Raw genomic sequence first — 57,671 nt, forward strand, 5'->3', positions numbered from 1 at the left:
TTTAATCTATCTATTTTTGTCTTATAATCTGTATCGATTATTTAGGACTAGTCAAATCAAATAATGATTTAATTTCTTTTTCGGTCTTCCCTAATTTTTCTTGCAACTTTCCCCACATTTCTTGCTCTTTTCCTTCTTCAAACAACAAATCGTCATCGGTTAGGTCAGCAAATTTTTGTTTCATTTTTCCTTTTAACTGTTCCCAGTTTCCTTTAATTTCTGTTGAATTTGGCATGATTATAAATTTTTAATTAAACAAATTTTCTATAATCCAAAGTTCGGAATTTACAGTCTTTAGCTTCTTACAGAAGTGTTGGTATAAGTTATAAGATTTCTGATGAGGTTTAAATAGTTCATTTATAACAACTATTCTGGATCTTGCTATATTATGGAATCAAAGCCGTTTTTACCCTGCGGAAGTTTATAATTGATATACGTAAACTTGAAAATTATGTTGGGACAATTCACTAAATCCTAGGGAAGATATTCTAGAAGTTACGGATGATTAGTTTATATACGGAAGCACTAAAATAAGAGACGGAAGCACGTTCCGAGGCCGGGAGGCTTTGGAAATCATCAAAGTTTGGTTTTTACTATTTTTGGAAATAGCTACAAGATAATTTTTTTTCTAATTGCAATGAGTATGAATAGAAATCCCGTGAAGGCAATAAAAAACGGAACAATAAACTCAATCAAACCCATAGGAAGCATGACGGCGATTATCAATAATTGAAAACCCAGTCCATAGACGGAAAGTAGCGTCATAAACCAATTGGGAAACGATTTAACCTTATATGCTTCGGGATCGAGTAGGTGAATGATTTTATCAAAAACACCATAGACAACTGTGTAAATTCCAAATAAAATAGTTACCGATTGTTGCGTTTCACCTGGTAAAGCTTTCGGAGTTTTGTATTCAAATATTTTACTGGTAGTATCACCTCCAACCGATTTATTTCTCAATATTACATAGTAATAGTTGTATAAAGTGCCTTGTAGTTGAATACCAATAAAGGCCAAAATACTCATCAAAATAGAAGTGTTTGAAACGTAGCAAATAGCCATCAAAAACATGAAATTCAGAATAATATCAAACACGCTATCTAAATATCTTCCAAAGTAAGAAGGCGTATTCTTTAAACGAGCCAATTCGCCATCAGCAGCGTCAATCCCCGATTTTAAAACGATAAAACATCCCGCAAGGAAATAATGATTGGTGAGTATGCAATAAATAGCAATCAATCCAGATAGCCCGAAAAGTAAGGTAACGTGAATAGGAGTGAAGCGCGTATTTTTTAGTTGGTTGGCCAAAAAGCGTCCAAAAGATCTTCCATAATCGGATAAATCTAAAAATTGATCTTGAGCTGCAAGTTTTGACATTTAACGTTCATAAACTGGGAATTGTGACAATATAGTCGATTGTTTTTTGCCACAGATTCACTGATTTTAAAATCATTTTTAATCTGTGAATCTGTGGCAAAACTTCACGGATATTTGTACTCTAACTGGACAATTTTTGTATTTCTATTTTACTTTGATAAACGGTGTAAAGTATACGTCATTGCCGTCAATAAAAAGAAGGCCATCACTTGGTGAATTAATCCCAACCAAAGCGGAACACTGTATAACAGAGTGAAAACGCCTAAAGTAAATTGCAGAAACACAATAACAACTAAAGCATTTAGACCATTTTGTTGTTGCGCACTTAACACATATTGTTTGCTTTTGAAATATAAGAATAAAATCAAACCTACCACTACATATGCCATAGTTCGGTGTACAAACTGAACGCCACTTTTGCCTTCTGTAAATCGAGTTAACCAAGAATCTTTTTCTAATAGTATACTTTCGTGAAAGAACTGCCCGTCACTCATTAGCGGCCAGTGGTTGTGAAGTAGTCCGGCATTTAAACCAGCTACAAATCCACCATAAATTATTTGAATTATAAGGAAAACTAGCGTGATTCGAGCCAATTTTTTCAATGGAAGAATAACTTGTTTTCTATCAGGATAAATCAAATCCAACGAAACCCAAAGTGTGTAAGCAAAAGTGATAAAGGCAAAAGTTAAGTGCAAGGCCAATCTAAAATGACTCACATCCGGATCGTCAATCAAACCACTTTTTACCATGAACCAACCAAAAAAACCTTGTAAAGCGCCCATTCCCAATAGAATGAAACATTTATTTAACGTTGCTTTGTCAATTCGTTTTTTAATCAAAAAATACACAAACGGAACAATAAAGACCAACCCAATAATACGGCCGATAAAACGGTGGAACCATTCCCAGAAATATATGAATTTATAATCCGAAAGTTGAAAATCGTTATGAATATTAATTTTTTGGTATTCAGGAAACTGTTTATATGCCTCAAATGCTGCGTTCCATTTTGCATCAGTTAATGGCGGTAGCGTATCGGTAACCAAATGCCAATCGGTCATTGATAAACCTGAATTGGTTAGTCGGGTAATTCCACCCACAACGACCATTATGAAGACTAAAACACAACCCGAAAGTAACCAATAAATAACGGCTTTATCTTTTTTCATATCTAAATACTGTGGTGCAAAATTATCGATAACATTGCATATTCTAGCTTCAACAAAAGTTAATCTAATACTAAGGTTAGGCCATTTTTTTAAGCCCCATTTTCTCTGCTCTTTTTAAAACAAAATCATAAGCTGCTTGATACTCATTCGGAATTTCACCTTCTAAAATTGCCTCTTTGACCGCTTCTTTTAAAACGCCAATTTCTCGTGATGGTTTCAAATTGAAGAGTTCCATAATCTCTTCGCCAGAAATCGGGGGTTGAAAATTACGAACTTGGTCGCGTTCTTCCACTTCAATTATTTTTTGTCGAACAAGATCAAAATTGTTGTGGTATTTTTTAAATTTCGTAGGATTCTTGGTCGTGATGTCGGCTTCGCATAATGTCATTAGATTATCAACATCTTCGCCGGCATCAAAAACCAAACGACGCACAGCTGAATCGGTAACGATATCTTCAGAAAGTACGATTGGACGCGAACTTAGCATCACCATTTTGGCCACAAATTTCATCTTTTGGTTCAATGGCATGTGCAATCTTTCAAAGATTTTCTTTACCATTTTTCCGCCAAGAAACTCATGTCCGTGAAACGTCCAGCCTTGTTTTTTGTTGAACTTCTTAGTGGGCGCTTTTCCAATATCGTGCAATAATGCAGCCCATCGCAACCACACATCTTCGGTATTCGGACAAATGTTGTCAACGACTTCCAAGGTATGATAAAAGTTGTTTTTATGCGTATGACCTTCAATTTCTTCTACGTTATTTAACGCAGTTAATTCGGGAAGAATAATATCTAAAAGTCCGGTTTTATATAAAAGTAAAAAGCCAATAGATGGTTTAGGTGTAGACAAAATCTTGTTCAATTCATCAACAATTCGTTCACCAGAAATAATACTGATTCTTTTTTTATTGCGTTCAATTGCGTTTAACGATTCGGCTTCAATTTTAAAGTTTAATTGGGTAGCAAAACGAATACCGCGCATCATTCGCAACGGATCATCAGAATACGTAATATCTGGATTTAAAGGTGTTTTGATAAGCTTATTTTCCAAATCAGTCAAACCTTCAAATGGATCAATTAAATCACCATAGTTTTTTTCGTTTAACGAAAAAGCTAGGGCGTTGATGGTAAAATCACGTCGGTTTTGATCGTCTTCAAGCGTGCCATTTTCTACCATTGGATTGCGGCTGTCTTCGGAATAGCTTTCTTTTCGCGCACCTACAAACTCAATGTCAATATCTTTGTACCGAAGCATGGCCGTTCCATAGTTCTTAAAAATCTGTACTTTGGGTTTGTTTGGAAGTAATTCAGAAACCTTCAAAGCCAAATCAATTCCGGAGCCAATGGCCACAATATCAATGTCTTTTTTGAAGTCGCGTTGCAAGATATGATCACGCACGAATCCGCCAATCACATAACTTTCAAGCTGAAGTGCTGTGCTTGCTTTTGCAACTATTTTAAATATAGGATTTTCTAATGCTTTAGTGTAGTTCATTTTGTGTCTCAAGTTTTAGGTTTCAAGTTTGAAGGTTAGCTGAACTTGAAACCTAAAACTTGAAACAAAAAAATTACTTACGAATAATTTTCACCTGATGATCTAGCGAAAGCTTAATAATCGTTGATGGATTTTTGCAAATTTTTTCGTGGTGCAAATTTACTACATAGTCTACACCTTTTATAATTTCGGGCGCAATTTCTTTGAAAGATTTTGGTGCAAACATTCCAGATATATTTGCTGAAGTCGAAACCAATGGTTTTTTCATGCGTTCCATCAGTTTGAAACAGAAAGGCTCTTTTACTATTCGAACTCCAAGTGTTTTGTCATCCGCGATAATATTCGGTGCCACATTTCGTGGATTATCTAAAATCAAGGTGGTTGGTTTCTCCGATAAGTCCATGATTTGCCATGCTGCTTCCGGAATTTCTTTAAACACATTGTACAACATTTTTTCACCATTCATTAGCACAATCATGCTTTTGCTTTCTGCACGCTGTTTTAAAGCGTAGATTTTTTCTACAGCTTCTGCATTAGTTGCATCGCAGCCAATTCCCCAAACGGTATCGGTAGGATAGAGGATGATTCCGCCATTTTGAATGACTTCAAATGCTTTATGAACTTCAGAATTTAAATCCATTTTTTATTTTTTTAGGGTTTTTGCTGGCTTTTTCAAATCGTTTCCTTTCATAGTATAATACCAAGCCAGTGCCATTAATTTATTATGTTTCAATTCCAAATTATTTTTTTTGGAATGTGTTTCTTTGAAAGTGGTTAAATCTATTTCTTCAACATTCGATCCTTTCGGAAAATAATACAAATCGTTACCTTCAATCATTTTGTCAAAAGCAATTCCTTCATTTTTCCCTTTGGTAAACATTGATTCACCAAAGCTATAATATTCAAAACCTTTTGGAGCAATCATTTCTATAAGTGTTGGCATAATATCAATGTGGCTTCCTGGAGTTAATTTTAGCGATCTCGGAATTGATTTTCCATAAATAATATACGCTACAGAAGACTTCTCATATAGGTTTGGTTTATTATTTACGAACTTTCGCCCAAAATGATCTCCTGTGAAGTTGAAAACACTTTCGGTAAATTCTTTTTCTGCTTTTTTAACGAATTCGCCAATCGCTTTATCTCCATACCAAAGATGGCCCAATTCTTTCATATTCATAGCACCGTCATAATATTTTTTCATTGCTGGTGGAAAATCATCAGGCGATTTATACGGAAAACCTTTTGCTTCCAAATCAACAGTATACGGTGCATGATAGCTTGATGTCAATATGATATTTAAAGAATATTTATTTTTATTGGTATGTTGCAGCACGAGATTGAAAACTTTCTCATCTTCAATTCCCCAACCGCCGGTATCGGTTTTTCCACCCGCATCTACACCAGAATAAATTCGGTCTACGCCATAATATTTAGACAAATCGCCGATATTTTCCCAAGATAAAAAACCGCCGTAATAAAAATTGGTTTCGTAGCCTAACTTCTTAAACTGCGTAAAAATAGAAGTTTCAAAAGGCGCATTTGCCGTTCCGATGTGACTTAGATTGATGCCACAATTCGGCACATTGGTCATGATGGCTCCAAATGAGTCAATAGTGGTATTTCCTGCGGCTAAAAAGTGAGAGAAATGGGTTCCGTTTTGGGCAATGTTATTTAGTTGTGTGGAGAAATTAAACGGCAAGTATTTATCCATTAAGGGCCAAGAATCGTAGCTTTCCATAACTACAATGAATATCTGTTTCGGTTTTTCAATAGTTGCCCCTTGCGCAGTTTTTTTTACGATATCGGTAACTTTATCTTGAGGAAATGTTGCTTTAAAAAGTTTTTCATCCATGTATGGATTTTTATCTCCAATTTCATTGAGTCTGTTGAAATCTTTGATGGCGTATTTTAATGAACGAAACGGATTGATAATGGTTTTGTTCAGAAAATTATCCTTTGAAATTCCGGAATATTCTCGTAACACAGGAATTGAAGAAACCGATCCGCGAATTCCGAAAATAAATAAAGTAATAAGAAGAAAAACTAGTATGTACGGACTTCCTTTGAAGTTTAGTTTATTCAAAAATTGGTAAATGCGCTCTTTATTTTCAAAATAGCTGAAGGTAAAAATCCCTAAAATTATCGTTAGCATGATAATCAAACTGTTTAATACTGGATAAAAATCAACTAAGATTGTATTTAAAACTGCTTTTTTATCATCGTAAAGTCCCAAAAATAAAAAATGATTGAACTGATCTCCGTATTCTTTAAAATAATTTAGGGTAATAACGCAAATTAATGTGGAAAGAATCACAAATAGTACTTGATGAATTTTTCGAATTACACTAATAACATAGAATTTTCCCAACGGAGACAATGCCAATAACAAAAGCAAAGGAAGTAATAGAAAATAAGCAATAGCGGTGCAATCAAAACGAAATCCCATTAAAAATACATTTCCATAATCGGCTAAATCAAAAGGATGTGTTATTTTTTTGCGGAAAAATAAAATGAAAATAATTCTGAATAGGGTAAAGAAAAGTGCTCCAAAAATCCAAAAGAAAATCAGATTGCCGAATTCTTTTAGAAAGCCATTCCATTTTGATTCTGAAGACATATATTGTGTTTTACGCACTAATTATTTGGTGTTATACAAACCAAGTTTTCTTTTCAAAAGTTTGAAATTTAATTCAAATGTTTGTACGAACTGATTCTTCAAGCTGGTAAAAAACCAAGCGCTGTATGGAATTTTTTTTTCTGAAATTAATTTGTTTGCTTCACCAGAAAGTTTGAAATTCTTTTTAATATTTTTCCATTCAACTAAACCATAGCCGTCAAATTTATTGATTTTATTGCGTTGGTGAATGATAGAAAGCCATAATCGTTTATCGCCCAATTGCGTTACTTTTTTATCGCGTTTCCAATACCGGTGGTCTTGATAAAAAGCTGTTTTCGGATTTTCATTTTTTTCAATCAAACTGATAAACGGATTGAAAAGTTGTTCTTTTTTTCCTAAAATATAAGAGGGCTCAATTTGCAGTGAATAGCCTTTTATAAAATCGATAGCGCGATAGTCTTGTTGGTTGAATTGCTTCTGAACTTCATTGATGAAATCCACATGAATACTATCATCGTTGTCAATTCGAGTAGTTATTAAGTACTTTTTATCTTTAGTTTCCTGAGCAATATATTTTGTTAATTCGGGCATAAAAGACGGCATGGCATCCACAAAAAAAACTTTGAAATTAAGTTGGTTTTTAATCAATTCCAGAATTCGGTTTTTATAAATGTCTTTTGTATTCGTATCAAAATACAAAACCCATTCAAAATTTTGATTGGTTTGTGCCGCTACTGAAGGAAAACAAAAATTCTCAAACAACCACATTCGGTTGTCCATCCATTCATCAGTTAATAACTGCTCATTGTTTTTGGTAACGTCCCAATAATCTGCTCTTAGATTGAATCGGGTAATTAAATAATGATTAAACATGTAATGGATTTTTTTTACTTCGTACAATTCGACCCTTTTGGTCTCGGCTGTAAAATTAGTTATTTTTTCGACGCCCAAAAACGATACGGTTACTTTTGCTTAAAATCCAATTTATTCTTTATGTTTGTAGGGTATGAAGTTGTCTATAATTATATCCACATATAATTCGGAAGAATGGTTGCACAAAGTGCTGCTGGGCTATACTATTCAATCGGAAAACGACTTTGAGATTATTGTTGCAGATGATGGTTCGACCAATAAAACTAAGAGTGTAATCGATTCTTTCCGAGACAAATTCAAACATCCAATTCAACATGTTTGGCACGAAGATCTAGGGTTTAGAAAATGTAAAATTCTGAATACGGCAATTTTAGCATCCAACTCAGATTATTTATTGTTTACCGATGGCGATTGCATTCCTCGAAAAGATTTCGTGGCACAACATCTAAAAGAAAAAGAAAAAGGATTCTTTCTTTCTGGCGGTTATTTCAAACTCCCGATGAACATTTCAACTACAATTTCGGATCATGACATTATTCATCAAAAATGTTTTAAGGTTTCTTGGCTTCGAAAACAGGGATTGAAATTGAGCTTTAAGATTACCAAACTCAATAATAATAAGTATTTTGCTAAGTTTATGAATTGGCTTACGCCGACAAAACGCTCTTGGAACGGACATAATTCTTCCGGATTCAAATCGGATATTCTAGCTATAAACGGATTTAATGAGTTACTCGACTATGGCGGAGAAGATCGTGAAATGGGCGAACGTTTGTTTAATAACGGCTTGTTGTCTAAACAAATTCGGTACAGGGCAATTTGCATCCATTTGGATCATTCTAGAGGCTACGTCAATCTAGAAAAAGTTGCTTATAATTTGGAAGTTCGTAAATTCAACAAAAAAAATAATGTTACTCGAATAGAAACGGGAATAACACAGAATATGTAATTTTGCAACTATTAAATGAAGAACTATGACACTATCGGTTATTTTTAGTACTTATAATTCGGAAGAATGGCTTGAAAAAACCATTATAGGTTTTAGCGTGCAAACCTTTAAAGATTTTGAAATTATCATTGCCGATGATGGTTCCAGAGATGCAACACGCGAATTAGTTGACCGATTAAGAAAAGAAATTTCGATTCCGATCATTCACGTTTGGCAAGAAGACAACGGTTTCCAGAAATCACAAATCTTGAATAAAGCTATCTTAGCATCCACTTCCGATTATTTAATTTTTACTGATGGCGACTGCATTCCGAGAGAAGATTTTGTAGAAGTGCACATGAAGTATAGGGAAGAAGGCTATTTCCTTTCGGGCGGTTATTTTAAATTGCCGATGGCTATTTCAAAAGCAATTACCAAAGAAGATATTGTTTCACAGAATTGTTTCGATTTAAAATGGTTAAAATCCCAAGGATTAAATTCTAGCGGAAAAAACATAAAATTTATTGCCTCTGGAATTTCAGCCAAAATTCTAAATTTCATTACACCAACTAATGCATCTTGGAATGGTCACAATTCATCGGGTTGGAAAAAAGATTTGGTTGCCGCTAACGGTTTCAACCAAGAAATGCAATATGGCGGGCAAGATCGTGAATTGGGTGAACGATTATTTAATAAAGGTTTGAAATCCAAACAAATAAGATACTCAGCTATCTGCGTTCATTTAGATCATAAACGCGGTTATGTCAATAAAGAAACATGGAAGAAAAATTACGATATCAGAGCAAATACACGAAAAAACAAAGTGGTAAAAACGCCAATTGGAATAGAATCTAATTTTTAACAAAGAATCCTTATGCGCATTTGTATCACTCGTTCTAGCAGAAATGCTTACTCTGAAACTTTCATTCGCGATCAAATTGAAGGATTTTCAAAATTGGCCGACGTTTATACAATTTACAGCGGACGCCTTCCTGAAAAACAAGAAGATGGAAAACCTTTGAATTCAGGACCATTCAGGCTGATGCATAAAATTGTGAAGGGAATAGTTGGAAGAAATAATTTTTTCGGCGATTATGGCGTAAAAAAATACCTAAAAGACAATAAAATTGAAGTTGTTTTAGCAAATTACGGGATGCCTGCCGCACATATGGTATCCGTTTGTAAATCGTTAAATATCCCATTGCTGGTTATTTTTCATGGTCATGATGCCACTGATAAAAAATTGCTTAAAGAATATTATAATAAATATCAAAAACTTTTTAACTATGCTTCTTTTCTACTGCCAGTTTCAGAAGATTTAAAAAGTGGATTGATTGCGATTGGTGCCACTCCTGAAAAAATTAAGGTAATTCCGTGTGGTGTTGATATAACTAAGTTTAAACCTGGAATAAATAGTCCTAAAAGTAACTTTATTGCGGTTGGTCGTTTTACAGAAAAGAAAGGTCCTTTGCACACAATTGGTGCATTTTATAAGGTTTTGAAGCTGTATCCGAAAACTAAATTAATTATGGTTGGTGGAAAATCAAGTCTTTTTGAAAAATGTGAAAATCTGGTTAAAAAATTGAATATAAGTGATTCAGTAATTTTTACAGGAATTTTAAATTCAGATGAAATAGCTGATTTAATGCGGAGTTCCCTTGCTTTTGTTCAGCATTCTATAACTGCTCCAAATGGTGATACAGAAGGAACTCCTGTTGGAGTCCTTGAAGCAAGTGCTTCTGGACTTCCAGTTGTAAGTACTCTTCATGGTGGAATAAAAGAAGCGGTACTTCACGGAAAAACAGGTTTTTTAGTAGAAGAAAAGGATGAAAATGGTATGGCTGAGTTTATGATTCAACTTTTAGAAAACCCTGAAATGGCAAAAGATATGGGAATCAATGGTAGAAATCATATTGTTGAAAATTATTATCAAGAAAATCAGATAAAAAAAATCTATGAACTTGCTAAAGAGGCAATAGGTTCATAGATTTTTCTACGTTTTTATTTGGATTAAACCGCTACATCATATTCTCTCAAAGCGTCGTTAAGTGATGTTTTCAAATCGGTAGAAGGTTTTCTGGTTCCAATGATTAACGCACATGGCACTTGAAAATCGCCAGCAGCAAATTTCTTAGTATAACTTCCCGGAATAACCACAGAACGAGCTGGAACAAATCCTTTGTATTCTATGGGTTCGTCACCAGTTACATCAATGATTTTTGTTGATGCCGTCAGACAAACATTGGCACCAAGGACAGCTTCTTTTTCAACACGAACGCCTTCTACCACAATGCAACGCGAACCGATAAAAGCACCATCTTCAATAATAACTGGAGCCGCTTGCAATGGTTCTAGAACGCCGCCAATTCCAACGCCGCCAGACAAGTGAACATTTTTGCCGATCTGAGCACAACTTCCCACCGTTGCCCACGTATCCACCATAGTTCCTTCATCTACATAAGCACCAATATTTACATAGCTCGGCATTAAAATTACACCTTTTGAAATATAAGCACCGTAACGTGCTGTTGCTGGCGGAACTACACGAATACCTTTTTCGGCGTATCCTGTTTTTAGCAACATTTTGTCGTGGTATTCAAAAATTCCAGCTCCCCAAGTTTCCATTTTCTGAATTGGAAAATACATAACTACCGCTTTTTTTACCCATTCGTTTACCTGCCAACCAGTAGAAGTTGGTTCAGCAACGCGCAAAGTGCCAGCGTCAAGTAATGCTATAACGTCACGAATGGTTTTTAGCGTCGTTTCCTCTTTCAATAATTCTCGATTTTCCCAAGCTTTTTCTATAATGGATTGTATGTTGTTCATGATTTTTTTGAATTTTAGCAAAGATACCTTTTTTAGATCATTAGTAAAATTGAAAGTTATTTAACTTTAACTTATGAATTGATTTAATATTTTTGGTCAACTTATTTAATCTCCATGAAAAAATTTACTTTAGTACTTCTTATAATCCTAGTAGTCAGTTGTCAAAAACAAGGGACTAACGATAAAAAAGTAGTTATAAACGACATGCATAACGCTAAAAATTCTTTGGATTATGTTGGAATCTATAAGGGAATTTTACCTTGTATCGATTGTAGTGGTTTACAAACCGAAATCGCAATAAATGAAAATTCCACCTTTTGTATTAAAACAAAATACGATGGAAAAGGCGATAAAGTATTTATGCAGAAAGGAAATTTTACTTGGAATAAGCAAGGGAATATAATAATTTTAAATGGTGTGAATGGGGCTAATCAATATTTTGTTGGAGAACAAACTTTGACTCAGCTTGATGTTTATGGTAAAAAAAGTACCGGAAGTTTTGCTGACGATTACATATTATCAAAACAGCCTACCGATACATCAGCTATTGAAACGGTAGAAGATCACAATAAAGTAACAGTCGATTTGAACAGTCGAATTGCAACTACAACAGTGATCCAAAAAGTCAATCCTGCTGTTGGAAAATATACATTGTCAGAAACCAAATGGAAATTAATTTCACTTAACAAAGAAAAAGTAAGGCAAAAAGGTAAAGATGTTTATTACTTAAAACTTAAATCAAAGGACGGAAGATTTGTAGCTTTATCTGGTTGTAATACTATAATAGGGTATTATGCCATGCCATCAGCAACCACTTTATCATTTTTAGGAATTACTTCAACTAAGATGGATTGCGCCGATATAGTGTTGGAAAGTCACTTTTTTACTATGCTGGCAGAAACCAATAGCTATAAATTGGATAATAAAACGTTGAAATTGTATCGAAATGGTAAGATATTGGCAGAATTCAATGCCTTTACGGAATAAAATAATCGGTAAGAAAATAAAGCATGCTATTATATAAGCAATAGTAAAAATTGTATAATTTTTTAAAAAGTACTTACTTTACTTTTGCCCCATATAACCTATAAAACTTTATTATGAAAAACATTTATTTTACGATTGCGATTTTATTTCTTGGTTTCGTTAGTTGCAAAAACAACGATACCACTACTGAAAGTTCAGATACGTTTATTGATTCTACTGCCATTCAACAAGATAGCATTACTGCAAAAGATACGCTAAGTTATGTTTCAGATACGGTTTCAACACAAGTTGATTCTTCTGATGCTAAATCCAATGTTAAATTACCAAACAAAATTTCGGAAACAACTACAGTTATCTCAGGAGAAAAAGGAAAATTTCCCTTAGCAGAAACTAAATGGGAACTGGTTGAATTAAACGGAAAGACTGTAGCGAAAACTACTAAACGTGATTATTTTATCAATTTTGATTCTAAGAGCGGTACGTTTAAGGCTTTTGTCGGTTGTAATAAAATCTCTGGAAATTATTTTATGAAATCAACTACTAAATTAGGATTTACTAATGTTATTTCTACAAGAATGGCTTGTGAAAACATGGATGTTGAAAGAAATTTTTTCAATAATCTACAAAAAACAGATAATTATATGATAGAGGGTAAAATGCTCCATCTTCACATGGGTAAAAAAGCAATAGCAAAATTTGAAGCTATCAAATAAACGAGTATTTATTTAGACAATCCTTGTACATCACAAGGATTTTTTTTTAAAATCTTTAAGTATCTTTGTCACTAAATCTTATAAAGTCGAACTGTACAAAGTAAAAATAATCATTCAAGATGCCAAGAATCCTTGCTATAGATTACGGATTTAAACGAACGGGAATTGCTGTTACCGATGAATTGCAAATTATTGCTTCGGGCTTAACTACGGTGCCATCAACTACCACGATCACATTTTTAAAAGAGTATTTTTCAAAAGAAACGGTCGCAAAGGTTTTAATTGGTGAACCAAAACAAATGAATGGAACACCTTCTGAAAGTACAGCAGTAATCGAAAAATTTGTAGCGGATTTTAAAATGGCTTTTCCAAAAATGCCTATTGACAGAGTGGACGAACGATTTACTTCAAAAATGGCTCGTCAGACGATGATTGACAGTGGACTCAAAAAGAAACAACGCCAAAATAAAGGATTGATTGACGAAATTGCAGCAACAATTTTGCTTCAAGATTATTTGACCCGAAAAATGATTTAATTTCCTTATTTTTGCAAAAAAAAATTCAGAAATGATTATTCCTATTTACGGTTATGGCGAACCTGTTTTGCGACAAGTGGCAACGGAAATCACTCCCGATCACCCGAATCTAAAAGAGATCATCACCAATATGTATGATACAATGTACAATGCTTATGGCGTAGGATTGGCCGCACCACAAGTTGGTATGGCAATCCGATTATTTGTTATAGATACAGAACCTTTCAGCGATAGCGATAATTTATCAAAAGAAGAGCAGGCGCAGTTGAAAAACTTCAAAAAAACATTCATGAATGCCAAAATGCTTGCCGAAGATGGCGATGAATGGGGATTTAATGAAGGTTGTTTAAGTATTCCTGATGTTCGCGAAGACGTGGTCAGAAACGAAAGAATTACAATTGAATATTGTGAAGAAGATTTCGTTAGAAAAACAGAAATTTTTGATGGTTTGATTGCCAGAGTTATACAGCACGAATACGATCATATACAAGGAGTTTTGTTTACCGATAAAATTTCGATGCTGAAAAAAACATTAATCAAAAAGAAACTGCAAAACATCATGGATGGTAAAGCTTTTCCTGATTACCGAATGAAATTTGCCAATAAAAAAGGAAGGTAGTTTTTAGTAACAATTTCAAAAAGCAATAACAATCTAAATAATACTGCTTTTTAAAATTGATATTGATATTGATTTTTGAAATATATATATTTGTCCCATAAATTATACTAAAATATGAATGTAGAAAAAATATTAGCCATTGCCGGAAAACCAGGCTTATTCGAATTAAAAGTCCAAACGCGCTCCGGCTTTTTAGCAGAATCATTATTAGATGGAAAAAAAATCACAGTGGGATTGAGAAGTAATGTTAGTTTACTTTCTGAAATTTCAATGTACACTTATACTGAAGAAAAACCATTAGTTGAAATCATGAGAGCAATTGCTGTCAAAGAAAATGAAGGACCGACTGCTGTTTCTCATAAAGATGATAATGTTAAGTTAATCGCTTACTTCAAAGAAATTTTACCCGATTATGATGAAGACAGAGTATATGCTTCTGACATCAAAAAATTATTGAACTGGTATAATATTCTTCAAGCAAAGGGATTGGTTTCTAAAGAAGAACCAAAAGTAGAAAGCGCCGAAGAAGTAAAAGAACAAGTGGTAAAAGAAGTTAAGACTAAAGAAACTAAAGAACCAAAGGAAGTAAAAGAAAAGAAAGAAGCTAAGCCGAAAGCTAAAAAATAGTTAATTACTTTCTAATAAATATAAATCCTATTGCTGATTTCAGCGATAGGATTTTTTTATTTTTACGATGTCACCCTGAGCGCAGTCGAAGGGCTTTTCTCTAAAGTTAACCTTACACTTTCAATATGAACAAACGTCAACAGCAACTCGATGCTTTCTGCAGACTACTAGATATTATGGACGATTTGCGTGAAAAATGTCCTTGGGATAAAAAGCAAACGCTTGAAAGTCTTCGTCATCTTACCATTGAAGAAACTTACGAATTAGGCGATGCCATTCTAGATAATAATCTGCAGGAAATCAAAAAAGAATTAGGTGATTTGTTGTTGCACATTGTTTTTTATGCCAAAATCGGAAGCGAAACCAACGATTTTGATATGGCGGATGTGTGTAACGAAATCTGCGATAAATTGATTCACCGTCACCCCCATATTTACGGCGATGTTGTCGTTGCAGATGAAGAAGAAGTAAAGCAAAACTGGGAAAAGCTCAAACTCAAAGAAGGAAAGAAATCGGTATTAGAAGGCGTTCCGAAAAGTTTACCAGCATTAGTAAAAGCAAGCCGAATTCAAGACAAAGTAAAAGGAGTTGGGTTTGATTGGGAAGAATCGCATCAGGTTTGGGATAAAGTCCAAGAAGAATTACAAGAACTGCAAGTTGAGGTTGAGGCGGGTGATCAAGATAAAATAGAAGCAGAATTTGGAGATGTATTATTCTCCATGATTAATTATGCCCGATTTCTAAAGGTAAATCCGGAAGACGCTTTGGAACGCACTAATAAAAAATTCATCAAACGATTTATGTATTTAGAAAGTAAAGCCAGCGAACTCGGAAAGCCATTAATGGATATGACGCTAGCAGAGATGGACGTTTTTTGGAACGAAGCGAAGAAATTATAGAAAGTAGTTAGCACTAAGTAGATTCGCAGATTTTCAGATATTTAGGTAGTAGATTTTTCTATTGTCTGAAAATCTAAAATTTAACATCTATTTCCATATATTTGAAAGCAACTAATCAACTTAAACCAATTTATGTCTGAAGAAACTACTACGTCAGTTCACCCAGAAGGCTCGGGTCACCATTTACAACGCTCCTTAGGATTAATCGATGCTACAAGTATTGTCGCCGGTTCTATGATAGGTTCCGGAATCTTTATCGTAACCGTTTATATGGCGCGCGATTTAGGTTCGGCTGCATGGATTTTAATTACTTGGGTAATCACAGGATTATTAACAATGTCAGCTGCTTTGAGTTATGGCGAATTAGCTGGAATGATGCCAACTGCCGGAGGACAATTTGTTTACATCCAAAGAGCCTACGGGAAACTGGCTTCTTTTCTTTATGGTTGGACGGTTTTTACTGTAATTCAAACGGGAGTTATTGCAGCGGTGGCGGTTACTTTTGCTAATTATACCGCAGTATTTTTTCCGATTTTGCAAGATGAAATTTTCAAGGTTGGCGATTTTTTTGTCTTTAAAAACAGCCAAATTTTAGCAATGTTTAGTATCATATTGCTAACTTATATTAATACAAAAGGTGTAAAAAGTGGAAAAGTAATTCAATTGGTTTTTACATCGGCTAAGCTAATTGCGTTGTTTGCTTTAATTGCTTTCGGATTGTATATTGGATTTCATACCGATACTTTTTCGAATAACTTTACAAATACATGGGAAGCCAGTAAAACGGTTTTAGACGAAACCACAAAAACGGTAACTGTAACTAAATTAACCGGAATTGCTTTGGCTGGAGCGATTGGTGCCACAATCATCAACTCTTTGTTTTCAAGTGATGCGTGGAATAATGTAACCTTTATTGCAGGAGAAATTAAAGATCCAAAAAAGAATATTCCAAGAAGTTTATTTCTAGGAACTTTGATTGTTACGGTAATTTATATTTTGGCAAATATTGCTTATTTGGCACTTTTACCTTTAAACGGAGCTTTAGATGGGTCGGTTACAGATAACGGGATTATGTTTGCGGCCCAAGATAGAGTAGGTACCGCTGCAGCCAATATGATCATGGGGAATGTTGGTGTTTTTGCAATGGCCGCATTAATTATGATTTCCACTTTTGGATGTAACAGCGGATTGATTTTATCTGGAGGAAGATTATTTTACGCCATGGCGAAAGACAGTCTGTTCTTCAAACAAGCAGGAGAATTAAATAAACATGATGTTCCAGCGAAAGCGCTTTGGATGCAATGCATTTGGGCTTGTGTACTTTGTTCTTCTGGAAAATATGGTGCTTTGTTAACTTATGCAACTTTCGCCTCATTGCTGTTTTACATCTTAACTATTTACGGAATTTTTATCCTTCGAAAAAAAGAACCCAATGCAGAAAGACCCTATAAAGCTTTTGGATATCCTTTAATTCCCGCTTTATATATTATTGTAACAACATTAATTTGTATTGCTTTACTTATTAATGATACATTGAGCACTGGTTTAGGACTCGGAATTGTAGCATTAGGAATTCCAGTTTATTATCTGTTTCTAAATAAAAATGAGAAATAAAAAAAAGTCCCGATTCTAGACTTAGAATCGGGATTTTTTTTTACTATACTTTTGCTTGTATTATGGATTGATTTTTAGCAATTCTACTTCAAAAATCAAATCTGTTTTAGGAGGAATTGGTCCACGTCCTTGTACTCCGTAAGCTAAATTATAAGGAATGTAGAATTTGTACTTTGCACCTTCTTTCATCAATTGAACGCCTTCAGTCCATCCTGGAATTACTTGATTTAATGGGAAGTCAATAGGTTCCCCTCTTTGAACACTGCTGTCAAATATTTTACCATCAGCAAAACTTCCAGTATAATGTACTTTTACATTACTTGTTGCAACAGGCATATTTCCTGTACCTTCTTTAAGAACAATGTATTTTATTCCGCTGGCAGTCGTTTTTCCAGCTTCAAATTCTTTTAAGGCTGCAGCACTTATTTTAGCTTTTTCTTGAGCTTCTTTTGCATCATCACCAGATTTATTATTCATGTAGTCAACAAAGGTTTTTACTGCGTCAAATTTGTTCGCATCAGCACCTTTTCTCACGATTGTAATTTTAGTAATTATATCATCTTGTACAATAGCATTAACTACGTCTTGACCACTTATAACGTGTCCAAAAATAGTATGTTTACCAGTTAACCATTGGGTGTCTTTGTGTGTAATAAAAAATTGAGAGCCATTCGTTTTTGGACCTGAGTTTGCCATGGCTAAAATTCCAGGACCATCAAATTTATCATCTGAAAATTCATCTTTGAAAGCATAACCAGGACCACTTGAGCCATTTCCGGCAGGATCTCCACCTTGAATCATAAAATCTGGAATAACTCTGTGAAATTTTAGTCCGTCATAAAAATGTTTGCCTTTGAATTTTTCATCTGTTACAAATGTGTTGGTTCCTTCGGCTAAAGAAATGAAGTTCGCTACCGTAATTGGTGTTTTTTGATATTCTAATCTTACAGTTATTTTTCCTTTCGAACTCTCAATGTCGGCAAATATGCCTTGGTCATTTGAAACCTTTACAGCAGGTTTTACAATTGACTTGGCAACAGGTTTTTTAATAGGTTTTTTGGATGTTTGTGCAGTAGCACTCATGACACCAAGACAAATCAAAAGAAGAATGTTGAATTTAATTTTCATGATTTATTATTTATTTATTGTTATTATAATTTACTTTTTACTTCTACTTCAAAAATCAGATTGGCATTTGGAGGAATTACTTCTCCGGCACCTTGTTCGCCATAACCCAGGTTGGAAGGTATAAAGAATAAAGCCTTTTCACCCATCCTCAGTTTGCTCAATCCTTCAATAAAACCTGGTATCATTTTGTTGGAACCCATAACATAAGGTAAAGATGAATATCCATTATCTCGAGCTCGATTTTCGTTAAAGACTCCAAATTGTTTTGCAACATTGGGACTGCTCGTATCAAAAAGTGTTCCGTCCTCTAAAAATCCGGAGTATTCAATATAGACTGTTTGACCATCTTTTGGTTTATCTTTAGTGGATTTAAGAATAACGTTGTATTGAAATCCGGATGGAGTTTTTGTCGCAGCTTTTTTTAAATTACTCAAATACGCAACTTTACTTTCCTTAACAGGTTTGTATTTTGAATCATATTCCATTTTCATTTGAGCAGAAAGTGCCGCTTCTTTCTTTTGGTTTTCTGCAGCAGCTTTGAAGTAATCATTGAAAACCTTTACCGCATCAAATTTCTTAACGGCTTCTCCTTTTCTGATGACGGTAATTTTTATAATGTCATCGTTTTTAACAATCGAATTAGCAATTTTCATTCCGTCTTCGTTAACAACAGTACCGAAAACAGTATGTTTTCCGTCCAACCAAGGTGTCGGAACCAAAGTAATGAAAAACTGACTACTGTTGGTATTTGGGCCCGAATTAGCCATAGACAAAATACCCGGTTTGTCATGTGTTAAATCAGTAATTTGATCGCTGATTTTATATCCTGCATCACCAGAACCATTACCCAACGGATCGCCAGTCTGTATCATAAAATCCTCCGCATCACCATTCGTTTTAGAAATAACTCTGTGGAATTTTAATCCGTCAAAAAATGGTTTTCCTTTTAATTCTTTTGATACAAATTGGTTTTTTCCTTCTGCAAGAGTAACAAAATTGGCCACCATTACGGGAACTTTTTGATAATCAAGTTCGGCTAGTATAGTTCCTTTTGAAGTTACAATTTCGGCATATAAACCATCTTTCAAATCTTTATATTCGTCTTTGCAAGAAGTTAGGCAAAGTGATAACGCGGTTAATAAAAGACAAATCTTTTTAGTCATTTTTAGTATAATTATTCAGTTTTTATTTGTGTTGTAGCTTTTTCTTGTGGTTTGAAATCATGCAATATAACCTTGCAAATTATAGGCTGGTTACTTTTAATTAACTTAGTATCACCACGATAACCGTAGGCCATGTGTGAGGGAAAAAGAAACGTTACTTTTTCGTTTTTCCGCATTAATTTAATTCCGTCGCGTAATCCCATAATGATATTTTGCTTGTCAACAATATACGTTTGCGGACGCAATTCGACTTCAGAATACAATACGTTTCCTTTTATATCTTGAATTTCATAATCAAATTGTGCTACGTCGCCTTTTTTTGGACGAATCGTGTCTTTTTCATTTCTAGCTTCGTAATGGTACCAATATCCTTTTTTGGATGCCATGTATTTTATCTGCGGATTGCTTTTGATGATGGAATCAATTTTACCTTCTTCTCCAGCAACCAGCTTTTTAGTTCGCACTGCTGATTCTTTCAAGAAAGTTCCTGATGATCTTGAAATCGGCATTCGTGCTTGTTGTTGTTTACAACTTATAAAAGTGATAAAAACTACAAAAAGCAGTAATAATATAGATGTGTTTTTCATATTCTTAAATCGATATTTTAGAAATTAAATCTTCAAATTTATTCAGTGTCGCTTTCATGCTTTCATGCGATTTTCCTCCAGCTGCATTGATGTGTCCGCCACCATTGAAATGTTCTCTGGCAAATTGATTGACATCAAAATTACCTTGCGAACGGAACGAAATTTTGATAATGTTTTCATCGCGATGTTCGATAAAAATTGCGGCAAAATGGATGCCTTTTATACTTAGTCCATAATTTACAATTCCTTCCGTATCGCCTTTTTGATAGTGAAATTCATCCAATTCTGTCTGTGCAAGCGTGGTATAAGACGTTTTAAACTTCGGAAAAACTTTCATGTTTTGTAATGCTCTTCCAAGAAGTTGTAATCTGTTGTATGAGTTATCGTCAAAAAGTTGGTTGTGGATTTCACTGTTGTGAATTCCCAAATCAATTAATTCAGCAACAATTCGGTGGGTTTTACTTGTTGTCGATGGAAATCGAAACGAACCTGAATCAGTTGTGATTCCGGTATAAATGCAAGTCGCTATAGTTTTATCTAACAGCTCTTTTTTATCTAAATACAAAATGAAATTATAAATCATTTCACAAGTCGACCCAATTGAAGTGTCGGAATAAGTTACTGTGGCATATGTACTCGGTTTTTGGTGATGATCAATCATGATCATAGGAACGGTTAGCTTATTTAAAACGTGTTCCATTTCACCCGTTCTGTGTAACGCATTGAAATCTAATGTAAAAACCAGCTCAGAATCATTTAAAACTTTAGTGCAATTTTCTTTGTCATTCTCATAAATTAATACCGTTTCCGAACTAGGTAACCAAGCTAAGAAATCTGGAAAATCATTAGGCGAAATTACGACAGGCTGGTGCTTCAATTTTAACAGAAAATGATATAGTGCCAATGTAGATCCCATAGCATCGCCATCTGGGCTTCGGTGTGGAATAATAGCTATTTTTTTGGGTGTAGCCAATAATTTTTTTGCCAGAATAATATCTTCTTCTTTCATAGGTGGCGAAAGTACTAAAAAATGAGATACCGATAGGACAGATTAAGCAGATTTTAAGATTTATTTGGAAACAAAAAGCCCAAACCAAACCGCAAAAAGCCCGATACTAATGCTTAGCGCAATATAGCCAAAAGCGAGTAGGGAATTATTATTTTGAAACAGATCATAATTTTCCATTCCAAAAGCAGAAAAAGTGGTGAAACCACCACACAATCCGGTAACTAAAAACCATTTTAAAGTACTTTCTTGCAACTGATTTTTGGTCAAATAGCCCACAAATAGCCCAATTAAAAAACAGCCGATTACATTGGCAATAAATGTCGCCAACGGAAAATTATTCGACCAGTATTTAGAAACTAAAAGTGTAGTTAGAAAACGAAGTACGCTGCCAATTGCACCACCAATTGCGATATATAAAATCGTTTTTAACATTTAGAATTTGCGGTTTATTTTCGGATTAGTATTTGGAATTATCTTCTTTGTCTTATGTGAATTTCCACTGAAGTTGTCATTTCCGCTCAAACTAGTAACTTTTGGTAAACTGGCTTCTTCCGTTTTACTGGATGGTTCAATGAGTTTGTTCAACTGTTCGATTTCATCTGAAGTTAATTCTCGGTATCTTCCCACATGAATGTCCAAGGAAATGTTGATGATACGCGTTCTTTTGAGTGCCACAACTTCATAATCTAAGTATTCACACATTCTACGAATTTGACGGTTTAATCCTTGCGTCAGAATAATTTTGAACACGAATTTACTGATTTGTTCCACTTTACATTTTTTAGTAACGGTATCTAATATTGGCACACCATTTCCCATTTTTTCAATGAATGTATCGGTAATCGGTCGGTCAACGGTAACAATATATTCTTTTTCGTGGTTGTTTCGGGCACGCAGAATTTTGTTTACAATATCGCCGTCATCCGTCATAAAAATTAAGCCTTCACTAGCTTTGTCCAATCGTCCAATTGGAAAAATACGTGTAGGATAATTAATGTAATCTACAATATTATCCCTAACATTTTGATTTGTGGTGCATTCAATTCCGATAGGTTTATTGAACGCTAGATAAATGTGTTTTTGTCTTTTTTCACGAATCAATTTTCCATCAACACGCACTTCATCATTCAAAGAAACTTTTGTACCCATTTCTGGAACAACTCCGTTAATGGTAATTCGTCCATCTTCCAATAACTTATCGGCCTCACGGCGGGAACAATAACCCGATTCCGAAAGAAATTTATTGATGCGTGTTTGATTGGTTTCCATTTGGCAAATATAAGACATTTTGAGGATTTGCATTTTATTAGAAGTAAATCCAATTCTTAATAAGTCAGTTAATAAAAGCAGTCAAAAAAATGATAAAAAAAATTGTAACTAGTTAGATTTTGTTATTTTTACCCACATGAATATACAAGGAAAACTAATTATAATTGGTGGTGCTGTTGACAAAGGCAGTTTTACTGAGACAGATTTAGATAAAAGTGCGGCGAAGAATTTAAATTTTTTTGAAGCTGGAATTTTAAAAAGAATTATTGACGAATCTAAACATAAAGGTGCTTCTCGTATTGAAGTAATTACAACGGCATCTAAAATTCCAAAAGAAATTGGACCAGAATATGTAAAAGCGCTACATTATTTAGGCGCGGACAATGCCGATGTTTTGAATATTGAACGTCGCGAACAAGCTTCTGATCCTGAAGTACTAGCTCGTTTGAAAGCAGCGGATGTGGTTATGTTTACTGGCGGAGACCAATTGCGATTGACTTCTATTTTAGGAGGAACTCCATTTCATGACCTTTTATTATATAAATACCACAACGAAGATTTCGTATATGCAGGAACTTCTGCCGGAGCCGCCGCTGCCTCTAATAATATGATTTATCAAGGAAGCAGCAGTGAAGCATTGTTGAAAGGTGAAGTAAAAATCACATCAGGTTTAGGCTTGATAGATGGTGTTATTATTGATACGCATTTCGTTCAACGTGGAAGAATTGGGCGTTTGTTTCAGTCGGTTGTTGGGAATCCCAAAGTACTTGGAATTGGTCTGGGAGAAGATACAGGTTTATTGATTACCAATAATACGAAGATGGAAGCTATTGGCTCTGGACTTGTAATTCTTGTTGATGGTAGAGAAATTAAGGATACTAATTTGACGCAGGTCGAGTTAGGACATCCAATATCAATCAATCATTTAGTGACGCATGTTATGAGTATTCATGATACTTTTGACCTTAGTACATTTAAAATGACGATCAAATCTTCTCAATATACTCCGAGCTTTGACGAAAGCGATATCAGCGAAGGAAGAGTAGTTTAGAAAAACTCAATTATACATTATGATGAAAGTAATCATACACGGCGGATTTTTCTCTGAATCATCAACCAATCACGAAACTAAAGTTGCTAAACAGCAAGCGTTGCTTCGTATTGTAAAGGAATCGTATGATTATCTGAAAACACATACTGCTTTAGAAACTGTGGTTTATGCCGTTTCTCTTTTGGAAGATGATGATTTGTTCAATGCAGGAATTGGTTCCCAAATTCAGAGCGATGGAAAAATCAGAATGAGTGCTTCTTTGATGGATGGTTCTACGATGAAAATGAGTGGTGTAATCAATATTGAAGAAGTAAAAAATCCAATTCAGGTGGCTCAAGTTTTACAAAATGAAGAGGATAAAGTTTTGGGTGGAAGCGGAGCAACTAACTTCGCCAGACACTATGGTTTTGAGAAGTTTTCTACTGAAATTCCACAACGTCGTTCCGAGTTTGAAGCTAAACTTGCCGCAACCCGTATTGGAACTGTTGGTTGTGTAGCATTGGATAACGAAGGGAAAATTGCGGCTGGAACTTCAACAGGCGGAAAAGGCTTTGAAATTGCAGGAAGAATTTCTGATTCGGCTACCGTTGCTGGGAATTATGCTAACGAATTTTGTGGCGTAAGTTTAACTGGTGTCGGTGAAGATATTGTAAGCGGAGCAGTAGCCGCCAAAATTGTAACTCGTGTCACCGATGGATTCAGTTTAGAAAAAGCATTCGAAAAAACATTTACAGAGTTACTCCCTTTTGATGGTTTTGCTGGAGCAATCGCTATCGATAGCAAAGGAAATATTTTTCATCAGGATTCTCATCCAAGTATGGTTTTTGCCAGTTTTGATGGCGAGAATGAGGAAGTTTTTGATTGAAAATAGACTTTAGCATAGTTCTAATGAAGTAGAATATTCCAAATTTAGCCCCGATTGCAGCAACTACCGTGTAGTGCGGAAAGCGGGACGACTGTTCTAAGAACGACAGACATTGCGCTCCTGAATAAAAAAAATCCCACTCTTTCGAATGGGATTTAAATTTTATAATATTCTTGTATTACAAGTGAATCACTTCGCCATAAGCATCGGCAACTGCTTCCATAACCGCTTCACTCATTGTGGGGTGCGGATGGATTGATTTTAGGATTTCATGTCCAGTAGTTTCCAGTTTACGAGCTACAACGGCTTCTGCAATCATATCAGTAACACCGGCACCAATCATGTGGCATCCTAACCATTCTCCATATTTGGCATCAAAAATTACTTTCACAAATCCGTCTGGCGTTCCAGCAGCTTTCGCTTTTCCTGAAGCCGTGAACGGGAATTTTCCAATTTTCAATTCGTATCCTTTTTCCTTAGCTTGTTTTTCGGTTAAACCAACAGAAGCGATTTCAGGAGTAGCATAGGTACATCCCGGAACGTTTCCATAATCAATTGGATCAACGTGCAAGCCTTTGATTTTCTCCACGCAATTAATTCCTTCAGCCGAAGCAACGTGTGCCAACGCTTGTCCTGGAGTAACATCACCAATAGCGTAATACCCCGGAACGTTTGTTTGTGAGAATGAATCCACTAAAATTTTATCTTTATCAGTTTTGATGCCCACTTCTTCTAGTCCAATATTTTCGATATTTGTTTTGATTCCAACAGCCGAAAGTAAAATGTCAGCTTCTAGAATTTCTTCACCTTTAGCTGTTTTTACAAATGCTTTTACGCCTTTACCCGAAGTGTCAATTCTTTCTACCGAAGCATTCGTCATAATAGTAATGCCTGCTTTTTTCATAGAACGTTCCATTTGTTTTGAAATATCCTCGTCTTCCACCGGAACAATATTTGGCATAAATTCAACGATAGTTACTTCCGTTCCCATGGCGTTATAAAAATGAGCAAACTCAACTCCAATAGCACCCGAACCTACTACAATCATTTTCTTAGGTTGTGTGGGTAATGTCATTGCTTGTCTGTAACCAATAACTTTTACACCATCTTGCGGCAAGTTTGGCAATTCACGAGAACGTGCGCCAGTTGCTATGATGATATGATCTGCGGAATATTCAGTAACTTTTTTGTCTTTATCAGTAACGTCAACTTTCTTACCTGGTTTCAGTTTTCCAAAACCATCGATAACGTCGATTTTATTTTTCTTCATTAAGAATTGAACTCCTTTGCTCATTCCGTCAGCAACATCTCTAGAACGTTTTACAACAGCAGAGAAATCTTTGTCAAATTCTTTTATGGTTAATCCATAATCAGAAGCATGCTTTAGGTAATCAAAAACCTGTGCTGATTTTAAAAGCGCTTTTGTTGGAATACAGCCCCAATTTAAACAAACGCCACCAAGACTTTCTTTTTCGATTATGGCTACTTTAAAACCTAATTGCGAGGCACGAATTGCAGTAACATAACCGCCTGGACCACTTCCTAAAACAATAATATTGTATTTCATTTTTTCGTAATTATTTATTTAATGTAAAAATGCAGTCGCTTTCGCTAGTGTCATTTCAATGTTTTTATTTGTTTCTTTATAGGTTTAATGCAGTCGCTAAAGCCCGTGCGAGATCTATAAAATTTTTTTGTTATTTGAGACTGCGAATTTAAGGATTTATTTTAAAATTTATCCAACTTCCGTAGCAAACTGTGCGTCGTATAATTTTTTGTAATACCCATCTGTTTTGGCTAGTAATTCTTGGTGCGAACCTTCTTCAACAATTTCGCCTTTATCCATTACAATTATTTTATCAGCGTTCATAATCGTTGCCAGTCGGTGGGCAATTACTATAGAAGTACGTCCTTTGGTAATCGTAATGGTAGCCTTCTGAATCAATTCTTCACTGTAGGTATCAATAGAGGAAGTTGCTTCATCTAAAATCAAAATACTGGGATTGCTGACATAAGCTCGTAGAAAAGCAATCAATTGACGTTGCCCAGATGATAGCATCACACCGCGTTCTTTTACATCATAATCATAGCCGCCCGGTAGACTTTTAATGAATTTATGCACGCCAATTTCTTTAGCAGCATGAATCACTTCTTCCCGCGTAATATCAGGATTGTTTAGGGTTATATTGTTAAAAATCGTATCGGCAAACAGAAAAACATCTTGTAAAACAATGGCTATTTGCTTTCGTAAGCTTTCCAATTTGAAATCATTAATGTTTTGGTTGTCGATGTAAATATTGCCCGAATTAATTTCGTAAAAACGGTTTAGCAAATTTATGATGGTTGATTTCCCGGCACCAGTTGCACCAACAATGGCAATGGTTTCCCCTGCATTTACTTTTAGATTAATGCCTTTTAGAACTTCTTCGTTGTCAATGTAACTGAAACGAACCTTTTCAAAAAGAATATTTCCGTCAAAATGAGTCGCTTCTTTTTTTCCGTCAAGTTGCACCTCTTCATCCGAATCTAAAATATCGAAAACTCGATTTGCCGCAATCATTCCCATCTGCATTTCGTTGAATTTATCTGCAATTTGACGTAATGGATTAAACAACATCGTAATAAACATGGTGTAGGATATTAATTGACCAATAGTAGTAAATGGATTTCCATTGACAATCTGCATTCCGCCATAAATAATGATCACCCCAAGAGTGATTGACGAAATAATATCGGCAATTGGGAAGAAGATGGAGTTGTACAAAATATTCTTAATCCAAGCTTTGTTGTGCTTTTGATTTATTTCCTTGAACTTCTCCAATTCGATACTTTCACGGTTGAAAAGTTGTACTATTTTCATTCCGGTTACACGTTCTTGTACAAAAACGTTCATGTTATTGACTTGCGTTCGAACTTCTTCAAAAGCAATTTTCATCTTACGTTGAAATATTCGCGTAATATAAATCAGAACCGGCATGGCAAAAACGACGATCATTGATAAATGCCAATTCATCCAAAACATAACGGAAAGGCAGACAATCATCTTAAGCAAGTCACTAAAAATCATGAATAGTCCTTGACTGAAAATGCGGGCAATTTGTTCAATATCAGAAACGGAACGGGTTACGAGCATTCCAACCGGTGAAATATCGAAATATTTCATTCTGAAAGTCTGAATGTGACGAAACAGTTTGGTGCGGATGTCTTTAATAATATCTTGTCCGAGCCAATTGGCCCAATAGACGAAGTAGAATTGCGATAGCGTTTCTAAGATTAGCATAATTCCCATTATGCCAACGTATTTTAGTAAACCTGATTTACTAGCAGTTTTGATGTAGGTATCCACCGTTATTTCTAATAAAAAAGGACGTAATGAGGCAAATAAAGCTAAGGAAAAAGCAAATAAAATAACACCATAATACCTTGTTTTATAAGGCTTTGTGTATTTTAATATTCGTTTAAATAAATTAGTATCGAATGCTTTTACTTCCATATTTTCATTGGGAGGAACAAAACAATTTTATAATTAATTGCATTTTCCTTTTTTATATTACTACTCTTTTAAATAGGGATATTCAATTTTTGTTAGATATAAACCGTGAGCTGGAACGGAATATCCGGCTTGACTTCGATCCTGACTTTCGATTATTTTTTCAAAATCAGCAAGACTTATTTTTTCTGTACCTATATTAATCATTGTTCCCACAATAGCCCGAACCATGTTTCTTAAGAATCGATCTGCGGCAATAGTGAATATGATTCTGCTTCCTTCTTGCTTCCAATGTGCCGCAACAATTTTACAGTTGAACGAATTAACGTCGGTATGTACTTTAGAAAAACATTCAAAATCAGTATACTTGAAAAGTAGTTTGCAAGCCTCATTCATTTTGTCAAGATTTAAGGGCAAATTAAACTGATAGCTTCCGTCATTTTCAAAAGCATCTTTCCTAGTGTGTATTTGGTATTCATAAGTTCTTTTGGTCGCATCAAACCGAGCGTGTGCTTCATCAGCAACTTTAAAAACATCAAAAATCACGATGTCTTTTGGTAAAAAAGAATTGAGTTTGTAAATGAGTTGTTTGCTATCAATTTCTTCATCGAAATCAAAATGGGCAAACATTTGTTTGGCGTGAACTCCGCTATCGGTCCTTCCGGCACCCATACTTTCAATATCGGTTTTTAGCAACATTGACAAGGCTTTGTTGAGTGTTTCTTGTATAGAAGCGGAATCAGGTTGTATTTGCCAACCGTGATAATTTGTTCCTTTATACGCTAATTCGATGAAGTATCTCAAGTTCAATTTTCAGTTTTCAGTGAACAAATTTATTATTCGCAAAGTTACAAAGTTTTTGTATAGTCGCCGTGTAAAGTTATCATAACATAATCCTAATAATTACTTCGTAACTTTGTCATCTAATAAGCATTTAACTTAGTGAAAAAAATTCTGCTGCTTTCCGATACCCACAGTTATCTTGATGAAAAAGTTCTTAAATATGTCCGTCAAGCGGATGAAGTTTGGCATGCGGGAGATATTGGTGATTTGGCTGTAACCGATACATTGAAATCAATTAAGCCGTTGCGTGCTGTTTATGGAAATATTGATGATGCTAAAGCGCGAATGGAATTCCCACTGAATAATCGATTTATGTGTGAAGATGTGGACGTTTGGATTACCCATATTGGTGGTTATCCCGGAAAATACAATCAAGCAATACGAGAAGAAATTATCCGTAATCCGCCGAAATTATTTATTTGCGGTCATTCACACATCCTTAAAGTACAGTTTGATAAGAAATTAAATTTATTGCATATGAATCCGGGCGCGTGTGGAATTCATGGTTTTCATCAGGTTCGCACGATGCTTCGTTTCGAAGTTGATGGCGACAAAATTCAGAATTTGGAAATTGTGGAATTGGGAAATAGAGGAAGTTAGTTATGATGGTTTAGTTTTGTGAGGTACTTTCTATTTGTTAAGAATTGTTGATAAAAGCCCTTCGACAGGCTCATGGTGACAGTATAGTAATTAATTGTATTAGGGAATAAAAAAGCCCTTATTTTTTGAACAAGAGCTTTTATTTAAAATTTAGAATTTAAAATTCGAAATAACTTTTAATTATGTTGGTGAATAGCTCCACAACAATGACTTTCCATAAAGCTGTTGCTTTCTTCGTGCCAAGGAAAAGCAGCATTGTATTTTGAGTTTTCCCAGTAGAATTTCTTGCGGTCTTTGGTTTCGTTTCCGATTTCATTCATCGTTTCGGTATCGTACAAACGACCATTTGCCATAGTATATTTTATCGAATTTGAATTCTGAATATCCTCTAACGGATTTTTATCCAATACCAATAAATCAGCTAATTTTCCTTTTTCTAAGGAACCAATGTCATGACCTGCACCGATGTAATTTGCGGAGTTAATAGTTGCTGTTTTCAATACATCCAGATTGCTCATTCCACCTTGCGCTAAACTCCACAATTCCCAATGCGCTCCCATTCCTTGCAATTGTCCGTGGGCGCCCATGTTGACTTTTACACCTGCATTAGATAATGTGTTCACTGTTTTTGAGGTCAAAATATGATCGTTTACATAATCTTCTTTCGGAGCCATCATTCGGTAACGAGAACGCGAATCGATGATGCCTCGAGGTGTAAATTGCAATAATTTTTTATTTTCCCAAACGTTGGTTTTTTCATACCAATACAATTCTGCATTTAGTCCGCCATAATTCACAATTAGCGTAGGAGTGTAGCCTACTTTACTCGTTCCCCAAAGTTCGGTGACATCTTTATACACTGGTGTAACTGGAATGTTGTGTTCTATACCGGTGTGTCCGTCAATTACCATCGTCATGTTGTGGAAAAAGGTAGAACCGCCTTCTGGAACCACATTAATTCCTTCTTCGCGCGCGGCTTGAAGTACTTGCTGGCGTTGATCACGACGCGGTTGGTTATAGCTTTTTACAGACAAAGCCCCAAATGCTTTGGTACGTCGGATAGAAGAACGCGCATCGTCAAGATTATTGACTGTTGCTTTGAAATCACCATCAGCACCATACAGAATAAACCCTGTGGAGAAAATTCTCGGACCAACAATGGCTCCATTTTTCACCATTTCTGATAAAGAAAAAATGGATTCGGTGTTGGATGACGGATCGTGTGAAGTGGTAACTCCAAAAGCTAGGTTAGCTAATAACTGCCAGTTTTGTTGTGTGGTCAATCCGTAACGGAAGGCGCCAATATGTGCGTGTGCATCAACCATTCCAGGCATAATCGTTTTTCCCTCAACATCGTAGACTTTGGCATCTGCTGGAACCGATATTTCGCTAGAAGTTCCAATAGCTTCGATGCGGTTTTGATTGATAATGATAGTTCCTTTTTCGATGATTTTGTCGCCGTCCATTGTAATAATTCGGGCATTTGTAAATGCGATGCGTCCTTTTACTCGGTCTATTTTGGATAGTAAACCTATTTTTGTTCCGATATCGGTTGGTTTATCTATTTTTTCAGGCGAACCTTCTAAAAATGTGAATCGGTCTTTTAAGGCATTAGAGAAATAAGAATCTCCTAACATCCACATAATGTTTTTACTATCGGCAGACCAATGCAAGCAAATTCCAGAATCTTTTGTCAATTCAGAAACGGGAACAGAAGTAGAGGCATTATCCAAATCAACTTCTTGTCCGTTCATGTTTAGTGGTGCGACATAGCCTTTGTGCAAGTGTGTGAAAGCAATCCATTGGTTGTCCGGACTTGGTACTAATCGGTTGGCATATTTTGCTTTGATGTGTGTGCGTTCGTCTTTTCCGTTGAGGTCCACACTTTTGAGTTCTTTTGTTAAGTTTCCGAAAAATACGCCACCTGTTTGGTAAAAAATACGGTTTCCGTCTTTGGTAAACATTGGATATTCTCCTTCGGCTGTTACAAATTTTGGACTTCCACCACTAATTGACATGGTATAAATTCCTGGGTTTTTACAAAAAGTATAGCCTTGATCTGTATTGCCATCTTCTTTGAGATAGGTTATCATTTTTCCGTCAGGCGAGATGTTTGGCATTCTGTAAATCCCTTTTGCGGAAGTTAGTTTGGTTCCATTTTTTCCGTCAAGCGAAATTTTTCGGATGCTTCCCATTTCCATATCATTCCACGTCACATAAACGATTTCTTTTCCGTTGGCTGTGAAGGTTGGTTCAGCCTCAAAGTCGGTTCCTAATGTCAATCGTTTCGGAGTTCCATTCGGTAATGCTTTGGTCCAAATATAGCCTAATGCTCTAAACGCAACTGTTTTTCCATCGGGCGAGGTTACAGCATCGCGAATCATTTTTACGGTAAAATCATTATCCGTAATTGGGGTGTCGGTTTTTACTCTGTCGGCAATATCAATCGAAACATCTGCAGTAAACGGGATACCAGTCGCCGTTAAATTTGCTACATTCACTTTCTGAATTTTCCCTGCTGCCCAAATGATAATATCTTCATTGTTTGGCATCCAGCTGAAATTTGGATACACACCAAATAGCGTCCAAGCCGTTTGTTGGTCTTTGTCTAATTGATCATAAATCGGCCATTCTTCACCCGTTTCTAAATCCTGAATATACAAGACTGATTTCTCCCGAACACGTTTTACGAAGGCTAGTTTTTTTCCGTCTCTTGAAATTTGTGGTCGTGCTGCACCGCCAGGTCCGCCTGTAACTTTATCTGTTTTTCCAGTTGTGAAATCGTAGCGTTTGATGACGAATATTTCGTTATTGGGATCTTTATTATATTGGAAATAGCCTCCTGGATACATGTCTTCGCTGTAATATAAATATTTTCCGTCAGGCGAAATTACAGGTTCATTTACGTCTTGTTGGTCGTTTTTACGTTTGGTTAATTGCACTCCTGATCCACCAGAAATATGATACTGCCACAATTCACCTGCACCCAAAGAACGCTGGGAAGAGAAGTGTTTTTTGACAACCAAATAATTTCCGTCCGGCATCCAACAAGCATTGTTTACCAATCTGAAATCTTCTTTGGTGACTTGTTTTGCATCTGTTCCATCGGCTTTTATCACCCAAATATTATCGCCACCGCCAGCATCGCTAGTAAATGAAAGGTGTTTTCCATCCGGACTAAATCGCGGCTGTATTTCAAACGGAATTCCAGAACGAAGTATTTTAGCTTTGCCGCCTGTAATCGGAATACTGTAAATATCTCCGAGCATATCAAAAACGATAGTTTTTCCATCGGGACTAACATCAAGATTCATCCAAGTTCCTTCAGAAGTAGTGAAATTGTGTGGTTTGTAGTTGAAACTATCGCCGGGTTTAGCCACATTCCATTTGGGCTTTTCGGGTTCTTTTTTGTCTTCCTGAGAGTTTACAGTTAATGAAATAAAAGATAAGACGAGTAAAAAAGGGAGTTTTTTAGTCATTAGAATAGGTTGGTTTGAATTTCACGCTAAATATAAGAATAAAAAAAGCCACTCGAATACTACGAATGGCTTTTGCAACAATTAACATACTTAACTAAAAACAATAACTATTTTCGGCCACTAACTTAGTCGTAATAGTTTCTCTTAAACCTACAATGTTTGGCATGTTGGTGTATTTTGTAAAGCGGCGTAATCCCATAAGCATCATGCGCTGTTCATCGCCTTCTGCAAAAGAAATAATGCTTTCTTTTCCTTTTTGCGCAACGATATCAACTGCTTTGTAAAGATATAATTTCGCCATAGCGATTTGTTCTTTCACTTGGTCTTCACCTTCTTTTTTGGCTAATTTTTCAGTTCTTAAAATGGTACTTTCCGCCATATAGATTTCAATTAAGATATCGGCTGCAGCCATCAAAAGCTGTTGGTGCGAATCTAAATCAGGTCCGTATTTCTGAACAGCACCTCCGGCAACCATTAGAAATGCTTTTTTAAGTTTACCGATTAGTTCTTTTTCTTCAGAGAATAATTCGGAGTAATCTGGCGTGTCAAATGATGGAATTCCCATCAATTCTTCCTGAACTTTTGAGGCTGGTCCCAATAAATCAACGTGACCTTTCATTGCTTTTTTGATAAGCATTCCAACCGATAACATTCGGTTGATTTCATTTGTCCCTTCATAGATACGTGCAATACGTGCATCACGCCAAGCGCTTTCCATTGGAGTGTCTTCTGAGAATCCCATTCCGCCATAGATTTGGATTCCTTCATCAGCAGCGTTTTGAACATCTTCGGAAACAGCCACTTTAAGGATGGAACATTCGATCGCGAATTCTTCAACACCTTTCAACTCTGCTTCCTGATGCGTTGCACCTTCTTGTTCACGCAAATGGATTCGGTTTTCAATATCCTTTGCCGCACGATACGTGGCGCTTTCACCAGCATAAGCAGAAGTTGCCATTTCGGCTAATTTGTATCGGATGGCTCCAAAACTTGAGATTGGCACGTTGAACTGAATTCTTTCGTTAGCATAATGTACCGCGTTTGAAGTTACTCTACGTTGCGCGTCTAAACAAGCTGCTGCCAATTTAATACGGCCAACGTTTAATGAATTCATAGCAATTTTAAAACCGTTTCCTCTTTCTGATAGCATATTTTCAACAGGAACTTTCGTTTCGTTAAAGAACACTTGACGCGTAGAAGAAGCTCGGATCCCAAGTTTGTGCTCTTCTTCACCCATACTAATTCCGTTGCTTGGATCATTTTCTACAATGAAGCCCGTGATGTTTTTGTCGTCTTCGATTCGGGCAAAAACGATAAACACGGAGCAAAATCCTGCGTTGGAAATCCACATTTTTCCTCCAGTAATGCTATACGATTTCCCATCAGCTGAGAGAACTGCTTTGGTTTTTCCTGAATTGGCATCCGATCCTGCGCCTGGTTCTGTTAAGCAATATGCTCCAAACCATTCGCCAGAAGCGAGTTTAGGAACGTATTTTTGTTTTTGTTCTTCAGTTCCGTATAAGGTAATTGGCATGGTTCCGATTCCGGTATGTGCTCCAAAAGCTGTCGAAAACGAGCCTGTTGCTCCTGAAATATAGTCGCAAACCAAACATGTATCAACGAATCCCATTCCCATTCCGCCATATGCTTCAGGAACAGCGACACTTAGAAACCCCATATCACCGGCTTTCTTCATGACTTCTTCTGTAAAAGCATAATCTTTTGCTTCGAAACGATTTTTGTTTGGCCAAATTTCTTTGTCCACGAATTCTTTAACCGAATCACGCATCATGATTTGCTCTTCGTTGAAGTCTTCAGGAGTAAAAACATTTTCACATTTGGTTTCCTTTACCAAAAACTGTCCACCTCTTGTTATATCTTCCATTTTTATATTATTTTAAATTTTGAATTATAAATTTTAAATTATTTTGATTCGCTTTCGCTTGACGTTTTAATTATTTTAGTGATGATGTTCAAAATATGTTCAACTTCGATTAAATGACTATGCCTTTCAATGACGTTAGATTTGATTTATCTAATAATCTCAACCAATATTTTGTTTCTTTCGTTTCTTTGGATGCAATTGACATTTTATGTATAAAATCTTTTCTTGATTGTGCTACAATTGCTTCTTCTACATTTGCTCCAATACTTGTTGCTGATCTTAAAATTTGTTAAGAATTATGAATTCATTTTCTTTTTTTAATAGAATAAATAGATTTACGATTGATAATGCAAAATCAAATGTCTTTGTTGCAATAATGTTATCTTTCATTCATTTAAAATTTAGAATTCAAAATTTAAAATAATTTAAAGAAGTTCAAAAACTCCCGCACTTCCTTGACCCGTTCCAACGCACATTGAAACGATTCCGTATTTATCGCCGCGACGTTTCATTTCGTCAAATAGTTGAACGGATAATTTGGCTCCGGTACAACCTAGTGGATGTCCAAGTGCAATCGCGCCACCATTTACGTTTACGATATCTGGATTTAATCCTAATTCTCTTGTAACTGCTAAGGCTTGCGAAGCAAAAGCCTCGTTTAATTCGATTAAGCCAATATCATTCAGTGTCAAACCTGCTTGTTTCAATGCTTTTGGAATTGCTTTTACGGGTCCGATTCCCATTATTCTTGGTTCAACTCCGGCTGAAGCGAAGTTTACCAAACGTGCGATAGGAGTAAGGTTTAATTCTTTTACCATTTCCTCGCTCATGATTAAAACGAATGCAGCTCCGTCACTCATTTGTGAAGAGTTTCCAGCAGTTACGCTTCCGCCAGCTTCAAAAACTGGTTTTAATCCTGCTAAAGCTTGTAGTGAAGTTCCCGCTCTTGGGCCTTCGTCTTTGTTTACTACGTATGATTTTGTTTCCTTTTTACCATTTTCATTAATAAAGGTTTGCTCCACCGTAATGGGAACAATTTGTTTATCAAATTTACCTTCAGCTTGTGCTTTCAAGGCTTTTTCATGTGAATGGAATGCAAATTCATCTTGATCTTCACGCGAGACATTAAATTGTTTCGCAACTGCTTCTGCGGTTAAACCCATTCCCCAATAGTAATCTTCATGACCTTCTTTGGCGACTGCAAAATCGGGTGAGGGTTTATATCCGCCCATGGGAATAAACGACATGCTTTCGGCTCCACCAGCGATGATACAATCTGCCATTCCGCTTTGGATTTTAGCAGTGGCCATTCCTATAGTTTCTAATCCAGAAGCGCAATATCTGTTTACGGTTACACCTGGAACATCAGTCACTTTTAATCCCATTAAGGAAATTAAACGACCAACGTTTAAACCTTGTTCGGCTTCGGGCATGGCATTTCCAACCATTACGTCGTCAATACGTGTTTTATCAAAATCAGGCAATTCATTCATCATAAACTGAATGGTTTCTGCTGCCAATTCGTCGGGACGTTTGAAACGAAAAACTCCTTTTGGTGCTTTCCCTACGGCTGTTCTGTATGCTTTTACTATATATGCTGTTTTCATATTTGTTATTTTGAATTTTGAATTATAAATTTTAAATAGCTTTCATTTTATCGATATAAAATCATTTAAAATTCAAAATTTATAATTTATAATAATTAGTTGCGAAGCGGTTTCCCTTTAGTTAACATAAATTGAATGCGCTCTAGTGTTTTTCTTTCGGTACAAAGCGATAAAAACGCCTCTCGTTCAATATCTAATAAGTATTGCTCCGTTACTAATGTTGGTTCGGATAAATCGCCGCCAGCCATTACGTATGCTAATTTGTTTGCAATTTTTTTATCGTGTTCCGAGATGTATTTTCCAGCTTCCATTTGGTCGGTTCCTACTAAGAACATTCCCAAGGCTTGTTTGCCCAAAACTTTTACATCGGTTCTTTTGATGGGTTGTGTGTACCCTGCTTCAGCCATTAACAACGCGTGTTTTTTAGCTTCAGCAATCTGTCTGTCTTTGTTGACTATCACAATATCTTTTCCTTTTTGAAGTATTCCTGTGTCGAAAGCTTCATAAGCAGAAGTTGATACTTTTGCCATTGCCACCGTTAAGAAATATTCTTGAAGTACGTTTAATTCGACGTCGTTTTTACGGAATAAGTCTGAAGCTCGCAACGCCATTTCTTTAGAACCGCCGCCACCTGGAATTACTCCAACACCAAATTCCACCAACCCGATGTAACTTTCGGCTGCAGCTACCACTTTATCCGCGTGAAGTGTCATTTCGCAACCGCCACCCAAGGTCATTCCGTGCGGAGCCACAATTACTGGAATGGACGAATAACGCACGCGCATCATTGTGTCTTGGAACATTTTTATTGCCATGTTCAATTCGTCGTATTCTTGTTCGACAGCCATCATAAAAATCATTCCGATATTGGCTCCTACAGAGAAATTCGCTCCTTGATTTCCGATAACTAAACCGCTGTATTCTTTTTCTGCAAGGTCGATTGCTTTGTTGATTCCGACTAAAACGTCTCCGCCAATGGTGTTCATTTTAGATTGGAATTCTAAGTTTAAGATTCCGTCACCTAAATCTTCAATTACCACACCGCTGTTGCTCCATATTTTTTTGCTTTCACGGATGTTGTTTAGAATAATAAAACTGTCTTGACCCGGAACTTTAACTTGCGATTTTGTTGGGATGTTGTAGTAATACGTATTTCCTTCTTTTACGCTATAGAAGCTTGTTGTTCCCGATGCAATCATCTCAAGAACCCATGCCGCAGGTTTATAGCCTTCACCTTCCATTAGTACAATTCCTTTTTGAACTCCGATAGCGTCCCAGATTTCAAACGGTCCGTTTTCCCAACCGAAACCCGCTTTCATAGCATCGTCGATTTTGTATAAATCATCTGTGATTTCCGGAATTCTATTCGATACATAAGCAAACATGGCAGAGAAATTCTTTCTGTAGAAATCGCCCGCTTTGTCTTTTCCTTTCACTAGAACTCTGAAACGGTCAATGGGTTTGTCAATCGTTTTGGTTAGTTCTAATGTTGCGAATGATGCTTTTTTCGCAGCTCTATATTCTAAAGTATCTAAATCTAATGATAAGATATCTTTTCCTTCTTTTTTGTAAAATCCTTGTCCAGTCTTGCTTCCAAGCCATTTGTTTTCCATCATTTTAGTGACGAAATCAGGAAGTTTGAATAAATCATGCGCTTCATCATTTGGGCAACCTTGATACAATCCGTTAGCTACGTGAACTAAAGTGTCCAAACCAACCACATCAACCGTTCGGAACGTAGCCGATTTTGGACGGCCAATTACAGGCCCCGTCAATTTATCCACTTCTTCTATAGTCAATCCCATTTCTTTCACCAAATGAAATAAACTCTGAATTCCGAAAATTCCGATTCGGTTTCCGATGAAAGCTGGAGTATCTTTAGCAATAACCGAAGTTTTCCCCAAATATTTTGAACCATAATCAAACAAGAACTCCAATACTTCATTAGAAGTTTGTGGCCCCGGAATGATTTCGAATAATTTCAAATAACGTGCTGGATTGAAGAAATGCGTTCCGCAGAAGTGCTTCTGGAAATCTTCACTTCGTCCTTCGCTCATAAATTTAATTGGAATTCCAGAAGTATTTGAAGTAACCAAAGTACCTGGTTTTCTGAATTGGTCTATTTGTTCAAAAACTAATTTTTTGATGTCCAAACGTTCTACTACAACCTCAATAATCCAATCGTAGTTTGCAATTTTAGCCATATCATCCGTTGTATTTCCAGTAGTAATTCGACTTGCGAATTTCTGACTGTAAATAGGCGATGGGTTTGATTTTAGAGCATTAGCTAAATGGTCGTTTACCAATCTGTTGCGAACGACTTTACTTTCTAATGTTAATCCCTTTTTTTCTTCGATTTCGGTTAGCGCATTTGGAACGATATCCAAAAGCAACACTTCTAATCCAATGTTTGCAAAATGACACGCGATTCCCGATCCCATGATTCCGGATCCGACTACTGCCACTTTTTTAATTGTTCGTTTCATTTATATTATTTTAAATTATAAATTTTGAATTTTAAATTGTTCATATATGATTATTAGGTACTTTATTTTGAATCTAAATCATTTAAAATTTATAATTCAAAATTTAAAATAGCTTTTCAAAATATCTTCTTTTCGCTAATAAGATCATTGATTACATCAGCAACTTCTATAAAATGGTTTAACTTTTCTTCTGATATATTTTTCTTAACTACTTCGTTGAATTTTAAAACAGTAATTTTTGATTGCTCTCTCATTTGTTTGCCTAAATCGGTTAGGTATATTTGAACACCGCGACCGTCATCCGGATTTTTCTTTCTGATGATTAATCCTTTTTCTTCTAATGTTTTTAGGGTTCGCGTAAGGCTTGTAGGTTCCATTCCCATTCTTGTGCTTATCGCTGTTGATGGAGTTCCGTATTCTCTATCGATACTTAACAGTGCAAATCCAATTGCCATAGAACCTTCAAATTTGGAAGCTTCTTCGTTATACATTCTGGACACCGCTTGCCAAGTTGCACGAAGTATGTAATCTATAGTTTTGTCTTTCATATGTACTACATCGATTTCTATCGAGAAATCAAATATAGTAAAAATTTATTATGCACGCATAGTATTTGTGTTAAATTTTATCCTTTTCAAAATTGAATTTAAATGAAATATAGTTTTCTAGAGGCTATTTGTAGAATGAATAACTCTTTGAGGAAAAGGAATACTGATTTTATTGTCATTAAAAGCTTTGAATAATGCAATTCGGTAATCACTTTTGATTTTTTCTATTCTGAAAATTTCGTCAGACCAAAAGAAAATCCCAAAATCTAAAGAAGAATCTCCAAATTCTTTTAAACGAACAAAGGTTTCTGGGTCTTTTTTAATTTTATCAAATGTGCTGGCTACTTCCAACATTATTTTGATTACGTGATCTACATCAGAATTATAATCTACGCCAACTGCGATTTCAAATCTAGAAGTTATTTCGCTGTGCGTCCAATTGATTAAGTGTTTTCGGGTCAAATCGGTATTGGGCAAGATAATATATTTATCATCTCTGGTGAAAACGGTTGTCGTTCGTAAATTAATCTCCTGAACTTGACAAATTAAGCCATCGATATCCAATATATCTCCAACTTTAATGGAGGAATCTATCAAAATGATTAAACCGGAAATATAATCACTGAATAAGTTTTGCATACCCAATCCGAAACCAACTAAAAGTGCTGCCGAACCCGCTAAAAGGACCGAAACATCAAATCCAACAACTCTTAAACCATAGATAAAAGCAAATATGATTATTACATATTTCGTCAGTGTATAAATAGAAAACTTCTTGGGTTCATCAAAACGATGAGACTTATAAATGCTTAATCGAATTATTTTCAGGATGACAATAAGTACAAATAGTAAAGCAAACAATTTTACAAAGGTTGCAATCTTTAATGTAAAACCATCAATATTAAAAAGGGTATAATCAAAAATCTCGTTCATAATCTAATCATTACATTATTAAGCGCACTCCACCCAAATCGGAAACACGATACGAGAATTTATCACCGGGTGAACCAATGAACATAAAGTTTTTAGGAATTTTCCATTTTTCTGAAAGTTCATCAATTAGTTCAGGTCCAAAAACGCCATCAATTTCTAGGAATTCTATATGAATTTCGGGATAGGCTCTGTCCAAAACCTCTAAATCGATTTTCAATTTATCGTTAGAATGATCATCAGTTATCACATTGACAATTTTTAGTCTTTTGGTAGTTTCGTTGTCTTGAACGTACTGCATTACTTTATTCAAAATGGCAACATTATCACCTTTGGTAAAAAATACAAATTCTTGCGAATTAATTTTTGCATGAAGTTTGTTCAAAAAGCGACTACTTTTCACGGCTATTTTTCGTAGGGGTTTATAAAAATATTCCATAGCATTAATGCTGAATTCAATTAGAATTCCTCTATTGAGCATGATTAAAATAAAGATGAAAGCTGGAATAAGATATTTAGTAAAAGTGTAAAATGAATTCTCATTCAAAATATAATTTCCCCAAAAAGCAACAAGTATAAACGAAATCGCAATAACTACAGATATTCCCCGCGCTTTCTCTGGACGTGGTAATTTTTTACGTTTAAATTTTAATAGTAAATTTCCAATTCCGAATAAAGCCATTACAGCCAAAAATGAAAAAGTATATACGCCTGCTAATGATTCTAAGGCTCCTTTAGTTACAATTAATACAGAAATACACAGGATTAAGAAGCTTATGATGATTCTATAATTGGATCCTCTTTTATTTACTTTCAAAAAGTAGTTTGGTAATATTCGGTCTAACGTCATTCTTTTTAGCAATCCGGAAACTCCTACAAAAGAAGTCAAAACGGCACCACAAAGTACAAATACTGCATCTATGGAGATCAGGTACGAAAGCCAGTTACCGCCAGTGGTATGGCCTAAATAAGCCAATAATGATTCCTTGTGCTCTCCCAATTGCGCCATAGGAATAATGGCAATTATTAGTAAAGCAATCATCGGATTGAAAAACGTTACAATAGCCCACATGTTGCGCAATGTTTTTGGGAAAACGCCTTTTTCTTGTTCTTCTACAAAATTAGCTGAGCTCTCAAAACCTGAAATTCCGAGCATTGCAGCCGAGAATCCTAAGAATAATGTGTATATAAAACTTTGGTTGGTTTGCGGTAGTTCCCAATTGAGGTGAAAGGTTCCGAGTCCATTCCAAAAAATGAATAAAATAGAGGTTCCAACCAATAGTACCAAAGAAAAAAGGTGAAAAATAAAAATTCCAACAGCTACTTTAGCGGATTCACCAATACCAATTATGGCTAAGACGGTAAAGAGTACTAAAACAATTATAGTTGCTATTGGAACCGAAATGACATTGACAATATGATCGAGATAGTGTATGGCTTCAGTTGCAGAGATTACTGCTGTGGCCATATAAGAAAGCACCGTTAATATGGCTGCAAATGAGGCCATTTTTTTTGTAGAAGTATTCAGCAATACATTGTAAGCACCACCATTTAAGGGTAAGGCTCCGACTACTTCACCGTAAATTTTTCGGAATAAGAACAATACAACACCAACAATTAAAAGTGAGATCCAAGCATATTGTCCGGCGTAACCAATAGTTAAAGCAGAAACGTACAAACACGATGAACTGATATCATTCCCACAAATGGCTGTGGATTCTAATTCGTTTAATTTTTTATGGATTTTATTTACCATGTTGGTGTAATGATTTTTAAAAAACGTCTTTTGGATTATAAATTACCGTTATTATTTTAATTCTTCGATTAAGGAGGATTCAAACTCATCGTAAGCTACATCTTCTCTAGACAACCAGTATTCTGAAGTAATAAGTTGAAAATTCGTGTTGTCCTCATTTTTTAATTCCCAGATAATACTTTCCGCATCCGGAAAATCGATTGTTGTTGTTAGCTGTTCTTCAAATAATCGGATTATTATATTTCGTGGAGATAAACCTTTATATAGGATTTTTAAAATTTGTCCTTTGGTAAATTCAGTCCTATTTTCAGTAGTGCTAATCGAAAATTTTAAAAGCGTAGCTTTTGCATTTGGGAATGTACCATTAAAAGCTTTATACAACATTTGATTGATATTGAATAATGTATAATGCAAAGAAATATCGGGATATTCTTCCGAAATTTTATCCAATAACATTTCATGCGATAGTTGATCAATTTGACCTGCATTTAATTGCTCAGAAAGTTTATATTCTAATACTATTTTGGCAGCATCGGCAGGCTCAAAATCAGCAATTGCCATTTGCAACATACCCCATAAATTTTCTGTTTTTATGCTTTGGGAATCTGGAAAATTAAACAATTCTAAAAGTTTTTTATAGTCATCAACGCTCCAGTAATTTGGAATTTCCTCAAGGGATTCTATGGTGTTAATTTGTATTTTGTAAGTCATATCTATTTACTAATTTAGTAGTTGTGTTTTCTGTTTTAAGTGAGGGCTTCTCCTAATTTTAAGCGATAGCGCTTTTATGTACTGATTTTTTGTCGACCTCGAGGCTGCCTTAAACGGTATAAAAAAAAGGTTTCAATCTGTTTATAGCTTTACTTAGTAATTTAATCTTTAGCTCTTCAAAGAAATTTTCTTGTGCACCATCAGCTAAATTCGACTTTTTAGACCTATTCTTTAGATGTAATTGGATTTCGGCGCTTATAAAATTGTTGCATTTTTGATGAAATAGTATTAGTGCATCTTTTTGTTTTAAAAGTTCATAAAACTTTTCGTGTTTACCCTCGAGTTTGTTTATAAGAATAGCCATGCTGATGTTTTTGTTGATTTCCATTTGGTTTAATTTGCTACTTCTTTTTCTTTAGTGAACATCAAACCCATCATCATTAAAAAAGCACCAATGATAATGACTTGTATTAACAATGAATCATTAATAAAATCAATCTTTTTTGTAATTGGTATTGACAAGAAAAGCATAATGGTTATTAAGCCTCTAGGTGCAATGAAAAGTAGTGGTGTAATTTCTGTTTTAGTCACTATCAATTGAATAAATCGGATTAAAATTATTAGTGCTACAATTCCTAAAGCAAATGGTAAGGTGTCAAGATTCAGTAAAGTTTCTGCACTGATGGTATATCCAAAAAGAATAAAAAATATGGTACGTACTAAAAAAGCAGCTTCTGCAATTAGTTTACTAAAGCCTTTTACTTCTTCATTTAACAGTTTAGGTTGTAGTTTTTTGATGAAAGAAAATCGGTGTAATTCATCTAAATTATTTAGGAATAATCCAAAAATCAATATAAATAATAAGGCTGGTAAATGATAAATTTTGGCAATTTCATAAATTAAAATGATCATTACCATGATCGGAATAAATTTTACGTGATGGTCAATCTTTTTGATAACAAAAGCCAATCCGATACTGGCGACAAGCGATATGACTAACATTATTAGAATCTGACCAAAAAACACTAAAAAAGAACCTATGCTAACGGTTTCATTGGACAGAAAGAAATTGAACAACACGACTCCCAATATATCGGAAAAACTACTTTCATATACTACAAATTCCTTCTTTTCATCGGATAAATTTTGAACACTCGGAATCGCAATAGCACTGCTAATTATGCAAAACGGAATAGCATTAATAAAGCTCCACATTAAACTTGCTCCAGTGTAATAATTAATGCCAAAGCCAATGATTAAAAACAATATTAGTAACGGCACTACTGCAGATAATAATGATTTTGTAAGGATGGCTTTTTTCTTTTTATTGAGTTCTAAATCTAATCCGGCTTCTAAAACTATTAGAATTAGTCCGATTGAACCTATTGCGGGAAGTAAGAAATCCAAATTTGGAATACCAATCTTAAAAAAATCTACGGCATATTTAATTAAATAGCCCATGATTAACAATATGATTACCGTTGGGATTTTGGTGCGTTTGGAACTTAAATCAAATGCATAAGCCACCAAAACAAGCACACTTAAGGTAATAATTAAAGAGGTAGTCATAAAAATTTATATTTTAACAAAGCTAGTCATTTAAGATTTGGAATTCTAACACACGCTTAACGTAGCAAGTGGCGTGTATCCCAAATGTAGTTCATCTGGCTGATTGACAAGTTCTTTAGAGACAATAATTCGGCAGGTATTTTTATCAAATACCATCAAGATTTCTTCAACGGGATAAATTTCATCCACATCAAGTGCCTATTTGCTATCGACATGTGCTGCAGCTCCTTTGAAACCATAGTTTGAATAAAAAGATGTTTTCTTAGAAAATTTAATGGCTTCCTTTAAATTTCTTGCAGCAAATAGCCCTCTGAAATGATATTCTTGAAATTTGCCATTCTTGTACCCACCAAGATTGACGAAGAACAATGATATAGCGCTTTTCGTACTATTTAGATCAATTTTAGGAAAGACTTTTATTCTAAACCCATTTACATTGGTCACTTCGCGCCAACAATCTATATGAAGATTAGTTGCTTCTGGCCAAAAGTTTTTTAGGGCTGGAATTACATCAGCAACTTTTTGACCTATTCCAAAAAAAATATCATGCTGTGCCGTATATCGATTGGGAAGTCTGCCGCCAATTAAAAAGAAAAACAGTTTATATTCCATTATTTATTTTTCTGTTAAGTAGGTTTATCCCAAATTATTTCTTTCGAGTATTAATTATTATCGAAGGTTTCATGCCATCTCTATTGGCACCATTTTGATCGAGAATAAGTACTTGAGTTCGTAAAATGTTTTTTGGTTCAATCATAAAAGTGTCTAAATCATCAATCATTAAGTCATTCACCATAACATTTATAGCTTTAGCATTTCGCAAGGATTCGTTTTCTAATTTAATCTTATCCACCAATTTTTGCAAGGTGATTGCTCCGTTTTGTTTATCAGCCACTGCTTTTTCAGTACTGCTGGAATTTGGCTGCGAAAAGGCAGTAAGTGAAAGTAAAGCAAGGAAGATAGTAAGTGTTCGTTTAATCATTTTTCTTTAATAAATATAGATTTACAGAATAGCAAAGCTGTTAAAAAAAGCTCAAACTTCAAAAAATAGAAATACTATTCTTCTATATAGTTACTTTAATTTTCTAAAATTCAACAGTATTAAAAATCGTATTGGAGCCGCCTTCTACATTAATATTTCGTCTAGTGATTGGTGTCGCGGGCAACATAGGTGTAATAGTTACTTGGTAACTTCCTGGAGGTAGGCCTGCTATTTTAAAATTTCCGTTGGAGTTACTGCTGGTGGAATACTTTATATTAGAAGATGATGTTGCACTTATTATTGCCAACGATGTATTTCGAGTAGTTCCCGAAATACTTCCTGTGAGCAGCTTGTCTACAATTCTAAGTACGGGTTTTAATTTGTAGGTATTATTTCCGGTAGCTACTATTGAAGCGTAGGCATCAAAATCGATTAGAATTTCATTATCAATAGTATTTTTTAAATTTTGATTTACCGTAACTTTTAAACCCAATTGATCTTGACTTGGAGTTACTAATGGATAACTGTTATTATTTAAAACAACAGTATTGTTTGGGCCTAATAGCAGTCGGATTTGTTTTACTTCGGGATTACTAAGGTAGCTGGAAGCCAAAAGCATATTGGTGCCGTTGGATAGTTCCAGAAGATTTATAATTCCGGCGGCCGTCGTTAAGTTTACTGTTTTTCCGCTTCCATCTATAATTGAAACGCCACGGATATCGACATTTACCTTAGTGTAAGGTCCAGGTGCATCAGTCATACGAACTTTATAGAAGTACTTTCCATTAAGAGACGTTGTTTCGTCGGCGCAGGAACTTGCGGTACTTAGACCAGCAAAGATTAATAGAGTACCAAATAGCTTTTTCATTGCACTAATTTTTAGATTTGGATTTACAAAGTTGGTTATTTAAACCGGTTATCAGTTACACTATCGCAGTGAATTTTTATAAAATTTTATAAAAAAAATGTCCGCGATAATATCGCGGACATTTCTAGTACTAAAAGAAATTGATTTAGTAAGCCGTTTTTAATTCGACCCTTCTGTTTTTAGCTTTACCTAAAGATGTTTTATTACTAGCTATTGGTTTAGTTTCACCATAACCTGTGGCTGTTAATCTAGATTCGTTAATACCTTTGCTTGTCAAATATTTTTTAACCGATTCCGTTCTTTTTTGAGAAAGCGTTTGGTTAAAGGCATCTGATCCATCACTATCCGTGTGACCATCTATTGCTAAACTTGCAGCATCGTATTTGTTTAAGATTTTTACCAATTCATCTAGTAATGTTAATGAAGCTACTTTTAGTTTATCACTTCCCGTTTCAAAGAACAATTTACTTCCGATGTAATTGATTCTAACTACGTCTTGTTTTGCAATTTCTGGACAACCTTTGTTTTCCATAGTTCCTTTTACTTTTGGACAACGGTCATCGATATCCGCTACACCATCTCCATCACTATCAGGACATCCTTTTAAACTTACCGGACCGGCAACATCAGGACAACGGTCTTCATCATTTGAAACACCATCTTTATCAGTATCTAAAGCACAACCTGTTGCATCTACTTTAGTTCCTGATTTTGTATTTGGACATTTATCATCTATATCGGCAACCCCATCACCATCAGCATCTGGACATCCTTTAAGAGCGATTGTTCCTTTTACATCAGGGCAACGATCTTCTGCATCACTTACACCATCATTGTCTTTATCTGGGCAACCATTCATAGCTGCAGTTCCAGCAACATCAGGACAAGTATCTAAATAATCGGCAACCCCATCTTTATCTTTGTCAAGTGGACATCCATTTTTATCAACGGCAACATTGGGTGGAGTGTCTGGACATTTATCTCTGTTGTCAGAAACGCCATCATTATCAGAATCTTTTCCTTTACCAAAATTATAAGTAAGACCTGCAGAATGCAATAAATAATCTTCCTTTGAATTACCTGCTACAACACCATCACGAGCGTCGTTATTAGTAAACATAAAGGTTTCTTGTAGATTCAAGGTTAAAGCAGGAGTCAGTCGGATGTTAAATCCACCACCAGCAGTTGGCATAGCGGAATCAATTTTTTCTTTGTGAAAGTTTAATTGGTTATCAAATAAAATTACACCAATACCACCAAATACGTAAGGACTAATAATGTAGTCAGATCCGAGAGGTTTGATTCTTAAGTTTACGTTCGCAGCACTAAAATCACCTTTAAATCCTGTAACACTACTGTCATATCCAAGGGTACCACGATTGAATGCCGCATTAATGTCCATATATTTAAAAAGATATCTAGATACATTTATTCCACCAAAACCATACATAGTTTTATCGGTTTGGTACCAATCTCTACCTAAATCACCGTTATATTGGATAACTCCGCCTTGTACTCCGAAACTCCATTTTCTGTCTTGAGTCTGAGCTGTTGTTGCAAGTGCTGATATGAGGCAAACACTTAGCATTAAAAGTTTTTTCATTTTCTTGTTTTTTATTTAAAATTAGATAGGACAAATTTCATGTGTAATGGTGAATTCTTTGTTATATAAATTTGCGTTTAGTTTATGATATTCGCACTTTGTCTTTAAATAAAAATTAAAAAACCCTGCTGCATAAAGGACTGCGGTAGGGTTTAAATGTTTGAAGTACGCTATATTAACTAATTAATCTTGACTATTTGGGTTAATTGATGTCTTTCTTGAAGAATTTAAATCAACGCTGACAATTTCATTTATAGATGGAAATTTAACTTCCAATTTTTTGATGTGATCTCTTATATATTTAGTTTGTAATGTTAGTATTTCTTTTAATTCCGTTGTTTTTGCAGTACTCATAATCATTTTTAAAGCGATAAGGGTTTGTTTTTCATACCAATAAATTTCTCGTAATTCGATCATTGATTTTTTATATAAAATTTCGTTCTCGATACTGTTATTACTCTTCAGTGTACTGCTTTCCATTTGATTTTCATTGACATTTGTGTTGTAGTTGACAGATTTGTTTTTCATATTGCAAATTTTATAAGCTTTATATTTGGACAATAAGTTTGATTTTTTTGTTCCGTAAAGCCTGATTACAGTACAAAGTTGGAATAAAATACTTTATTATTGTTATATTATTTAACACCTATTTTTTACAATTCACATGCCGACAAGTACCCTATTTAAACAAATAATCTATTCATAAAAGTGCATAAAAAAAGCTTCTTGATTAAGAAGCTTATATAGAAGAGAATTGGTCGTATCTAATTGTTGCCATAAATTTTGTGAAACAAATTGATGTATTTTTCCATTACAATTTTACGTTTTAGTTTCATTGTAGGGGTTAAATGTCCGGCCTGAACAGTCCATAAATCGGGAGTCAATTCAAACTTCTTGATTTTTTCCCAATTCCCAAATTTCTCATTCACACCATCTACTTCTTGTTGGATGCGACTGATTACTTCTCTATTGGAAATTATATCTTGATTGGTTGTTCCGATGTTCAGTTTGTGCAGTTTTGCCCATTCTTTTACAAATTCAAAATTAGGTTGAATAAACGCGGCAGGCATTTTTTGTCCATCACCAATAACCATTATTTGCTCAATAAAACGCGATTGTTTCATGGCATTCTCTAAAAGTTGAGGTGCAATGTATTTTCCGCCAGATGTTTTGAACATCTCTTTTTTACGGTCTGTAATCTTTAGGAAACCATCCGAATCTACTTCGCCAATATCGCCCGTATGGAAATAGCCATCCACAATCGCTTCTTTGGTCAATACTTCATCTTTATAATAGCCCAACATTACGTTTGGACCTTTACATAAGATTTCGCCATCGGCTGCAATTTTAACTTCAACATTTCGAATGATTCTTCCGGCGGTTCCAATCTTAAAACCCGTGTTTCGCATATCATTCACAGAAATTACGGGTGAAGTTTCCGTCAATCCATAGCCTTCCATTACATAGATTTCTGCTGCAGCAAATATCCGAGCTAAACGCGGTTGCAGTGCGGCACTTCCGTTGACAATCAAATCTAATTTTCCACCTAAACCTTCTTTCCATTTGCTGAAAATAAGTTTACGTGCAATTTTTAATTGAAATTCGTACCAAGCACCATTCGCACCATATGGTTCGTACTTTAATCCAATATCTACGGCCCAGAAAAACAACCTCTTCTTGATTCCAGTAAGTTCAGAACCTTTTGCAATAATCTTCTCATAAACCTTCTCGATCAGTCGCGGAACACCGGTCATTACTGTTGGATTAATTTCTTTAATATTATCAGAAATTTTTTCTAACGATTCACCAAAGTAAATCGAACAACCATAAAACTGATAGATATAGGTTACCATTCGCTCATAAATATGGCAGATTGGCAAGAAACTCAGTGCGCGACTTTTCCCAGGAGTGAACGGAATTCTATCCGCGCTGTCCAAAACATTGGAAACAATATTATTGTGGGAAAGCATAACGCCTTTTGGTCTTCCAGTGGTTCCCGAAGTATAAATTATTGTAGCTAATTCTAATGGTTTAACATTGTTTTTTCGATCCTCAACCACATCTTGATTGCTTTCGTCTTTTCCTAATTCCAATAGTTCCGCCCAGTTTTTACAATCTGCTATTTGGTTGAAAGAATATACTTCTTTTAGCTCTGGAACATTAGCCTTTATTTGATTTAATTTTCCCAAAACTTCCTCATCGGAAACAAAACAGTACATCGCTTCCGAGTGGTTTAAAATGTATTCGTAATCCGTTTCTGAAATAGTTGGATAAATAGGAACGGTTTGAGCTCCTGTTTGTAAAACACCAATATCCATTATATGCCATTCCGTTCTGTTATTAGACGAAATTATGGCAATCTTATCGTTTTTTTGAATTCCCATCCGCAGCAAAGCTCTTGAAATAGTATTTGCTTTTTCAAGGTATTCCTTTGTTGAGGTTTTAATCCATTGACCGTTTTGTTTTGTAACTAAAGCGTCTGGTAGATTGTATTTTTCTAGTTGATGGTATGGAAAATCAAAAAGTCTTGTGATTGGAGTCATTATGGTGCTAATTTTACCGCAAATTAATTAATATTAGTTTGATGCACAATAATAATTTAAAATATAAAGAAATTAGCACTGAAATATGTAGTTTTGCTATCCGTAATTTTATTATTTAGATGAAAAAATACCCACGTTTAAACGAATATAAGGTACTCGCTTTACGAATTTTACTGGCTTATGTTTTTTATTCTATAGCACGCATTTTATTCTACTTTTACAACAGTTCTTTAATAAAAGTGAATAGCCTAACCGATTTTTTAAGTCTTTGTTACCACGGACTGGCTTTTGACACCACTACAATTTTGTATGTAAACGGATTGTTTATTTTGGTTTCCATTTTGCCTTTCGTAACCAATACCCACAAACGCTTTCAGAAAGTGGTTTTCTATATTTACTTCGTAACCAATTTGCTTGCGTTTTCTGCCAATTTCATTGATTTTATTTATTACCGCTATACGTTCAGCAGAAGTACAAGAGCTTCGCTCGACACGCTTCAAAATGAACAAAATAAACTGCTTTTGTTGGGTAATTTTTTACTGAATTATTGGCATGTGTTTGTATTCTTTATTGTTTTAGCTCTTGTTTGGATTTGGCTTTATAAAAAAATTAAACTTTCAGATACTAAGCAGCATCCCAATATACCGTATTTTGCTTTTTCAACGGTAAGTTTCGTTTTGATTGCAGCGCTTTGCATTGGCGGAATTCGAGGAGATTTCAAGAAAAGTACCCGTCCAATTAATATTTTGGATGCGAGCCGATTTACTAAAAATACCAGTCAAGCTGATGTGGTGCTTAACACTCCTTTTGCTATCATTAGAACGTGGAATACCAATACGTTTCAAAAAGTTAATCTGGTTTCAAAAGTGCAGATTGATAGTTTATTAGTGCCTATAAAACAGTACAAAAACAATCCTTCTACCAAACCCAATATTGTTATTTTTCTACTTGAAAGTTTTGCTCGAGAATACAATGGCGCTTTCAATAAAGGAATAAAAATTCCAAATTATGAAGGTTACACGCCTTTTGTAGATTCATTAGCGCAACATAGTATGATTTACACTAATGCGTATGCTAATGGTTGGAAATCAATTCACGGGGTTTCTTCGGTAATTGCTGGAATTCCTTCCTTTCAAAATGCCTTTACTTCATCGCCTTTTCCGCAGCAGAAAATTGAATCTTTGGTTTCCATCTTGAAAAGCGAAGGGTATGATACTTCCTTTTTTCATGGCGCACCCAACGGTTCTATGGGTTTCTTAGGTTTCGGAAACATTCTGGGTTACGATCAGTACTACGGTAAAACCGAATATAATAATGATGCCGATTTTGATGGCGTATGGGGTATTTGGGATGAACCTTTTTTCCAGTATTTCAACAAAACACTATCGAAGAAAAAAACGCCTTTTATGGCAACTTTATTCTCGGTTTCTTCACACGAACCTTACAATATACCTGAGAAATATGAAGGTAAATTTCCAAAAGGAAAAGTAAATATTAACGAAAGTATTGGCTACACCGATATGGCACTGCAGAAATTTTTTGCTTCAGCTATAAAAGAATCTTGGTACAAAAATACGATTTTCGTATTAGTTGCTGATCACGGAAATACGATTGCTTACGATGAATACCGAAAGGAATTTATGAAGAATACGGTACCTATATTATTCTTTTCGCCAGATGAAAAATACGTTGGTGTGAATAATGATTGGGCACAACAGATTGATATTTATCCAACACTTATTGATATGATTGGGTATCAAAAACCCTTTAGAAGTTGGGGTAGAAGCTTAATCAACGATAAACAAGTGGCGCCTTTCGTAATCAAATACGGTTCAAATATGTATCAGTTTATGAGTGGGAATTACATCTGCACCTTTGATGGAAAGAAAGCTACTGGGTTTTATGATAAGAACGATAAGGCGATGGAAAATAATCTAATTTCTAACCGAAATTCCGAAATGAATGCAATCGAATTACGATGCAAAGCCTTTGTTCAGGATTATATGGAACGTGTGATTGATAAACGTTTGACTACAGTTAAATAACCCGATTTTTTCTTATCATTCCTTTGAAGGCTCAAATGCAGAATTAAGCAAATATACGGATGCAATTCCGCCGCTGTCGAAAGGAAAAAAGTGAGCGACTTTTATCGTTGAAACGAATTGCCTCAGACTTTAAGAAGCCTTTTTTAGCGGATGCTTGCATCAGGGACCATGATTTTAATGGATTGCCTAGACGGTATTTTTCATAAAAAATTCCATTTAGTTAGATATAAAATTAATAATATTTTCAATTACTTTTTTGTCACCTAGAATTTTTCGATGCCCTAATTTTTCTGTGATGAGAATTTCTCCTTTTTGCAAATTCTGGTAAATATTGTAAGCGGCTTTGACTGGAATTTCTTGATCGTTTTCGTCGTGAATGATAAAAACTGGGATTTGAATGGATTGCGCTGCAAAATTTGCGGAATATCGTTCCATATCAATGCCGTTTTTTTTCTCAAAATGAATTTTCATCCGACTTGCAATTTCTGATTTTAGCTCTAATTTTAAAACAAAATCATTTATTATATCCTGAATAATATCGCCGCTTCCAATAATCACTGCTTTTTTTAAACTTAATTCTTGTGTAATAGCATTTAAAATTGACATTCCGCCGAGTGAATGTCCAATGGCAAACTCAAATGGTCCAAATTGCTTTTCAATTTCAATAATAGAAGCAATAAATTCGGGCATTAGCGTTGTTTTACTTTCTGATTTTCCGTGTGCAGGAGCGTCAAAACTGATGGTTGAGAATTTATTTAAAAGTAATTCGTCAGCAATTTTGAAAAGTTGGGTTCCTCTTCCAGACCAACCATGCACTAAGAGTATTTTCTTTTCGCTTTCACCATATTGATACACAACAATATCTTTATTGATTTGGGGAATAAAAAGTTTTGATTGTTTGCTAGTTTTTTCCATTTCTAATTCTCTCTTCGGAATTTTATGTTTTACTGGCGTTGTGAATAATTTAGCTGCAAAGAATGTTGCTAATTTTGGGGAAATTGCTTGTAATAGTTTAGCCGTTCGCGTAATTGCTTTCGGAATTTGCAACGATTGACTGGGGATTTCGACTTTTTTTGTCATTTCAATAAAATTTTAATGCAATTTATTATTTAAACTATTTTTCTCTAAATTACAACTTTTTAAAATTACGATAAAATGCAAAACCAAACCCGAATAATTATTGAAAACGTTTCACCACAACTTGACGGTGGCGCTTTTTTTATCAAAAGAATAGTTGGTCAAAAAGTAACTGTTACTGCGAATGTTTTTTCTGATGGACACGATGTTATTGCCTGTAGTGTAAAGTTTAAGCTCGAAAAAGATAAAAAGTGGCAAGAAATCAGAATGGTGGAAATCGGAAATGATGAATGGAGAGCCGAATTTAAAGTCGATAAGCAAGGATTTTATAGTTATTTAGTGGAAGGTTGGGTTGATTATGCGTTGAATTGGCAACACGGAACACAACGAAAAATTGAAGATAATCAACACGTAAAATCAGAATTGCTGGAAGGCGCCGAATATTGTCAAGCAATTTTAAAAGAAGTAAGTGCTGTTGAGAAAACATATCTCAACACCGTAATAAGAGCATTTCAAGACGAAAAACAATACAATAAAGCTATTGCAATTGCTTTGTCTCCCGAATTACATACCATATTTCAACAATACCCAACACGAACTTTAGCTAATGCTTCGGCTGAATTGAAGATCTATGTGGATCGGAAAAAAGCATTATTCAGCACTTGGTATGAATTTTTTCCACGTTCGGCATCACAAGAAATTGGCAAACACGGAACCTTTAAAGATTGCGAAAAGCTTTTGTCCAGAGTTTCGGCGATGGGATTTGATACTTTATATTTTCCGCCGATTCATCCTATTGGAGAAGTCAATAGAAAAGGCAAAAATAATGCTACAAACGCTCAAGAGGGCGATGTAGGTTCACCTTGGGGAATTGGTTCTCATAAAGGTGGACACAAATCGACACATCCCGAATTGGGTACGATAGCCGATTTTAAATCATTGGTTAAAACAGCAAAATCAATGGGAATTGAAGTAGCAATGGATTACGCTTTGCAAGCTGCACCAGATCATCCGTATGTGAAAGATTTTCCACAATGGTTCAAATGGCGTCCCGATGGAACCGTACAATATGCAGAAAATCCACCAAAGAAATACCAAGATATTCAACCTATTTATTTTGAAAGTGGCGATTGGAAAAATCTGTGGAAAGAGTTGCTTGATGTAGCCTTGTTTTGGGTTGAAGAATGCGATATTAAAGTTTTTAGAGTTGATAATCCACATACGAAACCCTTTTATTTTTGGGGTTGGCTTATCGCCGAAATCAAGAAAAAACATCCGGATGTATTGTTCTTGGCGGAAGCTTTTACGCGTCCGAAGATTATGCACGAATTGGCTAAACAAGGTTTTACACAATCCTACACTTATTTTACGTGGAGAAATACCAAAGCTGAATTGATTGAATATGTTGAAGAATTAACTAAAACCGAACAAAGCGAATTTTTCAGACCTAATTTCTGGCCCAATACACCTGATATTCTGCCGTATGCATTGCAAAGTGGTAACGAAAGTGTGTATCTACACAAGTACTTTTTGGCTGCGACCTTGAGTTCGAGTGTTGGAATTTACGGACCGGTTTATGAATACATGGTTTCGGAAGCGATGCCAGGAAAAGAGGAATATCACAATTCTGAGAAATACGAAGTGGTACATTGGGATTGGACGGTTGAGAACAAATTGGTGACTGTTATTTCACGTTTGAATAAAATTCGACACGAACAACCTTCATTACAACAAACGAATAATATTCAGTTCTGTGCTACTGATAACGATCAAGTTTTGGCCTACTATAAATACGATGATGACAAGTTAGATGAAACGCTGATGATTTGCAGTATTGATCCGTATTATGCCAAACAAGCATGGGTTCAATTGCCATTAAAAGCATTGGGGATTCAGCCCGGACAATCTATAAGAGTGATTGAATTGATAACAGGAAACAGCTATATTTGGGATAAAGAGTGGAATTTTGTAGAATTAAATCCAGTATTGCCCTTCCATTTGTTTAAAATTCAGAAATAAGGGAAAAGGTATAAGCAATAAGTGAAAAGAAAATAGTACATAAATTATGGACAATACCAACCAAGATACTTTTACCACTCCGTTTATTTTTAAAACCGATTGGAAAAATGCTTTTGAAGACGAAGAGTTTATCAAAGTTTTTTCTTCGGATATTTTAGAACAATATATCATCAATAAGCGATGGTATGGTGGAAAAGCGAGTACTTTAAAATATATAGAAGTTGTAGATTATTTCAAAATTTCTTCTAAGAAAAATAGTTATTACGGCGTGCTTTTGGAAGTGAATTTCAAGGAAGCTTTCTATCAGCATTACTTTATGCCTTTGGCTTTTATGGCTGAAGAAGAATTGGATACAAGCACTATAATTGCGCCTGTTAAAATGGGCAATCAGCAAGGTTTTTTAGTGGATGCGTTACATCAGGAAGACTTTAGAAAACTGTTGTTTGAAAATATCGTTCAGTCAAAAAATAATACCGATTTAAAGTTGGTATTTCATAAAGGAATCAAGTTTGAGGATAAAGAATATCACTCCTCAAAATTTATGGGCGTGGAGCAAAGCAATACGTCCATTATTTATAATGATGCTTTTGTTTTAAAGATTTTTAGACGCATTTATGTCAGTACTAATCCCGATTACGAAATCAGCCGTTTTCTTACTGAGAAAATGCATTTTCAGAGTTCGCCTGCTTACGTTGGGAGCATTAGTTTGGCTTTGCCCGAAGGAAATATTACTTTAGGTTTGATGCAGGAATTAGTTGAAAATCAAGGAGACGCTTGGCAGTTTATGCTCGAAGAAATTGATGTTGTTTTTAGTAATTTGAAAACGAAGAAGATTAAAATAGATAAGCTTCCCGATATTCCGTTGTTTAAAAGAGTGAAGATTAATGAAATTCCACCTGAAATTATTGATTGGGTCGGATTGAGTTTGTTTCTTCGATTGCAGACTTTAGCAAAACGTACGGCAGAAATGCACATTGCATTGGGCGGAGACATTCACGATACGGCTTTTACACCAACGACTTATAACGGAGATTATACGGTTTGGCTGAAAAACAGAATGTTGTATCAGTTTCAAAACCGATTGAATATTATTGAAAATAGTTTGCACAAATTGGACGGATTGGCCTTAGAATTAGCCCATCAGTTTATGGAAAACAAGAAAATGGTGCGTAAACATTTTGTCGATTTCGATTGGACGAAAATGAAATCAGAGCGCATCCGAATTCACGGTGATTATCATTTGGGACAAATATTGGTCAACGGAGATGATTTTTATCTACTTGATTTTGAAGGTGAACCCGAAAGTACGATTCGGGATCGTAAAGTGAAACAACCACCATTGAAAGATGTTGCCGGATTGTTTCGTTCGTTTCATTACGCCATTTATGCGACGATTTTCAACAACAAAGACAAATATCCGTTTGAACAAGACCAACTTTTTAAGGCTGCTGAAATTTTGTTTAACTACTTTGTTGGCTGTTTCCTGGAAACTTATGTTGAGAAAGCGCAAGCAGGAAATTTGAACATTGGTTACAACCATGAAATTGATTTTCTATTAAAATATTGCTTGATTGAAAAAGCAGTTTACGAACTGGGTTACGAACTAAACTCGCGTCCGCGTTGGGCAGTTATTCCGTTGCGAGGAATTCAGAGTATAATGGGTTACTAAAAATAATTATTAATTAATTTGGAGCAATTCCCGCTTTTCGTTCTATCTTTTTAAAGCTGACAGGTTTTAAAAACCTGTCAGCTTTAAAAAGGATGCCACTACAATCGGGGCTAAAAAGGATTTTAATTGAGTATAGTTTAAAAATAATTAAAGCCCTTCGACTGCGCTCAGGGTGACAGAGCGCAGAGATGAGCGGACATTGTTTATTAAAGAAAATAGAATTAGATATAGAATTTGTCATCCCGAGCGCAGTCGAGGGAACTTAAAAATGAGAGATGAAATTTTATTATGTTTACATATTACGATGCAATGATAATACTCTTTACACTGGGATTACAAATGATTTAGAAAGAAGAGTAAATGAACATAATGATGGAAGATTGCCCGATGCATATACTTTTAGAAGAAGACCAGTAGTATTGCCATGGTATCAGGATTTTATGGAGCCAAATCAAGCTATTTATTTTGAAAAGAAGTTGAAAGGTTGGTCGAAAGCTAAAAGAGAAGCACTGATTAAAGGAGATTTTGATATGATTGAAACATTGGCGGAGTGCAGAAATGCAACGCATTATAAATATAAGCCATAAACTAAAAGCCTTCGAC

52 protein-coding genes are annotated in these 57,671 nt (G+C 35.2%); 17 read left to right on the plus strand and 35 right to left on the minus strand.

Annotation, left to right across the window (positions count from 1 at the left end; genetic code table 11):
* Positions 1–37: 37 nt before the first annotated feature.
* From PSU83_RS07400 to PSU83_RS07430, 7 genes are all read right to left on the minus strand, one after another.
* The gene (locus tag PSU83_RS07400; protein WP_300588428.1) at positions 38–235 is read right to left on the minus strand and encodes a CsbD family protein; all 198 of its coding nucleotides are present in this window, start codon (positions 233–235) and stop codon (positions 38–40) included.
* Positions 236–609: 374 nt separating this feature from the next.
* Complete coding sequence (locus PSU83_RS07405; protein ID WP_300588430.1) at positions 610–1,380, minus strand: CDP-alcohol phosphatidyltransferase family protein; 771 nt, start codon at positions 1,378–1,380, stop codon at positions 610–612.
* A gap of 149 nt (positions 1,381–1,529) precedes the next feature.
* A complete protein-coding gene (locus tag PSU83_RS07410; protein WP_300588431.1) occupies positions 1,530–2,549 on the minus strand; it encodes a COX15/CtaA family protein in 1,020 nt (339 codons plus the stop codon).
* Positions 2,550–2,625: 76 nt separating this feature from the next.
* Complete coding sequence (locus PSU83_RS07415) at positions 2,626–4,044, minus strand: HD domain-containing protein (RefSeq protein ID WP_300588433.1); 1,419 nt, start codon at positions 4,042–4,044, stop codon at positions 2,626–2,628.
* Positions 4,045–4,117: 73 nt separating this feature from the next.
* Positions 4,118–4,684 carry an L-threonylcarbamoyladenylate synthase gene (locus PSU83_RS07420; protein ID WP_300588435.1) on the minus strand — a complete coding sequence of 189 codons (567 nt, stop codon included), beginning with the start codon at positions 4,682–4,684 and terminating at the stop codon, positions 4,118–4,120.
* A 3-nt stretch (positions 4,685–4,687) separates the two neighbouring features.
* The gene (locus tag PSU83_RS07425; protein ID WP_300588437.1) at positions 4,688–6,664 is read right to left on the minus strand and encodes an LTA synthase family protein; all 1,977 of its coding nucleotides are present in this window, start codon (positions 6,662–6,664) and stop codon (positions 4,688–4,690) included.
* A 21-nt stretch (positions 6,665–6,685) separates the two neighbouring features.
* Positions 6,686–7,537 (minus strand): glycosyltransferase, encoded by an 852-nt coding sequence (locus PSU83_RS07430; RefSeq protein WP_300588438.1) that lies wholly within the window; start codon positions 7,535–7,537, stop codon positions 6,686–6,688.
* Between the two features lie 133 nt (positions 7,538–7,670).
* On the opposite strand from PSU83_RS07430, the gene PSU83_RS07435 reads away from it, so the two are divergent.
* Genes PSU83_RS07435 through PSU83_RS07445 form a run of 3 tightly spaced genes read left to right on the plus strand, consistent with a single transcriptional unit; the run spans position 7,671 to position 10,452 of the window.
* Positions 7,671–8,486, plus strand: a complete 816-nt coding sequence (locus PSU83_RS07435; protein ID WP_300588440.1) for a glycosyltransferase family 2 protein — start codon at positions 7,671–7,673, stop codon at positions 8,484–8,486.
* A 25-nt stretch (positions 8,487–8,511) separates the two neighbouring features.
* Positions 8,512–9,327 carry a glycosyltransferase family 2 protein gene (locus PSU83_RS07440; RefSeq protein ID WP_300588442.1) on the plus strand — a complete coding sequence of 272 codons (816 nt, stop codon included), beginning with the start codon at positions 8,512–8,514 and terminating at the stop codon, positions 9,325–9,327.
* A 12-nt stretch (positions 9,328–9,339) separates the two neighbouring features.
* On the plus strand, positions 9,340–10,452 hold the full coding sequence (locus PSU83_RS07445; RefSeq protein WP_300588443.1) for a glycosyltransferase family 4 protein: 1,113 nt from the start codon (positions 9,340–9,342) through the stop codon (positions 10,450–10,452).
* Positions 10,453–10,475: 23 nt separating this feature from the next.
* Here the strand turns inward: PSU83_RS07445 and PSU83_RS07450 are convergent, their stop codons facing one another.
* A complete protein-coding gene (locus tag PSU83_RS07450; protein WP_300588444.1) occupies positions 10,476–11,291 on the minus strand; it encodes a 2,3,4,5-tetrahydropyridine-2,6-dicarboxylate N-succinyltransferase in 816 nt (271 codons plus the stop codon).
* Positions 11,292–11,405: 114 nt separating this feature from the next.
* Between PSU83_RS07450 and PSU83_RS07455 the strand changes: the two genes are divergently transcribed.
* From PSU83_RS07455 to PSU83_RS07485, 7 genes are all read left to right on the plus strand, one after another.
* A complete protein-coding gene (locus PSU83_RS07455; RefSeq protein WP_300588446.1) occupies positions 11,406–12,278 on the plus strand; it encodes a copper resistance protein NlpE N-terminal domain-containing protein in 873 nt (290 codons plus the stop codon).
* Positions 12,279–12,391: 113 nt separating this feature from the next.
* The gene (locus PSU83_RS07460; RefSeq protein WP_300588448.1) at positions 12,392–12,991 is read left to right on the plus strand and encodes an META domain-containing protein; all 600 of its coding nucleotides are present in this window, start codon (positions 12,392–12,394) and stop codon (positions 12,989–12,991) included.
* 119 nt (positions 12,992–13,110) lie between these two features.
* On the plus strand, positions 13,111–13,527 hold the full coding sequence (gene ruvX / locus PSU83_RS07465; protein WP_300588450.1) for a Holliday junction resolvase RuvX: 417 nt from the start codon (positions 13,111–13,113) through the stop codon (positions 13,525–13,527).
* Positions 13,528–13,558: 31 nt separating this feature from the next.
* A complete protein-coding gene (gene def, locus PSU83_RS07470) occupies positions 13,559–14,146 on the plus strand; it encodes a peptide deformylase (RefSeq protein ID WP_300588452.1) in 588 nt (195 codons plus the stop codon).
* 114 nt (positions 14,147–14,260) lie between these two features.
* The gene (locus tag PSU83_RS07475) at positions 14,261–14,773 is read left to right on the plus strand and encodes a DUF5606 domain-containing protein (RefSeq protein ID WP_300588454.1); all 513 of its coding nucleotides are present in this window, start codon (positions 14,261–14,263) and stop codon (positions 14,771–14,773) included.
* Positions 14,774–14,898: 125 nt separating this feature from the next.
* Complete coding sequence (gene mazG, locus PSU83_RS07480; protein ID WP_300588456.1) at positions 14,899–15,672, plus strand: nucleoside triphosphate pyrophosphohydrolase; 774 nt, start codon at positions 14,899–14,901, stop codon at positions 15,670–15,672.
* A 132-nt stretch (positions 15,673–15,804) separates the two neighbouring features.
* Positions 15,805–17,286 carry an amino acid permease gene (locus PSU83_RS07485; RefSeq protein WP_300588458.1) on the plus strand — a complete coding sequence of 494 codons (1,482 nt, stop codon included), beginning with the start codon at positions 15,805–15,807 and terminating at the stop codon, positions 17,284–17,286.
* 60 nt (positions 17,287–17,346) lie between these two features.
* Here the strand turns inward: PSU83_RS07485 and PSU83_RS07490 are convergent, their stop codons facing one another.
* The 6 genes from PSU83_RS07490 to rluF are packed head-to-tail and all read right to left on the minus strand — an operon-like array spanning position 17,347 to position 22,442.
* Entirely contained in the window at positions 17,347–18,414 is a 1,068-nt protein-coding gene (locus PSU83_RS07490; RefSeq protein ID WP_300588460.1) for a peptidylprolyl isomerase, read from the minus strand.
* 23 nt (positions 18,415–18,437) lie between these two features.
* Positions 18,438–19,577, minus strand: coding sequence for a peptidylprolyl isomerase (locus PSU83_RS07495; protein ID WP_300588462.1), 1,140 nt, complete (start codon positions 19,575–19,577; stop codon positions 18,438–18,440).
* 11 nt (positions 19,578–19,588) lie between these two features.
* Positions 19,589–20,164 (minus strand): gliding motility-associated peptidyl-prolyl isomerase GldI, encoded by a 576-nt coding sequence (gene gldI / locus PSU83_RS07500; protein WP_300588464.1) that lies wholly within the window; start codon positions 20,162–20,164, stop codon positions 19,589–19,591.
* A gap of 4 nt (positions 20,165–20,168) precedes the next feature.
* The gene (locus tag PSU83_RS07505) at positions 20,169–21,173 is read right to left on the minus strand and encodes a bifunctional oligoribonuclease/PAP phosphatase NrnA (RefSeq protein WP_300588466.1); all 1,005 of its coding nucleotides are present in this window, start codon (positions 21,171–21,173) and stop codon (positions 20,169–20,171) included.
* A 60-nt stretch (positions 21,174–21,233) separates the two neighbouring features.
* Positions 21,234–21,605: a fluoride efflux transporter CrcB gene (gene crcB / locus PSU83_RS07510; protein ID WP_300588468.1), complete on the minus strand. Its 372-nt coding sequence runs from the start codon at positions 21,603–21,605 to the stop codon at positions 21,234–21,236.
* Positions 21,606–22,442: a 23S rRNA pseudouridine(2604) synthase RluF gene (gene rluF / locus PSU83_RS07515; protein WP_300588794.1), complete on the minus strand. Its 837-nt coding sequence runs from the start codon at positions 22,440–22,442 to the stop codon at positions 21,606–21,608.
* A 136-nt stretch (positions 22,443–22,578) separates the two neighbouring features.
* On the opposite strand from rluF, the gene PSU83_RS07520 reads away from it, so the two are divergent.
* Positions 22,579–23,493 (plus strand): cyanophycinase, encoded by a 915-nt coding sequence (locus tag PSU83_RS07520; RefSeq protein WP_300588470.1) that lies wholly within the window; start codon positions 22,579–22,581, stop codon positions 23,491–23,493.
* 22 nt (positions 23,494–23,515) lie between these two features.
* The gene (locus PSU83_RS07525) at positions 23,516–24,358 is read left to right on the plus strand and encodes an isoaspartyl peptidase/L-asparaginase (protein WP_300588795.1); all 843 of its coding nucleotides are present in this window, start codon (positions 23,516–23,518) and stop codon (positions 24,356–24,358) included.
* Positions 24,359–24,536: 178 nt separating this feature from the next.
* On the opposite strand, the gene lpdA is transcribed toward PSU83_RS07525, so the two are convergent.
* From lpdA to truA, 3 genes are all read right to left on the minus strand, one after another.
* Positions 24,537–25,925 (minus strand): dihydrolipoyl dehydrogenase, encoded by a 1,389-nt coding sequence (gene lpdA / locus PSU83_RS07530; protein ID WP_300588472.1) that lies wholly within the window; start codon positions 25,923–25,925, stop codon positions 24,537–24,539.
* A 168-nt stretch (positions 25,926–26,093) separates the two neighbouring features.
* A complete protein-coding gene (locus PSU83_RS07535) occupies positions 26,094–27,851 on the minus strand; it encodes an ABC transporter ATP-binding protein (RefSeq protein ID WP_300588474.1) in 1,758 nt (585 codons plus the stop codon).
* Between the two features lie 60 nt (positions 27,852–27,911).
* Complete coding sequence (gene truA / locus PSU83_RS07540) at positions 27,912–28,652, minus strand: tRNA pseudouridine(38-40) synthase TruA (protein WP_300588476.1); 741 nt, start codon at positions 28,650–28,652, stop codon at positions 27,912–27,914.
* 138 nt (positions 28,653–28,790) lie between these two features.
* On the opposite strand from truA, the gene PSU83_RS07545 reads away from it, so the two are divergent.
* Positions 28,791–29,291 (plus strand): metallophosphoesterase family protein, encoded by a 501-nt coding sequence (locus PSU83_RS07545; protein WP_300588478.1) that lies wholly within the window; start codon positions 28,791–28,793, stop codon positions 29,289–29,291.
* Positions 29,292–29,467: 176 nt separating this feature from the next.
* Here the strand turns inward: PSU83_RS07545 and PSU83_RS07550 are convergent, their stop codons facing one another.
* The 17 genes from PSU83_RS07550 to PSU83_RS07630 all read right to left on the minus strand — a co-directional run bounded on the left by PSU83_RS07550 (position 29,468) and on the right by PSU83_RS07630 (position 50,258).
* Positions 29,468–32,770, minus strand: a complete 3,303-nt coding sequence (locus tag PSU83_RS07550) for an amidohydrolase family protein (RefSeq protein ID WP_300588480.1) — start codon at positions 32,768–32,770, stop codon at positions 29,468–29,470.
* A 94-nt stretch (positions 32,771–32,864) separates the two neighbouring features.
* Entirely contained in the window at positions 32,865–34,655 is a 1,791-nt protein-coding gene (locus PSU83_RS07555) for an acyl-CoA dehydrogenase family protein (RefSeq protein WP_300588482.1), read from the minus strand.
* Positions 34,656–34,764: 109 nt separating this feature from the next.
* Complete coding sequence (locus PSU83_RS14790; protein ID WP_363319878.1) at positions 34,765–34,941, minus strand: four helix bundle protein; 177 nt, start codon at positions 34,939–34,941, stop codon at positions 34,765–34,767.
* Between the two features lie 139 nt (positions 34,942–35,080).
* Positions 35,081–36,262, minus strand: coding sequence for an acetyl-CoA C-acyltransferase (locus PSU83_RS07565; protein ID WP_300588484.1), 1,182 nt, complete (start codon positions 36,260–36,262; stop codon positions 35,081–35,083).
* Between the two features lie 95 nt (positions 36,263–36,357).
* Positions 36,358–38,748: a 3-hydroxyacyl-CoA dehydrogenase/enoyl-CoA hydratase family protein gene (locus PSU83_RS07570; protein WP_300588486.1), complete on the minus strand. Its 2,391-nt coding sequence runs from the start codon at positions 38,746–38,748 to the stop codon at positions 36,358–36,360.
* Between the two features lie 116 nt (positions 38,749–38,864).
* Entirely contained in the window at positions 38,865–39,296 is a 432-nt protein-coding gene (locus PSU83_RS07575; RefSeq protein WP_300588488.1) for a MarR family transcriptional regulator, read from the minus strand.
* Between the two features lie 117 nt (positions 39,297–39,413).
* On the minus strand, positions 39,414–40,229 hold the full coding sequence (locus tag PSU83_RS07580) for a mechanosensitive ion channel domain-containing protein (RefSeq protein WP_300588490.1): 816 nt from the start codon (positions 40,227–40,229) through the stop codon (positions 39,414–39,416).
* A gap of 10 nt (positions 40,230–40,239) precedes the next feature.
* Positions 40,240–41,982, minus strand: a complete 1,743-nt coding sequence (locus PSU83_RS07585) for an APC family permease (protein WP_300588492.1) — start codon at positions 41,980–41,982, stop codon at positions 40,240–40,242.
* A 51-nt stretch (positions 41,983–42,033) separates the two neighbouring features.
* Entirely contained in the window at positions 42,034–42,693 is a 660-nt protein-coding gene (locus PSU83_RS07590) for a hypothetical protein (RefSeq protein WP_300588494.1), read from the minus strand.
* 109 nt (positions 42,694–42,802) lie between these two features.
* Positions 42,803–43,081: a hypothetical protein gene (locus tag PSU83_RS07595; RefSeq protein WP_300588496.1), complete on the minus strand. Its 279-nt coding sequence runs from the start codon at positions 43,079–43,081 to the stop codon at positions 42,803–42,805.
* Positions 43,082–43,086: 5 nt separating this feature from the next.
* Complete coding sequence (locus PSU83_RS07600; protein WP_300588498.1) at positions 43,087–44,262, minus strand: cation:proton antiporter; 1,176 nt, start codon at positions 44,260–44,262, stop codon at positions 43,087–43,089.
* Between the two features lie 198 nt (positions 44,263–44,460).
* Positions 44,461–44,874, minus strand: coding sequence for a DUF1543 domain-containing protein (locus tag PSU83_RS07605; protein WP_300588500.1), 414 nt, complete (start codon positions 44,872–44,874; stop codon positions 44,461–44,463).
* A gap of 34 nt (positions 44,875–44,908) precedes the next feature.
* Entirely contained in the window at positions 44,909–45,244 is a 336-nt protein-coding gene (locus PSU83_RS07610) for a hypothetical protein (protein WP_300588502.1), read from the minus strand.
* 103 nt (positions 45,245–45,347) lie between these two features.
* Positions 45,348–46,112 (minus strand): DUF4382 domain-containing protein, encoded by a 765-nt coding sequence (locus PSU83_RS07615; RefSeq protein ID WP_300588504.1) that lies wholly within the window; start codon positions 46,110–46,112, stop codon positions 45,348–45,350.
* Positions 46,113–46,257: 145 nt separating this feature from the next.
* The gene (locus PSU83_RS07620) at positions 46,258–47,715 is read right to left on the minus strand and encodes an OmpA family protein (RefSeq protein ID WP_300588506.1); all 1,458 of its coding nucleotides are present in this window, start codon (positions 47,713–47,715) and stop codon (positions 46,258–46,260) included.
* A gap of 183 nt (positions 47,716–47,898) precedes the next feature.
* Positions 47,899–48,243, minus strand: coding sequence for a DUF892 family protein (locus tag PSU83_RS07625; RefSeq protein ID WP_300588507.1), 345 nt, complete (start codon positions 48,241–48,243; stop codon positions 47,899–47,901).
* A 236-nt stretch (positions 48,244–48,479) separates the two neighbouring features.
* Positions 48,480–50,258 carry a long-chain fatty acid--CoA ligase gene (locus tag PSU83_RS07630; RefSeq protein ID WP_300588509.1) on the minus strand — a complete coding sequence of 593 codons (1,779 nt, stop codon included), beginning with the start codon at positions 50,256–50,258 and terminating at the stop codon, positions 48,480–48,482.
* A gap of 119 nt (positions 50,259–50,377) precedes the next feature.
* Here PSU83_RS07630 and PSU83_RS07635 point away from each other — a divergent pair, with 119 nt between their 5' ends.
* Positions 50,378–52,303, plus strand: a complete 1,926-nt coding sequence (locus PSU83_RS07635) for an LTA synthase family protein (RefSeq protein ID WP_300588511.1) — start codon at positions 50,378–50,380, stop codon at positions 52,301–52,303.
* A 216-nt stretch (positions 52,304–52,519) separates the two neighbouring features.
* Here the strand turns inward: PSU83_RS07635 and PSU83_RS07640 are convergent, their stop codons facing one another.
* The gene (locus PSU83_RS07640; RefSeq protein WP_300588513.1) at positions 52,520–53,383 is read right to left on the minus strand and encodes an alpha/beta hydrolase; all 864 of its coding nucleotides are present in this window, start codon (positions 53,381–53,383) and stop codon (positions 52,520–52,522) included.
* Between the two features lie 75 nt (positions 53,384–53,458).
* Here PSU83_RS07640 and PSU83_RS07645 point away from each other — a divergent pair, with 75 nt between their 5' ends.
* From PSU83_RS07645 to PSU83_RS07655, 3 genes are all read left to right on the plus strand, one after another.
* Positions 53,459–55,399: an alpha-1,4-glucan--maltose-1-phosphate maltosyltransferase gene (locus PSU83_RS07645; RefSeq protein ID WP_300588515.1), complete on the plus strand. Its 1,941-nt coding sequence runs from the start codon at positions 53,459–53,461 to the stop codon at positions 55,397–55,399.
* A 46-nt stretch (positions 55,400–55,445) separates the two neighbouring features.
* Positions 55,446–57,068 carry a trehalose synthase gene (locus PSU83_RS07650; protein ID WP_300588517.1) on the plus strand — a complete coding sequence of 541 codons (1,623 nt, stop codon included), beginning with the start codon at positions 55,446–55,448 and terminating at the stop codon, positions 57,066–57,068.
* A 275-nt stretch (positions 57,069–57,343) separates the two neighbouring features.
* Complete coding sequence (locus PSU83_RS07655) at positions 57,344–57,655, plus strand: GIY-YIG nuclease family protein (RefSeq protein ID WP_300588519.1); 312 nt, start codon at positions 57,344–57,346, stop codon at positions 57,653–57,655.
* The last annotated feature ends 16 nt before the right edge of the window (positions 57,656–57,671 follow it).

This window comes from Flavobacterium sp. (assembly GCF_029945805.1).
Taxonomy (GTDB): Bacteria; Bacteroidota; Bacteroidia; order Flavobacteriales; family Flavobacteriaceae; genus Flavobacterium.

Coding starts and splice junctions, on each gene's coding strand:
- ruvX (WP_300588450.1), top strand. CDS start 13,111: ATGCCAAGAATCCTTGCTATAGATTACGGATTTAAACGAACGGGAATT.
- PSU83_RS07595 (WP_300588496.1), bottom strand. CDS start 43,081: ATGGAAATCAACAAAAACATCAGCATGGCTATTCTTATAAACAAACTC.
- rluF (WP_300588794.1), bottom strand. CDS start 22,442: ATGGAAACCAATCAAACACGCATCAATAAATTTCTTTCGGAATCGGGT.
- PSU83_RS07535 (WP_300588474.1), bottom strand. CDS start 27,851: ATGGAAGTAAAAGCATTCGATACTAATTTATTTAAACGAATATTAAAA.
- PSU83_RS07415 (WP_300588433.1), bottom strand. CDS start 4,044: ATGAACTACACTAAAGCATTAGAAAATCCTATATTTAAAATAGTTGCA.
- PSU83_RS07630 (WP_300588509.1), bottom strand. CDS start 50,258: ATGACTCCAATCACAAGACTTTTTGATTTTCCATACCATCAACTAGAA.
- PSU83_RS07420 (WP_300588435.1), bottom strand. CDS start 4,684: ATGGATTTAAATTCTGAAGTTCATAAAGCATTTGAAGTCATTCAAAAT.
- def (WP_300588452.1), top strand. CDS start 13,559: ATGATTATTCCTATTTACGGTTATGGCGAACCTGTTTTGCGACAAGTG.
- PSU83_RS07620 (WP_300588506.1), bottom strand. CDS start 47,715: ATGAAAAAACTTTTAATGCTAAGTGTTTGCCTCATATCAGCACTTGCA.
- PSU83_RS07655 (WP_300588519.1), top strand. CDS start 57,344: ATGAAATTTTATTATGTTTACATATTACGATGCAATGATAATACTCTT.
- crcB (WP_300588468.1), bottom strand. CDS start 21,605: ATGTTAAAAACGATTTTATATATCGCAATTGGTGGTGCAATTGGCAGC.
- PSU83_RS07610 (WP_300588502.1), bottom strand. CDS start 45,244: ATGATTAAACGAACACTTACTATCTTCCTTGCTTTACTTTCACTTACT.
- PSU83_RS07485 (WP_300588458.1), top strand. CDS start 15,805: ATGTCTGAAGAAACTACTACGTCAGTTCACCCAGAAGGCTCGGGTCAC.
- PSU83_RS07440 (WP_300588442.1), top strand. CDS start 8,512: ATGACACTATCGGTTATTTTTAGTACTTATAATTCGGAAGAATGGCTT.
- PSU83_RS07645 (WP_300588515.1), top strand. CDS start 53,459: ATGCAAAACCAAACCCGAATAATTATTGAAAACGTTTCACCACAACTT.
- PSU83_RS07495 (WP_300588462.1), bottom strand. CDS start 19,577: ATGACTAAAAAGATTTGTCTTTTATTAACCGCGTTATCACTTTGCCTA.
- PSU83_RS07460 (WP_300588448.1), top strand. CDS start 12,392: ATGAAAAACATTTATTTTACGATTGCGATTTTATTTCTTGGTTTCGTT.
- PSU83_RS07625 (WP_300588507.1), bottom strand. CDS start 48,243: ATGAAAAACAAATCTGTCAACTACAACACAAATGTCAATGAAAATCAA.
- PSU83_RS07525 (WP_300588795.1), top strand. CDS start 23,516: ATGAAAGTAATCATACACGGCGGATTTTTCTCTGAATCATCAACCAAT.
- PSU83_RS07450 (WP_300588444.1), bottom strand. CDS start 11,291: ATGAACAACATACAATCCATTATAGAAAAAGCTTGGGAAAATCGAGAA.
- PSU83_RS07400 (WP_300588428.1), bottom strand. CDS start 235: ATGCCAAATTCAACAGAAATTAAAGGAAACTGGGAACAGTTAAAAGGA.
- PSU83_RS07490 (WP_300588460.1), bottom strand. CDS start 18,414: ATGAAAATTAAATTCAACATTCTTCTTTTGATTTGTCTTGGTGTCATG.
- PSU83_RS07580 (WP_300588490.1), bottom strand. CDS start 40,229: ATGAACGAGATTTTTGATTATACCCTTTTTAATATTGATGGTTTTACA.
- PSU83_RS07455 (WP_300588446.1), top strand. CDS start 11,406: ATGAAAAAATTTACTTTAGTACTTCTTATAATCCTAGTAGTCAGTTGT.
- PSU83_RS07445 (WP_300588443.1), top strand. CDS start 9,340: ATGCGCATTTGTATCACTCGTTCTAGCAGAAATGCTTACTCTGAAACT.
- PSU83_RS07555 (WP_300588482.1), bottom strand. CDS start 34,655: ATGGAAGATATAACAAGAGGTGGACAGTTTTTGGTAAAGGAAACCAAA.
- PSU83_RS07650 (WP_300588517.1), top strand. CDS start 55,446: ATGGACAATACCAACCAAGATACTTTTACCACTCCGTTTATTTTTAAA.
- PSU83_RS07410 (WP_300588431.1), bottom strand. CDS start 2,549: ATGAAAAAAGATAAAGCCGTTATTTATTGGTTACTTTCGGGTTGTGTT.
- lpdA (WP_300588472.1), bottom strand. CDS start 25,925: ATGAAATACAATATTATTGTTTTAGGAAGTGGTCCAGGCGGTTATGTT.
- PSU83_RS07585 (WP_300588492.1), bottom strand. CDS start 41,982: ATGGTAAATAAAATCCATAAAAAATTAAACGAATTAGAATCCACAGCC.
- PSU83_RS07520 (WP_300588470.1), top strand. CDS start 22,579: ATGAATATACAAGGAAAACTAATTATAATTGGTGGTGCTGTTGACAAA.
- PSU83_RS07565 (WP_300588484.1), bottom strand. CDS start 36,262: ATGAAAACAGCATATATAGTAAAAGCATACAGAACAGCCGTAGGGAAA.
- PSU83_RS07505 (WP_300588466.1), bottom strand. CDS start 21,173: ATGAAAGAAGAAGATATTATTCTGGCAAAAAAATTATTGGCTACACCC.
- PSU83_RS07425 (WP_300588437.1), bottom strand. CDS start 6,664: ATGTCTTCAGAATCAAAATGGAATGGCTTTCTAAAAGAATTCGGCAAT.
- PSU83_RS07570 (WP_300588486.1), bottom strand. CDS start 38,748: ATGAAACGAACAATTAAAAAAGTGGCAGTAGTCGGATCCGGAATCATG.
- PSU83_RS07605 (WP_300588500.1), bottom strand. CDS start 44,874: ATGGAATATAAACTGTTTTTCTTTTTAATTGGCGGCAGACTTCCCAAT.
- PSU83_RS07435 (WP_300588440.1), top strand. CDS start 7,671: ATGAAGTTGTCTATAATTATATCCACATATAATTCGGAAGAATGGTTG.
- PSU83_RS07590 (WP_300588494.1), bottom strand. CDS start 42,693: ATGACTTACAAAATACAAATTAACACCATAGAATCCCTTGAGGAAATT.
- PSU83_RS07600 (WP_300588498.1), bottom strand. CDS start 44,262: ATGACTACCTCTTTAATTATTACCTTAAGTGTGCTTGTTTTGGTGGCT.
- PSU83_RS07615 (WP_300588504.1), bottom strand. CDS start 46,112: ATGAAAAAGCTATTTGGTACTCTATTAATCTTTGCTGGTCTAAGTACC.
- PSU83_RS07405 (WP_300588430.1), bottom strand. CDS start 1,380: ATGTCAAAACTTGCAGCTCAAGATCAATTTTTAGATTTATCCGATTAT.
- PSU83_RS07475 (WP_300588454.1), top strand. CDS start 14,261: ATGAATGTAGAAAAAATATTAGCCATTGCCGGAAAACCAGGCTTATTC.
- PSU83_RS07550 (WP_300588480.1), bottom strand. CDS start 32,770: ATGACTAAAAAACTCCCTTTTTTACTCGTCTTATCTTTTATTTCATTA.
- PSU83_RS07635 (WP_300588511.1), top strand. CDS start 50,378: ATGAAAAAATACCCACGTTTAAACGAATATAAGGTACTCGCTTTACGA.
- PSU83_RS07430 (WP_300588438.1), bottom strand. CDS start 7,537: ATGTTTAATCATTATTTAATTACCCGATTCAATCTAAGAGCAGATTAT.
- gldI (WP_300588464.1), bottom strand. CDS start 20,164: ATGAAAAACACATCTATATTATTACTGCTTTTTGTAGTTTTTATCACT.
- PSU83_RS07575 (WP_300588488.1), bottom strand. CDS start 39,296: ATGAAAGACAAAACTATAGATTACATACTTCGTGCAACTTGGCAAGCG.
- mazG (WP_300588456.1), top strand. CDS start 14,899: ATGAACAAACGTCAACAGCAACTCGATGCTTTCTGCAGACTACTAGAT.
- PSU83_RS07640 (WP_300588513.1), bottom strand. CDS start 53,383: ATGACAAAAAAAGTCGAAATCCCCAGTCAATCGTTGCAAATTCCGAAA.